General features: G+C 75.1%; 52 protein-coding genes (1 of these 52 running past the window's edge). 27 read left to right on the plus strand and 25 right to left on the minus strand.

The window, feature by feature from the left end; translation table 11 throughout:
- Positions 1-1,901: SdrD B-like domain-containing protein (locus tag ACWEMJ_RS09415; RefSeq protein WP_452136384.1), on the minus strand; the 1,901-nt coding region annotated here is incomplete at its 3' end.
- Positions 1,902-2,458: 557 nt separating this feature from the next.
- On the opposite strand from ACWEMJ_RS09415, the gene ACWEMJ_RS09420 reads away from it, so the two are divergent.
- A complete protein-coding gene (locus ACWEMJ_RS09420) occupies positions 2,459-5,704 on the plus strand; it encodes a BTAD domain-containing putative transcriptional regulator (RefSeq protein ID WP_452136385.1) in 3,246 nt (1,081 codons plus the stop codon).
- 71 nt (positions 5,705-5,775) lie between these two features.
- Here ACWEMJ_RS09420 and ACWEMJ_RS09425 read toward each other — a convergent pair whose 3' ends face one another.
- Together ACWEMJ_RS09425 and ACWEMJ_RS09430 are read right to left on the minus strand one after the other, a co-directional pair.
- Positions 5,776-6,891 (minus strand): hypothetical protein, encoded by a 1,116-nt coding sequence (locus tag ACWEMJ_RS09425; protein WP_452136386.1) that lies wholly within the window; start codon positions 6,889-6,891, stop codon positions 5,776-5,778.
- Positions 6,892-7,005: 114 nt separating this feature from the next.
- Positions 7,006-8,580 (minus strand): alpha/beta hydrolase, encoded by a 1,575-nt coding sequence (locus ACWEMJ_RS09430; RefSeq protein WP_452136387.1) that lies wholly within the window; start codon positions 8,578-8,580, stop codon positions 7,006-7,008.
- A gap of 189 nt (positions 8,581-8,769) precedes the next feature.
- Between ACWEMJ_RS09430 and ACWEMJ_RS09435 the strand changes: the two genes are divergently transcribed.
- Both ACWEMJ_RS09435 and ACWEMJ_RS09440 read left to right on the plus strand, forming a co-directional pair.
- Complete coding sequence (locus tag ACWEMJ_RS09435) at positions 8,770-9,630, plus strand: LysR family transcriptional regulator (protein ID WP_452136388.1); 861 nt, start codon at positions 8,770-8,772, stop codon at positions 9,628-9,630.
- Positions 9,631-9,674: 44 nt separating this feature from the next.
- Positions 9,675-10,472, plus strand: coding sequence for a hypothetical protein (locus ACWEMJ_RS09440; protein WP_452136389.1), 798 nt, complete (start codon positions 9,675-9,677; stop codon positions 10,470-10,472).
- A gap of 221 nt (positions 10,473-10,693) precedes the next feature.
- Here the strand turns inward: ACWEMJ_RS09440 and ACWEMJ_RS09445 are convergent, their stop codons facing one another.
- The 3 genes from ACWEMJ_RS09445 to ACWEMJ_RS09455 all read right to left on the minus strand — a co-directional run bounded on the left by ACWEMJ_RS09445 (position 10,694) and on the right by ACWEMJ_RS09455 (position 13,689).
- On the minus strand, positions 10,694-11,908 hold the full coding sequence (locus tag ACWEMJ_RS09445; RefSeq protein WP_452136390.1) for an MFS transporter: 1,215 nt from the start codon (positions 11,906-11,908) through the stop codon (positions 10,694-10,696).
- A gap of 150 nt (positions 11,909-12,058) precedes the next feature.
- Positions 12,059-12,775, minus strand: a complete 717-nt coding sequence (locus tag ACWEMJ_RS09450; RefSeq protein WP_452136391.1) for a universal stress protein — start codon at positions 12,773-12,775, stop codon at positions 12,059-12,061.
- A complete protein-coding gene (locus ACWEMJ_RS09455) occupies positions 12,772-13,689 on the minus strand; it encodes an alpha/beta hydrolase (RefSeq protein WP_452136392.1) in 918 nt (305 codons plus the stop codon). Before ACWEMJ_RS09455 ends, ACWEMJ_RS09450 begins: the two co-directional genes overlap by 4 nt.
- Before the next feature lie 230 nt (positions 13,690-13,919).
- Between ACWEMJ_RS09455 and ACWEMJ_RS09460 the strand changes: the two genes are divergently transcribed.
- Positions 13,920-14,399, plus strand: coding sequence for an SsgA family sporulation/cell division regulator (locus ACWEMJ_RS09460; RefSeq protein WP_452136393.1), 480 nt, complete (start codon positions 13,920-13,922; stop codon positions 14,397-14,399).
- Here ACWEMJ_RS09460 and ACWEMJ_RS09465 read toward each other — a convergent pair.
- Entirely contained in the window at positions 14,396-14,758 is a 363-nt protein-coding gene (locus tag ACWEMJ_RS09465) for a hypothetical protein (RefSeq protein WP_452136394.1), read from the minus strand. The genes ACWEMJ_RS09460 and ACWEMJ_RS09465 overlap by 4 nt on opposite strands.
- Before the next feature lie 383 nt (positions 14,759-15,141).
- On the opposite strand from ACWEMJ_RS09465, the gene ACWEMJ_RS09470 reads away from it, so the two are divergent.
- Positions 15,142-15,990 carry a helix-turn-helix domain-containing protein gene (locus ACWEMJ_RS09470; RefSeq protein ID WP_452136395.1) on the plus strand — a complete coding sequence of 283 codons (849 nt, stop codon included), beginning with the start codon at positions 15,142-15,144 and terminating at the stop codon, positions 15,988-15,990.
- Positions 15,968-16,174, plus strand: a complete 207-nt coding sequence (locus tag ACWEMJ_RS09475) for a DUF397 domain-containing protein (protein WP_452136396.1) — start codon at positions 15,968-15,970, stop codon at positions 16,172-16,174. Before ACWEMJ_RS09470 ends, ACWEMJ_RS09475 begins: the two co-directional genes overlap by 23 nt.
- A 68-nt stretch (positions 16,175-16,242) precedes the next feature.
- Here ACWEMJ_RS09475 and ACWEMJ_RS09480 read toward each other — a convergent pair whose 3' ends face one another.
- The gene (locus ACWEMJ_RS09480; RefSeq protein WP_452136397.1) at positions 16,243-16,908 is read right to left on the minus strand and encodes an alpha/beta fold hydrolase; all 666 of its coding nucleotides are present in this window, start codon (positions 16,906-16,908) and stop codon (positions 16,243-16,245) included.
- A 261-nt stretch (positions 16,909-17,169) separates the two neighbouring features.
- Here ACWEMJ_RS09480 and ACWEMJ_RS09485 point away from each other — a divergent pair, with 261 nt between their 5' ends.
- Positions 17,170-18,285 carry a hypothetical protein gene (locus ACWEMJ_RS09485; protein WP_452136398.1) on the plus strand — a complete coding sequence of 372 codons (1,116 nt, stop codon included), beginning with the start codon at positions 17,170-17,172 and terminating at the stop codon, positions 18,283-18,285.
- A gap of 88 nt (positions 18,286-18,373) precedes the next feature.
- Positions 18,374-19,363, plus strand: a complete 990-nt coding sequence (locus ACWEMJ_RS09490) for a helix-turn-helix transcriptional regulator (protein ID WP_452136399.1) — start codon at positions 18,374-18,376, stop codon at positions 19,361-19,363.
- On the opposite strand, the gene ACWEMJ_RS09495 is transcribed toward ACWEMJ_RS09490, so the two are convergent.
- The 5 genes from ACWEMJ_RS09495 to ACWEMJ_RS09515 form a co-directional block, all read right to left on the minus strand.
- A complete protein-coding gene (locus ACWEMJ_RS09495) occupies positions 19,341-19,976 on the minus strand; it encodes a LysE family translocator (RefSeq protein ID WP_452136400.1) in 636 nt (211 codons plus the stop codon). The genes ACWEMJ_RS09490 and ACWEMJ_RS09495 overlap by 23 nt on opposite strands.
- A 102-nt stretch (positions 19,977-20,078) precedes the next feature.
- The gene (locus tag ACWEMJ_RS09500) at positions 20,079-21,812 is read right to left on the minus strand and encodes an SDR family oxidoreductase (protein WP_452136401.1); all 1,734 of its coding nucleotides are present in this window, start codon (positions 21,810-21,812) and stop codon (positions 20,079-20,081) included.
- Positions 21,809-22,657 carry a M24 family metallopeptidase gene (locus ACWEMJ_RS09505; protein WP_452136402.1) on the minus strand — a complete coding sequence of 283 codons (849 nt, stop codon included), beginning with the start codon at positions 22,655-22,657 and terminating at the stop codon, positions 21,809-21,811. The genes ACWEMJ_RS09500 and ACWEMJ_RS09505 overlap by 4 nt, the downstream gene beginning before the upstream one ends.
- Positions 22,658-22,660: 3 nt before the next feature.
- On the minus strand, positions 22,661-23,746 hold the full coding sequence (locus tag ACWEMJ_RS09510; protein WP_452136403.1) for a PDR/VanB family oxidoreductase: 1,086 nt from the start codon (positions 23,744-23,746) through the stop codon (positions 22,661-22,663).
- Between the two features lie 251 nt (positions 23,747-23,997).
- A complete protein-coding gene (locus ACWEMJ_RS09515; protein WP_452136404.1) occupies positions 23,998-24,915 on the minus strand; it encodes a metal-dependent hydrolase in 918 nt (305 codons plus the stop codon).
- Positions 24,916-25,109: 194 nt separating this feature from the next.
- Here ACWEMJ_RS09515 and ACWEMJ_RS09520 point away from each other — a divergent pair, with 194 nt between their 5' ends.
- Positions 25,110-25,661 carry a pyridoxamine 5'-phosphate oxidase family protein gene (locus tag ACWEMJ_RS09520; protein ID WP_452136405.1) on the plus strand — a complete coding sequence of 184 codons (552 nt, stop codon included), beginning with the start codon at positions 25,110-25,112 and terminating at the stop codon, positions 25,659-25,661.
- Positions 25,662-25,686: 25 nt separating this feature from the next.
- Here the strand turns inward: ACWEMJ_RS09520 and ACWEMJ_RS09525 are convergent, their stop codons facing one another.
- Positions 25,687-26,625: an alpha/beta hydrolase gene (locus ACWEMJ_RS09525; protein WP_452136406.1), complete on the minus strand. Its 939-nt coding sequence runs from the start codon at positions 26,623-26,625 to the stop codon at positions 25,687-25,689.
- 93 nt (positions 26,626-26,718) lie between these two features.
- On the opposite strand from ACWEMJ_RS09525, the gene ACWEMJ_RS09530 reads away from it, so the two are divergent.
- Positions 26,719-27,888: a UDP-N-acetylglucosamine--N-acetylmuramyl-(pentapeptide) pyrophosphoryl-undecaprenol N-acetylglucosamine transferase gene (locus tag ACWEMJ_RS09530; RefSeq protein ID WP_452136407.1), complete on the plus strand. Its 1,170-nt coding sequence runs from the start codon at positions 26,719-26,721 to the stop codon at positions 27,886-27,888.
- Positions 27,889-27,902: 14 nt separating this feature from the next.
- On the opposite strand, the gene ACWEMJ_RS09535 is transcribed toward ACWEMJ_RS09530, so the two are convergent.
- On the minus strand, positions 27,903-28,850 hold the full coding sequence (locus ACWEMJ_RS09535) for a helix-turn-helix domain-containing protein (protein WP_452136408.1): 948 nt from the start codon (positions 28,848-28,850) through the stop codon (positions 27,903-27,905).
- A gap of 105 nt (positions 28,851-28,955) precedes the next feature.
- Here ACWEMJ_RS09535 and ACWEMJ_RS09540 point away from each other — a divergent pair, with 105 nt between their 5' ends.
- Positions 28,956-29,984, plus strand: coding sequence for a saccharopine dehydrogenase NADP-binding domain-containing protein (locus ACWEMJ_RS09540; protein ID WP_452136409.1), 1,029 nt, complete (start codon positions 28,956-28,958; stop codon positions 29,982-29,984).
- Positions 29,985-29,991: 7 nt separating this feature from the next.
- Here ACWEMJ_RS09540 and ACWEMJ_RS09545 read toward each other — a convergent pair whose 3' ends face one another.
- Entirely contained in the window at positions 29,992-30,852 is an 861-nt protein-coding gene (locus ACWEMJ_RS09545; RefSeq protein ID WP_452136410.1) for a hypothetical protein, read from the minus strand.
- Positions 30,853-30,877: 25 nt separating this feature from the next.
- A complete protein-coding gene (locus ACWEMJ_RS09550; RefSeq protein ID WP_452136411.1) occupies positions 30,878-31,300 on the minus strand; it encodes an arsenate reductase/protein-tyrosine-phosphatase family protein in 423 nt (140 codons plus the stop codon).
- A 147-nt stretch (positions 31,301-31,447) separates the two neighbouring features.
- Between ACWEMJ_RS09550 and ACWEMJ_RS09555 the strand changes: the two genes are divergently transcribed.
- The 3 genes from ACWEMJ_RS09555 to ACWEMJ_RS09565 all read left to right on the plus strand — a co-directional run bounded on the left by ACWEMJ_RS09555 (position 31,448) and on the right by ACWEMJ_RS09565 (position 34,033).
- Entirely contained in the window at positions 31,448-32,251 is an 804-nt protein-coding gene (locus tag ACWEMJ_RS09555) for an alpha/beta fold hydrolase (RefSeq protein WP_452136412.1), read from the plus strand.
- Between the two features lie 221 nt (positions 32,252-32,472).
- Positions 32,473-33,342 carry a helix-turn-helix domain-containing protein gene (locus tag ACWEMJ_RS09560; protein ID WP_452136413.1) on the plus strand — a complete coding sequence of 290 codons (870 nt, stop codon included), beginning with the start codon at positions 32,473-32,475 and terminating at the stop codon, positions 33,340-33,342.
- A gap of 64 nt (positions 33,343-33,406) precedes the next feature.
- On the plus strand, positions 33,407-34,033 hold the full coding sequence (locus tag ACWEMJ_RS09565) for a dihydrofolate reductase family protein (RefSeq protein WP_452136414.1): 627 nt from the start codon (positions 33,407-33,409) through the stop codon (positions 34,031-34,033).
- On the opposite strand, the gene helR is transcribed toward ACWEMJ_RS09565, so the two are convergent.
- Together helR and ACWEMJ_RS09575 are read right to left on the minus strand one after the other, a co-directional pair.
- Positions 34,030-36,195: an RNA polymerase recycling motor ATPase HelR gene (gene helR, locus ACWEMJ_RS09570; RefSeq protein WP_452136415.1), complete on the minus strand. Its 2,166-nt coding sequence runs from the start codon at positions 36,193-36,195 to the stop codon at positions 34,030-34,032. The two genes, ACWEMJ_RS09565 and helR, sit on opposite strands and share 4 nt — an antisense overlap.
- 223 nt (positions 36,196-36,418) lie before the next feature.
- Positions 36,419-37,474: a DUF2776 family protein gene (locus ACWEMJ_RS09575; protein WP_452136416.1), complete on the minus strand. Its 1,056-nt coding sequence runs from the start codon at positions 37,472-37,474 to the stop codon at positions 36,419-36,421.
- Between the two features lie 198 nt (positions 37,475-37,672).
- Between ACWEMJ_RS09575 and ACWEMJ_RS09580 the strand changes: the two genes are divergently transcribed.
- On the plus strand, positions 37,673-38,674 hold the full coding sequence (locus tag ACWEMJ_RS09580; protein WP_452136417.1) for a helix-turn-helix domain-containing protein: 1,002 nt from the start codon (positions 37,673-37,675) through the stop codon (positions 38,672-38,674).
- 251 nt (positions 38,675-38,925) lie between these two features.
- Here ACWEMJ_RS09580 and ACWEMJ_RS09585 read toward each other — a convergent pair whose 3' ends face one another.
- Positions 38,926-39,711: an IclR family transcriptional regulator gene (locus ACWEMJ_RS09585; RefSeq protein WP_452136418.1), complete on the minus strand. Its 786-nt coding sequence runs from the start codon at positions 39,709-39,711 to the stop codon at positions 38,926-38,928.
- A 164-nt stretch (positions 39,712-39,875) separates the two neighbouring features.
- Between ACWEMJ_RS09585 and aac(6') the strand changes: the two genes are divergently transcribed.
- A complete protein-coding gene (gene aac(6') / locus ACWEMJ_RS09590; protein ID WP_452136419.1) occupies positions 39,876-40,346 on the plus strand; it encodes an aminoglycoside 6'-N-acetyltransferase in 471 nt (156 codons plus the stop codon).
- A 2-nt stretch (positions 40,347-40,348) separates the two neighbouring features.
- Here the strand turns inward: aac(6') and alc are convergent, their stop codons facing one another.
- Together alc and allB are read right to left on the minus strand one after the other, a co-directional pair.
- Positions 40,349-41,449: an allantoicase gene (gene alc, locus ACWEMJ_RS09595; protein ID WP_452136420.1), complete on the minus strand. Its 1,101-nt coding sequence runs from the start codon at positions 41,447-41,449 to the stop codon at positions 40,349-40,351.
- A gap of 10 nt (positions 41,450-41,459) precedes the next feature.
- Entirely contained in the window at positions 41,460-42,827 is a 1,368-nt protein-coding gene (gene allB, locus ACWEMJ_RS09600) for an allantoinase AllB (RefSeq protein ID WP_452136421.1), read from the minus strand.
- Between the two features lie 130 nt (positions 42,828-42,957).
- Here allB and ACWEMJ_RS09605 point away from each other — a divergent pair, with 130 nt between their 5' ends.
- From ACWEMJ_RS09605 to ACWEMJ_RS09645, 9 genes are all read left to right on the plus strand, one after another.
- Entirely contained in the window at positions 42,958-43,485 is a 528-nt protein-coding gene (locus ACWEMJ_RS09605) for a GNAT family N-acetyltransferase (protein WP_452136422.1), read from the plus strand.
- Between the two features lie 121 nt (positions 43,486-43,606).
- Entirely contained in the window at positions 43,607-43,885 is a 279-nt protein-coding gene (locus tag ACWEMJ_RS09610) for a thiamine-binding protein (RefSeq protein WP_452136473.1), read from the plus strand.
- A complete protein-coding gene (locus ACWEMJ_RS09615; RefSeq protein ID WP_452136423.1) occupies positions 43,882-44,253 on the plus strand; it encodes a helix-turn-helix domain-containing protein in 372 nt (123 codons plus the stop codon). Before ACWEMJ_RS09610 ends, ACWEMJ_RS09615 begins: the two co-directional genes overlap by 4 nt.
- A gap of 150 nt (positions 44,254-44,403) precedes the next feature.
- Positions 44,404-44,889 (plus strand): 2-oxo-4-hydroxy-4-carboxy-5-ureidoimidazoline decarboxylase, encoded by a 486-nt coding sequence (gene uraD / locus ACWEMJ_RS09620; protein WP_452136424.1) that lies wholly within the window; start codon positions 44,404-44,406, stop codon positions 44,887-44,889.
- Positions 44,890-44,893: 4 nt separating this feature from the next.
- Positions 44,894-45,226, plus strand: coding sequence for a hydroxyisourate hydrolase (uraH, locus tag ACWEMJ_RS09625; RefSeq protein WP_452136425.1), 333 nt, complete (start codon positions 44,894-44,896; stop codon positions 45,224-45,226).
- A 32-nt stretch (positions 45,227-45,258) separates the two neighbouring features.
- On the plus strand, positions 45,259-46,155 hold the full coding sequence (pucL, locus tag ACWEMJ_RS09630; protein WP_452136426.1) for a factor-independent urate hydroxylase: 897 nt from the start codon (positions 45,259-45,261) through the stop codon (positions 46,153-46,155).
- Positions 46,156-46,217: 62 nt separating this feature from the next.
- On the plus strand, positions 46,218-47,654 hold the full coding sequence (locus ACWEMJ_RS09635) for an 8-oxoguanine deaminase (RefSeq protein ID WP_452136427.1): 1,437 nt from the start codon (positions 46,218-46,220) through the stop codon (positions 47,652-47,654).
- A 77-nt stretch (positions 47,655-47,731) separates the two neighbouring features.
- Positions 47,732-48,166: a hypothetical protein gene (locus ACWEMJ_RS09640; protein ID WP_452136428.1), complete on the plus strand. Its 435-nt coding sequence runs from the start codon at positions 47,732-47,734 to the stop codon at positions 48,164-48,166.
- A gap of 67 nt (positions 48,167-48,233) precedes the next feature.
- Entirely contained in the window at positions 48,234-48,671 is a 438-nt protein-coding gene (locus ACWEMJ_RS09645; RefSeq protein ID WP_452136429.1) for a hypothetical protein, read from the plus strand.
- Here the strand turns inward: ACWEMJ_RS09645 and ACWEMJ_RS09650 are convergent.
- Entirely contained in the window at positions 48,617-49,909 is a 1,293-nt protein-coding gene (locus ACWEMJ_RS09650; protein WP_452136430.1) for an MFS transporter, read from the minus strand. The genes ACWEMJ_RS09645 and ACWEMJ_RS09650 overlap by 55 nt on opposite strands.
- A 56-nt stretch (positions 49,910-49,965) precedes the next feature.
- On the opposite strand from ACWEMJ_RS09650, the gene ACWEMJ_RS09655 reads away from it, so the two are divergent.
- Positions 49,966-50,967, plus strand: a complete 1,002-nt coding sequence (locus tag ACWEMJ_RS09655) for a helix-turn-helix domain-containing protein (RefSeq protein ID WP_452136431.1) — start codon at positions 49,966-49,968, stop codon at positions 50,965-50,967.
- Positions 50,968-52,064: 1,097 nt separating this feature from the next.
- Here the strand turns inward: ACWEMJ_RS09655 and ACWEMJ_RS09660 are convergent.
- The gene (locus tag ACWEMJ_RS09660) at positions 52,065-53,009 is read right to left on the minus strand and encodes a hypothetical protein (protein ID WP_452136432.1); all 945 of its coding nucleotides are present in this window, start codon (positions 53,007-53,009) and stop codon (positions 52,065-52,067) included.
- On the minus strand, positions 53,009-53,404 hold the full coding sequence (locus ACWEMJ_RS09665; RefSeq protein WP_452136433.1) for a hypothetical protein: 396 nt from the start codon (positions 53,402-53,404) through the stop codon (positions 53,009-53,011). Before ACWEMJ_RS09665 ends, ACWEMJ_RS09660 begins: the two co-directional genes overlap by 1 nt.
- Before the next feature lie 275 nt (positions 53,405-53,679).
- Between ACWEMJ_RS09665 and ACWEMJ_RS09670 the strand changes: the two genes are divergently transcribed.
- Positions 53,680-55,643, plus strand: the 5' portion of a protein-coding gene (locus ACWEMJ_RS09670) for a CHAT domain-containing protein (RefSeq protein WP_452136434.1). 2,416 nt of this gene lie beyond the right edge of the window; 1,964 of the gene's 4,380 nt are visible here — the first part of the coding sequence; its start codon is at positions 53,680-53,682; its stop codon lies beyond the right edge, outside the window.

Genomic DNA, 55,643 nt, shown 5'->3' on the forward strand with positions numbered 1-55,643 from the left:
GTCGTCTTCGCGGTGCCGACCTTCTTGCCGTCCGCGTCGTACAGGTTGACCGTCGCGCCCACCACCGGCTTCTGCTGCGGCAGTTGGAGACCGGAACGCTCCGGGTCGTACCAGACCCGGTTGCCGATCTGCAGCGGCGCCTTGTCGCAGAGCACTTCGAGGTCGGCCATGGCCGCGCCCTTGCCGAAGCGGGATGTGCCGTTGGACAGTTCGTTGCCGAAGCCCGGGTCGATACCGCCGTTGCGCAGGGTGAACATGGTGCCGGCGGTGACGATGTTGTTGGAGACGTCGTAGCCGGAGGTGGCGATGGAGTTCTCCACCTTGGAGAGCGCCATGCCCGCGAACGACGCGTACGGGTGGCCGGCCGGGGCGGGGCGGTTCAGGTCGAAGAAGCCCTTGCCCTTGGTGGTGATGCCGCAGCCGAGGTTGACGTCCATCACGAAGCTGTCGCCGGACTTGCAGGCCTTGTTGAGGTCGGCCGAGGCGAGCACGTAGACGAAGCCGTTCGGCAGCGGGCCCTCGGGCGGGGCGGCGGCGGCCTGGTCGGCGTAGCGGTCGCGGAAGGACAGCAGCATGGAGCCGTCGGTCTCGAAGCCGATCTCGCCGAGCTCGGGCTCCGGGTTGAGGCCGCAGACCGCCCCGTTCTGCATCGGCACGGTGTCCTGCCACGGGTACCAGTAGTAGCCGCCGCACGCGTTCCCGGGCGGGGTGCCGTGGTAGTCGAGCGGCTGGTTGAGCACCGCCGCGTCGAACTTCCCGGTGGCCGGGTCGAACGGCAGCACGATCGCCCGCAGGTCGCCGATCTTCTGGGTGGACTCGCCGGAGCAGACGCCGCCGACGTAGCCGACGCCGTCCTGCATGCCGAGGCCGAACGGCCGCCAGTCGTCCGCCGACGGGCAGTTCGGGGTCGGGATGGCGTAGACCGCCTTGGGCTTCTCCGCCGACTTCACGGTGGCGTCGTAGCGGTACAGCTTGCGGTTGTGCAGGTTGACCACGTACAGGTCGCGGCCGTCCTCGCTGAGCTTCAGCCCGCCGAGGCTCTCCTTGCCGACCGGGGCGACGAAGGCGTCGTCCTGGGCGTTGCCCGCGTGCGCGGTGCTGCCCGCGTCGGGGACGACGGTGAACAGCTCGGTGGTCTTCGTCGCCGGGTCGGTGACGTAGATCGCGCCCGCCCCGCCGGGGCCGTACACGGTGGCCCGCTTGGCCTGTGCGGAGCTGAACAGGCGCTGGTCGTCGCGGTTCCAGGCGATGCCGAAGACGTTGCCGGTGGCGGCGGTGGTGGAGACGTTGGTGACGTCCTTGTTCACGCCGCGCGACCGGTACGGGAAGGTCAGCAGGGTGCGCCCGCTCGCCGGGTCGAGCGAGGCCGGCTGGCAGGCGGTGGCCAGCGGGGCGTTCTGCTGGCAGTAGTCGGACGGGTTCCACAGGCCGGTGGTGACCTTGGCCTGCTTGCCCGCCGAGAGGTCGACGAACTCCTCGTTGCTGCTCAGCGCGTTCGGGTCGTCCAGACCCTTGCGGGAGGCGAACGCCGGGAACAGCACGCCCGGCTTCGGATTGACCACCTCGACGCGGTACTTGCCGCTCGCGGTCGGCTTGGCCGGCGTCAGCGTCACCGTGCCGTCGGCGGCCGTGACCGCCGTGCGCACCGCGCCGTCCTCGCCGGTCAGGGTGACCGTCACGCCGGCCAGGCCCGGGTTCAGCACCGGGTTGTACGTCCCGCTCTCGTCGACCGCGCGGACCACCCGCACCGTCACCGAGCCGTCGGCGGCGACCGGCGAGGCGGACGGGGCGGCAACAGCGGTGGCGGCGGTGAAGGCCGCCACCATGGCGGCGGCCCGTGCGGCCGTCCGCCGGCCCGCGCGTGGCGCGGGCGCTCGGGTTTCCTGTTCTGTGTGGGTCATGCCCTGCTCTCGTCGTCAGGAAGGCACGCCGAACCCCCGCAGTACGTTCACCGATTCGGTCCCGCGCGCCCCTCGTTTGGCCGAATAGTAAGCGGAATGCGCACATCATGCTTACGGACCAGGCAAATTGACTGCTCGTCAGGAAGCACGATCGATCAGTTCCGTGCGCTCCCCGCGCCCCACGAACCGTGCCGCGCGCCCCACCGGAGCGCACCTTCCGGCCACCACCCCCGGCCCGCCCGCCGACTCCCCCACCCTCCCGACCAGGGGGCACGCGCCTCCCACCGCACCCCGCCTCTCCTGGCGCGCGCGGAGCGCGCGGCCGAAAATGCACGCCGGGGCGGCCAGTTGAAAGTGCGTGAATACGACTGCGGATCATCGCGGTCGGGTCGGCCGGCTGTCAAAGGCTGCCATTACCTCCAAGTCGACTTTGAGACATTTCCGGTCGGGTGCCCGGGCGTTCCGCGAGGCATGGCCCCGTCCTCCGCACGGGTGGTTTCGGTCGGGTCGGATAATGATCTTGGCGGGTCGGGTGGTGGCGAGTGAGGAGCGGGCGGGTGCGGATCGAGGTGCTGGGGCCGCTGCGGGTGGTCGGGGGTGCGGGCGGGCGGGTGCTGGAGGTCGGCGGGGCGCGGCTTCGGCTGTTGCTGGTCCGGTTGGCGCTCGATCCCGGGCGGGTGGTCACGCGGGAGCGGCTGGTGGACGATCTCTGGGGCGACACCCCGCCGGCGGAGCCGGCCGGCGCCCTGCAGTCGCTGGTCTCCCGGCTCCGGCGGGCCCTGGGCGACGAGCGTCGCGTCCTCGGGTCGCACCCCGCCGGGTACCTGCTGGACCTGCCCCGAACGGGCGTGGACGCCTGGGAGTTCGAGCACCGGGCGGCGGCGGGTCGGGCGGCGCTGGCGGCGGGCGGGTTCGCCGAGGCGGTCGAGTTGCTGGGCGGGGCGCTGGGGCTGTGGCGCGGGGCGCCGTTCGCCGACGCGGAGGGCGCCGGGTTCGCGGACGCGCCGGCGGCCCGGCTGGCGGAGTTGCGGCTGGCGGCCGTCGAGGACCGGGCCGACGCGCTGCTCGCCCTCGGCGAAGCCGGTGCGCTGCCGCAGCTGGTCGCCGAGCTCACCGGGCTGTGCGTCGCCCACCCGCTGCGCGAGCGGGCCGCCGTCCGGCTGATGCGCGCGCTGCACGCGGACGGGCAGCAGGCCGCGGCGCTGGAGGTGTTCGACCGGACCCGGCGGGCGCTGGCCGAGCACCTGGGCGCCGACCCGTCCGCCGAACTGCGAGACGTCCACCTGCGGGTGCTCTCCGGCACGCGGTCGCCGCATCCGGTGCCGGCCCCGGTACCGGCCGGGCGGGCGGCGCTGCCCGGCTGGCTCACCGCGCTGATCGGCCGCGAGGAGGACCTGGCGGCGGTCCGGGAACTGGTCGGCCGCTCCCGCCTGGTGACGCTGCTCGGGCCGGGCGGCGTCGGCAAGTCCCGGCTGGCGGTCGCCGCCGCGTCGGCCGCGCCGCCCACGACCGACGTCCGGCTCGCCGAGCTCGCGGGCGCCGACGGCCCGGACGCGGTGGCCCGGGCCGTGCTGGCGGCCGCCTGCCGCCCGGTGGAGGTCGGCCTGCCCGCCGCCGACCGGCCCGGCGACCCGGTCGACCTGATCGTCCGGGCCCTGGAGGGGCGGGACGTCCTGCTCGTCCTGGACAACTGCGAGCACCTGATCGAGGACGCGGCCCGGCTGGCGCACCGCCTGCTGGCCGCCGCGCCCCGGCTCACCGTGCTGGCCACCAGCCGCGAGCCGCTCGGCGTCACCGGCGAGGCGCTCTGGCCGGTGGCGCCGCTCGCCGTGCCCGCGCCCGGCGCCACCGCGCAGGAGGCGCTCGCGCACCCGGCGGTCGCCCTGTTCGCGGAGCGGGCCGCCGCGGCCCGGCCCGGGTTCGCGCTGGACCACGACACCGTCGAACCGGTGGTCCGGATCTGCCGGGAGCTGGACGGCCTGCCGCTGGCCCTCGAACTGGCGGCGGCCCGGCTGCGCGTCCTGAGCCCCGGACAGGTCGCGGCCCGGCTGCACGACCGGCTCCGGCTCCTCGACCGCGGCGCCCGGACGGCCCCCGACCGGCACCGCACGCTGCGCGCCGTGGTCGGCTGGAGCTGGGACCTGCTCGACGAGGACGAGCGCGTGCTGCTCCGACGCCTCTCCGTGTTCGCCGGCGGGACGACGCTCGCCGACGCGCACGCGGTCTGCGCCGGGCACTGGCCGGGCGGGCCCGCGCCGGACCCGACCGTCGTCGAGGACCTGCTGACCTCGCTGGCCGACAAGTCCCTGATCGACACGCCGCTGCTCGGGTCCGCCGGCGCGGATTCCGGGGCGGTGCGGTACCGGCTGCTGGAGACGGTCCGCGCGTACGCCGCCGAACGGCTCGTCGAGGCCGGCGAGGACGACCTGACCGGCACCGCCCACCTGCGCCGCTTCGTCGAACTCGCCGAGCACGCCGAGCCCCGGCTGCGGACGGGCCGCCAGATCGGCCTGCTGGCCCGGCTCGACGCGGAACGGGGCAACCTGGACGCGGCGCTGCGCCGGGCGGTCCTGGCCGGCCCGCCGGAACACGCCCTGCGGCTCACGGCCGCCCGGGCCTGGCCCTGGCTGATCCGCGGTCAGGGCCGCGAGGCCGCCGAGTGGACGTCCGCCGTCCTCGCCGCGCACGGCGGCCCGCCGCCACCCGGACTGGAGCAGGCGCACGCCCGGTGCGTGATCCTGGCGCAGCTCACCTCCCCGTTCCGGGATCCGGACGCGCCCGCCGTCGCGCCGGAGGTGGTGGGCGCGGCGCTGGTCACCGCACGGTCCGCCGCGCACCCCGTCGCGCTGGCCGCCGCGCTACTGCTCGCCGCGGCGGGGCCGCCGGAGGGCGTGGGCGCCGTGGCGGAGCAGTACGGCCGACACCCCGACCGGTGGATCCGGGCCGCCGCCCAACTGGTGCTGGGACGGGTCGAGTTGGGCGCGGGCCGGATCGGGCGCGCGGAGCAGTGCCTGCGCACCGCCGTGGACGACTTCCGCGCCCTGGGCGACCGGTGGGGGCTGTCCATGGCGCTGGTCACGCTGGCCGCGCTGCTGTCGGTCACCGGCGCCGCCGAAGAAGCGCTCGCGGCGCTGGCCGAGGCCGGGGAGCGGGACGCCGAGCTGGGCGGGGCCGGCGAGGCGCCGCTGTCGCTGCTGCTGTCGGGCCGACTGCGGGCCCGCTGCGGCGAATGGGCCGCGGCCCGGGCCGACCTGGAACGCGCCCTGGCCGCCGCCGAACGGGCCGCAGACCCGCACCTGCAGGCCGCCGCGCACTACGCGCTCGGTGAACTCGCCCGCCGCGAAGGGGACTTGGCGACGGCCCTGGACGTCCACCGGGAGACCCTGCGACGGCTTGAGCAGCTGCCCGCCATCGGCCCCGGCGCCCCGGCCCGCCTGCACCTGCTGGCCCTCCTCCACACCGCCCTGGCCCGCACCCACCAGCGCTGCGGATCGCCCGAGGCGGCCGCCCCACTGCACCGCCGCGCCCTGGAACTCGCCGCGACCAGCGACGACCGACCAGTACGCGCAGACGCCCTGGAGGGCTACGCCGAACACTGCCTCGCCCTCGGCCGCCCCGCCCACAGCGCATCCGCCCTGGGCGCGGCCTACGCCCTCTGCGGAGCCCACGACGCGGGCGACCCGGAACTGCGCGCCGTCCTCGACGGCTGCACGAAGGCCCTCGGCGAGACCGGCTTCCGCGCGGCCTGGGAACGCGGCCAGGCCCTGGCGCAGCCGGAGTCGCTGGCCGGGGAGGCGGACTGACCGGCGGGGCGGCCCAGCCGGGTCGGGTGCGCGGACCGTACCGGAGGGCGGTGCTGTCCGCGGACATGGTGTCAGCCGCGGTACTCCAAGTCCTTGACGCAGAAGCTGGCCGCGCTGACCGAGGCGTCTCCGGCCCGCTCCGCCCGTACCCACACCTCGGAATCGCCCGGGCCGAGATCCGAGTCGTTACCGATGCGCAGCATCAGGTCGCGCTCCTGGACGTGGCGGACGATGTCCGCGTCGACTTCGGTGGGCTTGCGGCCGATCAGTTCGATGCCGTAGAGGGACACCAGGGGGCCGGTCCGGCCGTGGACGTTCACTTGGGCCAGCGCGGAACCTCGGCCCGTTGCCGACGCGTAGAGGTAGTGCGCGCTCACGCCGGCCCGGGCGTAGTACTCCTTGCTCACGTGCCACTCGTCGGGAGTGCCCAGGTCCTCCCACGGGCTGCCCACGGGGAAAGGGTGGTGGCCCCAGCTCTGGGTCGGCACCTCGCCGTCCAGTGCGGCCGACACCTGCTCCGGACTCATTCCGAACCGCAACGGGCCGACGCCCTCCAGGGGCGTGCACTGCCAGCGCGGCCGGTCTCCGGCGGGGGTCACCGGCCACGGTCCCGGGTCGGCCCGCTCGTCGTGGAACCTGAACCATTCGGCCACCGGCTCCGCGTTCCAGAAGTCCTCGGCCCATGCGGGGCCGGTCGCCAGCAGGCCGGTGATCACCGTGTCCAGGCGTTGCCCGCACCCGTCGGCGTCCAGGCCCATCTCCTGTGAGACGCCCAGGGAGATTCCCCAGGCCGGCACCTCCGCCTCGCCGTACCGGTTCGCCCGCGCCTCGGCCCGCTCCTGCAGGGCGAGGCGGCGAAGGTCCGCGCTCGCCACGGAGGGCACTTCGGCGACGAGCTCGACGTCCCCCAGGCGCACCAGCGGGCCACTCGTCGCGCTGATCGCCACTGCGGCCAGGCGGGGGCCCGGTCCGTAGAAGGCGGTCAGCCCGGGCTCGTTGTAGCGCTCGGCGACCAGCTGCCCGCCTTCAGGCATCCAGTCGCCCGTGCGCCGGGCGTGGCTGCCTCTCTCCCCCAGCGCGTCCTGGACCTGCTGCGGGTCCATCCCGAACCGCAGCGGCCCCACACCCACCAGCGGGTCCAGCACCCACCGCAGCCGCTCCTCCGGCTTCCTGTTCCACCAGGCCACAGCACCCTCCGGACGCTCACCGATGATCTTTCCGGTCACCCTAGGAGCGCCCGCCGACAGCACCGACGCCCGGCTCGGCAGCCGTACGAACCGGCCGGCCGGGGCGAGGCGCGGTCAGCCGGTGAACGGCTGGTGGTCCGGGGTGCAGGTCGTGGCTGGGGGCGGGAGGGTGCCGGTGATCAGGTAGCGGGTTTCGTGGTGGGTGGCGCAGGTGCTGGGGTTGGAGAGGACGGTGTGGCCGTAGCCGTCGACGGTGAGGAGGCGGGCGCGGGCGAGGGAGCGGGTCATGGCGCGGGAGGCTTCGTAGGGCATGGCGGGGTCGCCGGTGTTGGCGACGACCAGGATCGGGTGGGCGGTGGGGCGGTTCCAGGGGCCGTCGTAGCGGTCGCGGCTGCGGGCGGGCCAGTCGGCGCAGCGCTCGTCGAGCCAGGTGTAGTACGGCCCGGCCTCGCCGGAGCGGGCGCGGGCTGTGGCGGCCAGCGCCGCGTAGTCGGCCTGGGCGGGCGGGTTGGCGCTGTCCGAGCAGACCAGCGCGAGCGCCTGGTCGGGCGACTGGTGGAAGGCGGGCGGCAGCGGGGTGCCCGGGGTGGGCGGGGTCTCGGTGGCGGCCCAGAGCAGCTGGAGGGTGGCGCCGGCCCGGGTCCAGCCGACGGGCAGGTTCGCGACGGGGTTGGCGGCGTACAGCGAGGTGATCGTCGCCTCCACGGCCGCGCCCGCGGTGAACGTCGTGCCGCCGACCGCGACCGGCCGGGCGCGCAGCCGTTGGAGCAGTTCGTCGTACCTGGCCCGGGTCGCGGCGGCCGTGCCGGCGGAGAACGCGCAGGTCTGCGGGCCGGCTTGGCCGCACTGGTCGAGGAAGGCGTTCAGGACGCGGGCGGTGGCCACGTCGGTGCCGTTGCGCAGCAGGGTGCCGGTGGTGGCGGCCTGGTCGCCGCGGCCGGTCGACCAGGCGACGGGGTCGGGGGCGCTGTCGAGGACCATGGCGCGCACCCGGTCGGGGAACAGATTGGCGTAGGTGGCGCCGAGGTAGCTGCCGTAGGAGGTGCCCAGGTAGCTGAGCTGCCGGTCGCCGACGGCCCGGCGGAGCAGGTCCAGGTCGCGGGCGACGTCGGCGGTGGAGAGGTGCGCCAGCAGGTCGGGGTTGCGGGCCGCGCACTGCTCGGCGAGGCGCCGGTAGGCGTCCGTCCAGGCGTTCTGCTGGTCCGTGCCCTCGGGGTAGCCGGCGGCGGTGCCGGCCAGCAGGGCCTGCTCGTCGGCGGGGTCGTCGAAGCACCGGACGGGTGCGCTGCCGCCGGTGCCGCGCGGGTCGAAGCTGACGATGTCGAAGCGCTTGCGCACCTCCTCGGGGAACTGGCCGAGCATCAGGGGCAGCGCCGCGGTGCCGGGCACGGCCGGGCCGCCGGGGTTGTAGAACAGCGAGCCGATCCGGTGGGCCCGGTCGGTCGCGGGGTGCCGGATGACGGCGAGGTCGATTCCGGCCCCGTTCGGGTCGTGGTGGTCGAGCGGCACCCGGGCGGTGGTGCACTCGAACCCGTCCACGCAGGCCGCCCAGGCGAGGCGCGGCACGGGGGCCGGTGCCGCCGCGGCGCTCGTCGTCGGGCAGACCGCCACCAGCAGTGCGGCTGCGGCGACGCCCGCGCCCAGTTTCCAGGAGGCCGCGGTGCGGGGACCGGCGGGGATCGGAGTCACGTGAGTGCCCTTTCGTCAGTGGGCCGGCGGTCGTTCGCGGAGCACCTGCACCGCCCGGCAGGTCCGACAGTTCCGCACCGCGCTGGCAGATCGCTGGCATCCCGCTGGCAGCGGTACGGCCGGCCCGCCCGGGCTCGCGTAGGCTGCGGGCGGGAACGGGCAGTTGACCTGCGGGAACGAGGAGGGGACGTGGAGCTGCGACAGTTGGAGGTGGTCGTCGCGGTGGCCGAGGAGGGCGGGTTCACGGCGGCGGCGCGGCGGCTGCACGTGGTGCAGTCGGCGGTGTCCGGCACCGTCCGCGCCCTGGAGAAGGAACTCGGCGTCCAGCTCTTCGAACGCACCACCCACCGCGTCTCGTTGACCTCCGCCGGCGCGGCCTTCGTCCCCGCCGCGCGGGCCACCCTGCGGGCGGCGGAACTCGCCCGGGCGGCGGCGGACGAGGCGCGCGGGGTGCTGCGGGGCGTGCTCACCATCGGCACCATGCAGGGCGTCTGGCTCGGCCTCGACCGGGTGCTCGGCGAACTGCGCGCCCAGCACCCGGCGTTGACGATCCGGCTGCGCCAGGCGGCGGCCGTGGACATCCGCGCCGGGCTGCGGGACGGCACCGTGGACGTCGCGATAGTCGCCTTCGACCGGCAGCAGCGGCGCGGCCTGACGGTGCGTTCGCTGGCCTGCGAGGCGATGGTGCTGGCCGCCGCGCCCGGCCGCGCCTTCGAGCTGCCCGACCGGGTCCGCTTCGAGGAGCTCGCCGACCTCCCGTTCGTCGACTTCGCCCCGGGCTGGGCCGTCCGTTCCGCCGTGGACCGGGCCTTCCGCACCGCGGGCGTCGACCGCACCCCGGTCTTCGAGGTCAACGACATCACGGCCGCCGCCGAACTCGTCCGCCACGACCTGGGCGTCTGCGTCCTGCCCGAGTCCCTCGCCGCCCACTTCCCCGACCTCGCGCTGCGCCGCTTCGTCCGCGGGCAGCCGCGCTGGGACATCGCCGTGGTCCACCCCGCCGGCGAGCCCTCGCCCGCGGTGGCGGCCCTGCTGCGGCACCTGAACTGACGGGCGGCGGGGCGGTGTCGGGCCTGCGTGCGAGACTGCCGGGCATGTCTCTCGCCGACCTCACCTTCGACCGGTGGCGCTCGTTCGACCTGCCGGCCGCGCGCCGCGTCGCGGAACAGGCCGCCGCTCTGGCCGGTGGGCGGGTGGCCGCCGTCGAGACCGTCGAGCATCTCGGCGCGCCGCTGCACCGGGTCCTGGTCGAACGGGACGCGCGGCTGTTCGCGCTGGTGCCGGGTGGCCGGGTGGCGGTCGGCTTCGATCTCGACGCCTGGCAGCCGACGCCCGAACAGGCTGCCGACTACCGGGAGAGCGAGGCGCAGGGCTTCGGCCACGGCCCCGACCTGCGGGCGCACCTCGCCCAACTGCTCAGCCCGCGACGGGAGATCACGTTGCCGACAGTGCTGATGGCGGTGGAGAACGAGACGCTGACCGGGCCGCCCGCCGAGGCCCCGGCCGAGCTCGCGGCGCGCGGGCTGCGGATGCCGAGCGCCGACGAATGGGAACACGCCTGCGGGGCGGGCGCGAGCACGCTGTTCCGCTGGGGCGACGACTGCCCGCTCGACCGGATCCCCTACCACGACCTCGCCGGCCCGCACCACCGACCGAACGCCCTCGGCCTGCGCATCGCCGACGACACCTACCGGGCCGAGCTGAGCACCGACCCGGCCGCCGTCCACGGCGGCGACGGCGGCGAATCCGCCTGCGGCGGCTACGGCCACCTCCTCGGCTGGCTGCCCCTGGCCACCGCCAACCGCAACCCGGCCTTCGCCGAGTTCGTGCACGGGCCGGACGGCGAGGACCTCTACGAGGACATCGCCGTCCGGCCGGTGTGCGATCTCTGACCGAACCCCCACCGCCCGCGTGGGGGCGACGCCACGTACGGCCCGTGCCACGCACCCCGGCACGCCCTGCGGCGAGCTCGGCAGCCGCCCGCCGGCAGCCCTCGCGACTGCCCGACTCCGCTCCGGCCGAAGGCACCTCACCCGGCCTTCCCTCCCCCGACTCACCGCGCCGCGCAGCGACAACGGCGCGCCGAGCCCGCTCCCCCGGCCCGCGGCAGGCGTCAGCCGGCCGTCGCCTTCCGGTCCGTCGCCCAGTGCACGAGGGGCAGCAGGGGGAGCAGGGCGGCCAGGGCGGCGACGGCCCACCAGCCGGCTATGTGGTGGGCGAGGGTGCCGAGTTCGGAGCCGATTGCGCCGCCGAGGAAGAAGGTGGCGATGAAGATGCTGTTGAGGCGGGCGCGGGCGGCCGGGTCGAGCTGGTAGACGACGTGCTGGCCGAGGATCAGGGTGGTCTGGACGGCGACGTCGAGCAGGATCGCGGCGAGGGCCAGCAGGACGATGTTGTGCGCGCCGAGGCCGGCCAGGAGCGCGCTGCCGGCGGCGACCAGCAGTGCGGCGCCGGTCAGCGGCCGACCGAGGCCGCGGTCGGCCCAGCGTCCGGCCAGCGGCGCGACCAGCGCGCCGGCCGCACCGACCAGCGCGAAGATGCCGACGCCCGTCTCGGAGTACCCGAACGCGGGGCCGGTGAGCTGGAAGGAGACGGTCGTCCAGAAGGCGCTGAACGCGCCGAACACCGCCGCCTGGTAGAGCCCGCGCTTGAGCAGCGCGGGGTGGGTGCGGACCAGTCGCACGGTGGAGCGCAGCACCTGGAGGTAGGGCAGGTCGGTGGTGGGGGCGTGTCGCGGCAGGGCCCGGTACAGGGCGACGGCGAGCAGCGCGGTCACCGCGGCCGAGCCGAGGTAGACGACCCGCCAGCCGGCGGCGCCGGCCACCAGGCTGCTGAGGGTGCGGGAGAGCAGGATGCCGGTGAGCAGTCCGGCCATCACCCGGCCGACCACCCGGCCGCGGGCGTGGTCGGGGGCGAGGCCGGCCGCGAACGGGACCAGGATCTGCGCCACCACCGAGGTCGCGCCGCTGACCAGCGAGGCGATCAGCAGCACGGCGAAGCTGCTCGCCGTGCCGGCCACCGCCATGGCGAGGGTGGTGACGGTCAGCAGCAGGGCCACCAGTCGGCGCTTCTCGATCCGGTCGCCGAGCGGCACCAGGAACAGCATGCCGATGACGTAGCCGATCTGGGTGGCCGTCACCAGCGCGCCCGCCGCGGTGGTGCCGACGTGGAACACCTCGGCCAGCCCGGCGAGCAGCGGCTGCGCGTAGTACAGGTTGGCGACCGTCAGGCCGGTGGAGACGGCGAGCAGGGCGACCAGCCCGCCCGGCACGCCGTCCTGGGCGCGGTCGGACGTCGGGGGTGCGGCGGTGGTGGATGTGGTGGCCATCGGTGGTGCCTTCCGGAGGTGGTCGCGTCTCGGCGGCTGCGGCGGTCGCAGCGCGCATGGGTGTGAGCGTCGGGGGCCGGGCCCGCGCTTCCCGTCCGGTCGCGATGATCGACGACAACTGTCATCTCTACTCGCGATGGCACCGGACGGTCAGTCGGTGTCGGGGACGAGCAGCACGGGGACCCGGGAGGCGTGCCCGACGGCGGCCGAGACGCTGGGGCTGAACCAGGACGCCACCGCGCCCCGGTGGTGCGGGGCGAGCACGATCAGTTCGGCGTCCAGGCGTTCGGCCGCCGCCGCGATCACCGCCGGGACCTGGCCGCGCAGCCCGTCCAGCAGTTCGCCGTCGGCGGGCACCCCGGCCTCGCGCAGCGCCCGCACCGACTCGTCGAGCACCCGTCGGGCGTCCGCCTCGTCCTCCAGGGCGACCACACTGGTGCCCACCACGGCGGTCGGCGCGAGGTGCAGCACGTGGACGGTCGAGCCGAGGTGGCGCGCGAGTTCGGCGGCCGTGGTGACGGCGCGCTGCCGGGCGTCGCTGTCGTCGACGGCCAGGACGATGCGCGAGAACATCTGAACTCCTCTGATCAGTACGTGGGTCGGGGCGGATCGGGCGGACTGTCGGTCGGCTTCGGTGAGGCCGCCCCAGACCCCGAAGTCCTGTCCGGTGCGCATCGCGAAGGACGCGCAGGCCGGGCGGACGGGGCACTCGCGGCAGACCGCCCTGGCCCGCCGTTCGCGGGTGCGGCGGGCCAGGCCCTGTTCGCCGCAGGGCGAGAAGAACACGGCGGTGTCCATGCCCCGGCAGGCGGCGCGGGCCTGCCAGCCCCACTGGCTCAGCAGCGGCTCGGTGCCGGGCGGTTTCATCCCGCCCGCCGCTCGTGCAGGGCCTCGCGCAGGGCCCGCCCGGCGAGTGCGACGGCGTCCCGGGCGGCCGGCGCGGAGGGCGTCGCGAGGTCGTGGATGCTGCCCGGCAGCCGCACCGCCGTCACCGGCACCCCGGCGGCGCGCAGTTTCGCGGCGTACGCCTCGCCCTCGGCGCGCAGCACGTCGGCCTGGGCGGTGACGATCAACGCCGGTGGCAGGCCGGTGAGTTGGTCGATGCTGGCGCGCAGCGGGGAGGCGGTGGCGCCGGCCCGGCGGGCCAGGTCGGAGGTGTACTGGTCCCAGAACCACCGGGCGGCGTCGCGGCGCAGGAAGTAGCCGGTGGCGAAGCCCCGGTAGGACGGGGTGTCGTGGGCGGGGTCGGTGACCGGGCAGAGCAGTACCTGCCGCCGCAGTCGGACGCCGCCGCGCTTCTTGGCCATCAGCGCCAGCGCGGCGGCGAGGTTTCCGCCGGTGCTGTCGCCCGCCACGGCGATGCGGCCGGGATCCAGCGCCATGGCGCGCCCCTCCGTCACCGCCCAGCGGGCGACCGTCCAGCCCTGTTCGGCGGCGACCGCGACCGGTTGGCGGGCCTCCGGCGAGCGGTCGAACTCCGGGAACAGCACGGCGGCGCGGGCCCCGACGGCGAGCTCGCGCAGCAGGCGGCAGCGGGTGTGCGCGTCACCGAACACCCGTCCGCCGCCGTGCAGGTAGAGCACCACGGGCAGCGGTCCGCGCACCCCGGCGGGCCGGACGACGCGCACCTTCACCGCGCCGGTCGGGCCGCCCGGGACGACCAGCCACCGCTCGTCCACCACGGCCGCCGCGCGGCGGCCCTCGGCCGCCCCCCGCCGGAACAGGTCCGACGGACTCGCCGCCGGGGCCGGCCGCCGGCCGACCGCGATCGCGTCAGTCACGGTGCGCTCCCTCGAAGTCGGGCTTGGATTCACCACCACCCTAGGAACGCGTTCCGCCGCGACTTGCCCGACGACGCACCCCCCGCACACGGAGCGTGCACAGCTTGCGACTCCGGCCGCCGATGGTGCGCGGACCGTCGCACCGCTGTGCACGGGGAGGACGCCCGGGGTGCCCGCGCTTCCTACTCTGAGCGGCGAACGCCCCCTCTTCCCACGCCCGAGGATGTCCCATGCCCGTCCCCCACCCGAGGCCCGGCCCGCACGCCACCGGCACCGAGATCCGGCTCGACGCCCGGATCGTCCTCACCGAGGAGCAGTCCCTCGACATCCCCGTCCGCTTCGGCTACTCCACCGCCGACCCGTTCGCCGTCGCCCTCGAATTCCTCGGCCCGGCCGCGCACGCCGGCACCTGGCGCTTCGCCCGCGACCTCCTGTGGACGGGCCTGCACAAGCCCGCCGGCCTCGGCGACGTCCGCGTCTGGCCGCCGTGCCCCTGCCACGACCGTCCCCACCTGCGCATCAAACTCCAGGCCCCGGACGGCTCGATCCTCCTCGACCTCCCGCCCCGCCCCCTGCGCCGCTGGCTCCGCCAGGCGACCTTCCCCCTCGTCCCCCGCGGCACCGAGGGCGCCGCCCTCGACTGGGACACCGCCCTGCGCGACCTGACCGCCGGGCAGCCACCCGGCGGCCAGGCCCCCGGCAGCCCCTAGAAGAAGTTGAACCGCACGGCATTGGGGAGCACGGACCCCCACGACATCCCGGTCTTCGGCGGCAGCGTGTCCAGGGGCGCGCCGCTGCAGTCGGTGTTCTCGTAGACGGTCGCCGAGGAGTCCGTCTCGTTGTCCGCGCCCGTCACCGGCAGCCCGAAACTGATGCACTCACCACTCGGCGGATCCACCAACGTGTGGTCCACGCCGTCGATGTCGGTATACGTGAAGTCACCGGTCGCGGCGTACGCCACCGTTGAGCTCCCGGTCGCCAGCACCAGCGCCGCACCGGCGACCGAAGCAACTCGAACTGCATTCCTGAGGCGGGGCATGACGCACCGCACCGTGTCGAAGAGGGTCATGGCCGCCATGCTCGGCCCTCCCGGGCACATTTCCCCGCAGGCCGTGCCGCCGTCACCCGATGGGCCGCCCGCCAACCCGGCCTCGCTCGGGCGGCGCGGCGCAGCGGGGGCAGGTGCAGGCGGGCCAAGTCAGGGCGGAGCGTGGGGGTTTGGCGGGTTCGTCGGAGGAGGTGGCGGAGTGGGGGGTTCGGGTGCCGTCGGGGTGGAGGCGGTAGACGGTGATGGTGAGTCGGGGAGTCGGGCTCGGGTACGTCATCGGGACCTCGCGGATGTGCGGCGCCCGGCGGCGGGAATCGTGCCGGGTTCGGGTAACAGCATCGACACGGAGCGCTACCCTCGCCAGGGTGATCGGTCCAACAACGCAGGTGTGAGACGGGGAGCCCATGCCGAACCCACGCGATCTCGATCCGTCGGCCTCCATGGCGGCGCTGTTCGGATCGGAGCTGCGCCGGCTCCGCGCCGAGGCCAACCTGAGTCAGGACAGCCTGGGTGAAGTCCTCGGGTACACGGGCTCGTTGGTGGGGCAGATCGAGACGGCGAAACGCTCGCCGACGCAGGAGTTCGCCGAGCGGCTCGACGGCGCGCTGGCGACCGGCGGGCTGTTCGGGCGGCTGTGGCCGCACGTGGCGAGGGGCCCGTTCCCGGACTACTTCAGGACGTACGCGAGCCTGGAGCCGAAAGCCTCGGAGATCCTCGAGTACGGGGGCTTCCTGGTTCCCGGGCTGGGGCAGGTGGAGCCGTACATGCGGGCCGTGTTCCGGTCGGCGGTGCCGCTGGCCTCGGAGGCGGAGATCGACTCCAGGGTGCGGACGCGACTCTCCCGGCAGGAGCTGATCAATGGCCCAACACGGCCGGTGTTGTGGTGGCTGCTGGACGAGGCCGCGATCCGCAGGCCCGTCGGCGGGCACGGCACGATGGCCGCCCAACTGCGCCACATCGCGGCGCTGATCCGCTCAAGAGTAGCGGTTGTCCAGGTACTTGAGCAGGAGTGCGGGGCACATGCCGCTCTTGAGGGTGCCATGACCTTGTTGTCGTTTGGCGACGCCAGTCCCGACGTGGCATACATCGAAGGACCGCACACGGGTGTGCTGGTCGAGAGCAGGGAGACCGTCAGGAAGATCCGTCTCACCTACGATCTGGCCCGGGTCGACGCCCTGTCACCCGAGGCGTCGCTGGCTCTCATCGACACGACAGCAGAGGAGCACGCAAGTGAACAGCAGCAAGGCGCTTGAGTGGCGCAAGTCGAGCTACAGCGGTGGTAACGGCGGCAACTGTGTCGAGGTCGCTTTCGCGGACGTCGCCACCACTGCGGTGCGTGACTCGAAGGACCCGGCGGGCCCCCGGCTGCGCTTCTCGAACGACGCCTGGTCCGCCTTCGCCGCTGCCGCCGCGGCCGGTTCGTTCGGCGAGCTCTGACTCCGGCTGTCGCAGCCGGACGGCCCCTGCCGCCTTTTCGCGGCGGGGGCCGTCTCGGTGACGGACGGTCAGGCGAGGGTGGCGATCAGGCGGGCGAGTTCGGTCGGCTTGGTGTACATGGGCCAGTGGCCGGAGTCGAAGTCGTGGTACTCGACGTGCTTGGCAGCGGCGAGTTCGGGGGTCTGGCCGGCGGCGACCCAGGCGCGGACCTGGTCGACGGGGTAGTCCGGGGAGATCATGACGATCGGGACGTCGTGGCGGCGGGGGTCGGTGTAACGGACCAGGCCGCGGGCGACGGGTTCGGGGACGGGGATGGCGTCGGCGGCGATCCGCTGCCGCAGGCTCTCGTCGAGGTCGGCGGTCTCGGCGGCCCCGAAGGCGTCCCAGCCGGGGAACGGCATGACGCCGTCGCGGATCTCGAAGAGCTCGGCGTAGCGGCTGCCGTCCTGCTGCGGGTAGCCGCCGATCAGGACGAGCGGGGCGACGCGGTCGGGGCGGGCGTCGGCGGCCAGCGAACCGAGGGTGCAGTGGGCGGAGTGGGCGACCAGCACGACCGGGCCGGGGGCGGCGTCGATCGCGGCGACGACGGTGGCGAGCTGCTCGTCCAGGGTGGTCGACGGGGTGGCGGGCAGGGTCAACGGCTGCGGCTGGTGGCCGAGTTCGCGCAGGGCGGGGGCCACCGCGTCCCAGGCGGTGCCGTCCAGCCAGAGGCCGCCGATGAGCAGGATGTGCATGGTGAGCTCCCGAAGCAGAGGAAGAGGTGCGGGTGTGATCACCAGGCTAGGAGCGGTTCAGGACGATCGGCTTCCTGATTGCGATGCGTGCGTGCGAAGCTCTCCGCCGCCCAGCCGGATTCCTGCCGCCCGAAGCCTCAACTCGATCAAAAGCAAAGCGAGTTGATGCCGATCCCGCCCCGTTGCGCCACTCGTGCGATGAGGCAACAACACATCAATATTGTCACATAATGTAGCCCACCGTGCGCATAGCGTGAGCGCATGAGACTCCCACACCCTCTCCTGCAGGCAGCGTGCGCCGCTGCTCTGAGTTCCGGTCTGGCCCTGGCCGCTCCCGCCGGCGCGGCCCTGACCCTCCCGTCCGCCGTCGTGGGCCCCGACGGGACGGTGGACTTCGCGTTCACCGGCAGCCCCGAGTCCGTCACCGTGCCCGACGACGTGTGCCAGGTCGAGGTGACCGCGTACGGCGGCGCCGGCGGCGAGGCGGTCTACGGGTCGCCCGGCGGCCTGGGCGGCGAGGTGCTCGCGACGTTGGACGTCCACAGCGGCCAGCTGCTGACCGTGAACGTGGCCGGCGCCGGCAGTGGCGGCAGCCTGGCCGACGGCAGCCTGCCGCACGGCGGCTACGGCGGCGGCGGTGAGGGCGGCGCCTACAACAGCATGCCGTCACCGGGCAACGGGGCCATCGCGGCGGGCGGCGGCGGGGCGACCACCGTCGCCCTCGACAGCGCCACGGTCGTCGTCGCGGGCGGCGGGGGCGGCGGCGCGGGCAGCTTCTCCGACGACGGCAGCGGCGCGGGTGGCGCGGGCGGCCAGAGCGGTGAGAACGGCCTGACGTCCGCCGCCCCGGGTTCCGGCCAGGGCGGCGCGTCCGGCGGCGCGGGCGGGGCCGGCGGGGCGGGCGGGACTCCGGCCTACGCCGGTGACACGCCCGGCGTGGCCGGTGGCTCCGCGAGCGGCATGAACGGCGGCGACGGCGCGCTCAACGTCGGCGACCCCCACATGGGCACCGGCGGCGGCGGGGGCGGCGGCGCCCACGGCGGCGGCGCGGGCGGCTCGTCCACCGGCGGCACGAGCCAGGGCGGAGGTGGCGGAGGCGGTTCCAGCCTCGGCCCCGCCGGCGCGGTGTTCGCCACCGGCGTCCGGGTCGGCGACGGCGCGGTCCGGCTCCAGTGGCTGCCGTGCGGCCCCACTCCCAGCCCGTCACCGACCCCGACCCCGACCCCGACCCACACCCACCCCGAGCCGACCCACACCGGCCCCGCCCTCCCCGAGACCGGATCGCCCTCCGTCGGCCCGCTGGCCACCGCCGCCGCACTGGCGGCCGCCGCCGGTGCCGCCCTGCTCCACCGAAGCCGGAGCCGCCGCCGCCACTGACCGGCGTCAGCGCTGCCCCAAGGAACGACGAGAGCCCGCCCCGCCGACCGGGGACGGGCTCTCGCCGCGGAACACTAGGCTGCCGGACGTGGAGAACGAGACGGCGACCAGCCCCACCGCCCGCGCGCTGCGCACGCTGGAGATCCTGCGGGCCCGGCCGGGGACCACCTCGGAGGAGCTGGCGGAGCGGCTCGGGGTGACCGACCGGGCGGCGCGGCGGTACGTGGCGATCCTGCGGGAGGCCGGCATTCCGGTGGAGTCGGAGCGCGGCCCGTACGGCGGGTACCGGCTGCGGCGCGGGACGCGGCTCGCGCCGGTGGCGTTCACGCAGGCGGAGGCGCTGGGGCTGGTGATGGCGGTGCTGGACGGGCGTCCGGCGGCCGCGGAGCCGGGCGACCCGGTGGGGTCGGCGCTGGACAAGGTGGTGCGGGTGCTGCCGGAGGAGGTCGGGCGGCAGGCGGCGGCGCTGCGCGAGCACGCGGCGGCCGCGCCGGACCGGTGGGCGGTGTACGCCGACCCGGCGTTGACGAACACGCTGGTGGAGGCGGTGGCGGCGCGGCGGCGCGCGGTGATCACGTACCGGGGCGAGGGCGGCGTCGAGCGGCGGGCGGAGGTGGATCCGTGGGCGGTGGTGGTGCGCCGGGCCCGCTGGTACCTGCTGGGCCACTCGCACCGGGTGGACGCGGTGCGCACCTTCCGGATCGACCGGATGGTGGCGGTGGAGGAGACCACGACGGGCTTCCGGATGCCGGACGACCTGGACCCGGTCGCCCTGCTGGAGGCCCGTCTCGGCGCGGGCTGGGCCTACCCGACGCAGGTGCTGTTCGACGCCCCGCTGGCCGAGGTCGCCCCGTGGATCGGCGCCACGATGGGCCGGCTGGAGGCGTCGGGCGACCGCTGCGTGCTGCACGGCAGCACGCGCAACCCGGCGATGTACGCGCAGGAGTGGCTGGCCGCCGTGCCGTACGACTTCCGGGTGCTGGGCGGCCCGGAGCTGCGGTCGGCGGTGGCTGCGGCAGCGGCCCGGCTGGCCGCCGCCGTGGCGCCGCCCGGGGTCAGTCGGTCAGCGCCAGCTTGACGCCGAAGCCGAGCACGGCGGTGCCGGTGATCCGGTCGAGCAGGCGGCGTGCGGCGGGGTGGCGCAGCCAGCCGCGCAGGGTGTGCGCGAAGCCGATCAGCACGGCGGACCACAGGGTGCCCTCAACAACGTGCACGGAGGTGAGCAGCACCCCGGCGGGCAGGTGCGGGGCGCCGGCGGGGATGAACGGGGGCAGCACGGCGACGTAGAACACGCCGACCTTCGGGTTGAGCAGGTTGGTGACCGTGCCGCGCCGCCAACCGGCCCACAGGCCACCGCCGCCGGGCGTCTCGTCCGGCCCGTCCGGGGTGGCCTGCGACCGCTTGCGGAGCAGTTGGACGCCCATCCACAGCAGGTAGCAGACGCCGGCCCAGCGCAGTGTCTCGTAGGCGACGCGGGAGGCGGTGAGCAGCACGCTGAGGCCGGCGGCGGAGGCGGTGCCCCAGATCATCGTGCCGGTCTGGATGCCGAGGACGACGCCCCAGGCGCGGCGGCGCTGTCCGAGGGCGGCGGTGCGCAGGATGAGGGCGGTGTCGACGCCGGGGGTGAGGGTGAGCAGGCCCACCACGAGCGCGAAGGAGGCGAGGGGGGCGGCCATGACGGTCAGGTCCATGGGCTGTCAGTCTACGGCGCGGGCCCGCCCGTGCCCCCAACGGGTCGGTGCGGCGCGGCCGTTGTTCCGTCGGCCGCGCCGCACCGGGTGTCCGCCGAGCCGTCAGCCCGCGTCGATCCGGGCGCTCAGGCGGAGCAGGCCGGGGCTGATCCGGCCGAGCAGGCGGGCGGCCTTGGCCTCGACGGTGACGGGGACGACGGCCTTGCCGGTGCGCACGGCGCGGACGATCTCGGCGGCGACCTTCTCGGGCGGGAAGCCGCGGCGGGCGTACATCTTGGAGACCCGGGCCTGCTTGGCGGCCTGTTCGTCGGCGCCGAGGCCGGAGAAGGTGGTGGTGCGGGTGATGTTGGTGTTGACGATGCCGGGGCAGATGGTGGAGACGCCGATCCGGTGCGGGGCGAGTTCGGCCCGCAGGCAGTCCGACAGCATGAACACCGCGGACTTCGAAGTGGCGTACGCGGCAAGGACTTTGGACGGCAGGTAGGCGGCGGCGGAGGCCAGGTTGACGATGTGCCCGCCCTGGCCGTGGTCGACCATCAGCTGCCCGAAGGCACGGCTGCCGTGGATGACACCCCACAGGTTGACGTCCAGGACGCGCCGCCACTCCTCCTCGGTGGTCTCCAGGAACGTCCCGGAGTGGCCGATGCCGGCGTTGTTGACGACCACGTCGGGCACGCCGAAGTCGGCGGTGACCTGCTTGGCGAAGGCGTCCACGGCCGCGCCGTCGCTGACGTCCACCTGGTACGCGCCGGACTTGACGCCGGACAGCGCGCACAGTTCGGCGGTGCGCTGCGCGGCGGGCAGGTCGCGGTCGCAGACCACCACCCGGGCGCCCTGGTCGGCGAAGGCCAGCGCGGTGGCCCGGCCGATGCCGCTGCCGCCGCCGGTGACGACCACCAACTCGCCGCTGCCGACCGGCTCCTGGCGCAGTGCGCCGTGGTCGCGGGCGACGAACTCGCGGATCATGCCGGCCACCGTCGGGCCCTTCTCCAGCAGCGCGGACCAGTGGGTGGCGTTCAGGGTGCGGCGGGTCAGCCGGGGCACCCAGCGCTCCAGGCCCTCGGAGAGGAACTCCGAGACGTAGCGGTCGCGTTGCAGGCTGATCAGCTGGACGGGCACCTCGGTGTGGCGTTCGCGCGGACTGGCCATCGAGGGGCGCATGTTGGCGCGGTACAGCTCGATGCCGTGCACGGCGTCCTTGGCGAGGGTGCGCTGCGGGTGGCCGGGCCGGGGGCGGACGGCCTCCAGGTCGCTGAGCACCTTGGGCCACAGCCGGGCCAGGCCGAGCTTCCAGGCGGCGGGCGCGAGCACCGGCAGGTGGAACAGGCCGATGTACCAGGAGTGCAGGCCCTGGCGCAGCAGTTGGGACACGTGCCGGGGCGTCGGGCGGCGCAGCCGGTGCCGGATCCAGTGGCCCATGTGGTCCAGGCACGGCCCGGACATGGTGGTGTAGCTGGCGATCCGCCGGTACGAGCCGGGGGCGGTGACGGCCTCCCAGGACTGCACGCTGCCCCAGTCGTGCGCCACCACGTGCACCTGCCGGTCGGGGCTGACGGCGTCGGCGACGGCGAACAGGTCCTGGCCGAGCAGTTCCAGCCGGTAGTCCTCCCGCCGGGCGGGCACGCCGGAGGCGCCGGAGCCCCGGGTGTCGTAGCGCACCACGTGGTGGTCGGCGGCCAGGTCGGCGGCGACGTCGTCCCAGACGCTGTGGTCGTCCGGGTAGCCGTGCACCAGCAGCACGGTGGGACGGGTCGGGTCGCCCTGCTCGTAGACGGCGAGTTCCAGCCCGCCGGAGTCGACGGTGCGGCGACGGATCTCGGTGCTGCGGCCGGTCATACGGTGCCCTCCTGGAGTGCCCAGCGCCGCACGTGCGGCAGGTCGTCGTCGAGCCAGTACACATCCTCCTCGGTGACCACGAGGAGTTCCTCGAACTTGATGCCCACCTCGCGGAATCCGATGTGCGGCTCCACCGCCCACAGTCCGGGCGTCGGCGCGTGGCGGGAGGCGCGGCCGCCGGCCCACAGCGGGGAGCGTCCTTCCAGGCGTTCCTTGACCAGCTCGCGCCCGAGGGTCTGCAGGGTGCGCACGCCGAAGCCGAACAGGTTCACCCCGGCCGGTCCGCGCGCGGTCGTCCTGGTCACCTGGTGGCCGATCACCCGACCGGGGTACACCTGGTGCCGGTTGTCGTAGCCGTGCTCGGCGATCTGCGCGTCCACGGCCGCGTACACCTCGGCGAGCGTCCTGCGGGCCTTCACCTCGCGCAGGATCAACTCCCGGTACGCCTTGAGGTCCTGGGCGAGGCGGTCCCACACCGGGTTCTCGCCGACCTTGCCGCCGTACCCGATGTCGGCGGTGTAGCCGTCCACCACCGGCGCGCAGTCCAGCACGTACGGCATGCCCTCCTTCAGCACCCGCGAGCCCGCGAAGAACTGCAGCGGGGTGTGGAAGTGCCGGAACGCGGTGCGGTCGCCGAACCAGGCGAACGGCACGTGGAAGAAGTCCTGCACGCCCGCCCGCACCAGGGCGCGCCGCAGCTGCGCCGTGGCCTGGCGCTCCGTCACGCCCGGCTCGATCCACGCCGCGACCTGCTCCGCGCAGTGGTAGGCCAGCTGCTGGACCTCCCGGAACTTCGCCAAGTCCTGTTCGCTGTACGGGAATCGGGGCATCTTCTCGGCGGCCATCGACTACACCTCCAGGACGAGGGTCTCGCCCTCGGCGGCTCGGGACACGCACGGCAGCACCAGGCCCTCGGCCCGCTGCTCCTCGGTCAGCCTGCGGTCGCGGTGCTCGGGCGTGCCCGACACCACCTTCAGCACGCACGTGCCGCAGAAACCCTGCTTGCAGGAGTAGGCCAGGTCCGGCTTCAACTCCCTTGCCACGTCCAGCGCGGAGCGGTCCGCCGGGACGGTCACCGGCTCGCCGTCCCCGCCCAGCCGGATCGCGAACGGCCGGCCGTCGACGATCGGCGCGGCGCCGAACCGCTCGAAGTGCAGCGCCGCCGCGGGCGAGGCGTCGAACGCCCGCTGCACCGCGCCCAGCATCGGCGCCGGCCCGCACACGTACACGGCGGCGCCCCGCGCGGCGTGCGACAGCAGCTCGGCGGCGTCCGGGACGCCGTGCACGTCGTCGGTGCGCAGCTCCACCCGGGACGGGTCGAGGGCCTTCAGCTCGGCGGAGAACGGGAGCGCGTCGGCCGTGCGGCCGGTGTGGATCAACTTCCAGTCGATGCCCGCGAGTTGGGCGGCGCGTGCCATCGGCAGCAGCGGCGTGACGCCGATCCCGCCGGCCAGGAAGAGCACCTGCGGCTCCCCGCAGAACGCGAAGCCGTTGCGCGGCCGGCGCACCCGCAGCCGCACGCCCACGTGCAGCTCGTCGTGGACCTCCACCGACCCGCCGCCGCCGTCCGCGATCCGCCGCACCGCGACCCGGTACACGTACCGGTCGGCCGGATCGCCGCACAACGAATAGTGGCGCTCACGCCCCGAGGGCAGCGTCACCAGCACCCGCGCACCCGGCTGCCACGACGGCAGCAGACCACCCGACGGATCGGCGAGCCGCAACTCGACCACGTCCTCGGCGACCACCTGGTGCGACGTCACCACCAGGTACAGCGGGGGCACCGGCCGCGACTCCGCCTGCCGCGGGCTCCGCCGCAACCCCGGCCGCCCCAACACCCCCGAGTACCAGTCACCGAACGCGGTCAACCGCGCGAACATCCGATCGACCCGAGGACGGCCGTACAGGTCCGGCGGCAGGGTTTCGAGATCCATGGGGGTGCGACTCCGGGGACGTTGGGACCGGGGACTTGTGGGTGCGAAGAGCAGGAGGGTGCGAAGACAGGGAGAGCGGTTGGCTGCGAAACCAGGGGCGCGGGGAACTGCGCGACAAGCGCAGACCACGTCCGCAAGGTCGCGATCAAGTGCAAGTCATTGCCCTGCGTCGCGATCTTGCCGTCGGATACGTTCCCCTTCGCGCAGTTCCCCGCGCCCCTGGTTGTGCGCTCCCTGGTTCTCGCGCCCTGTCAGTGAGCCGCAGCAGCCCTCGCCGCAGGCGACTTGGCCAGGTACGCGAGCGCCTGCGAGGAGCTGCCCTCGTTGGTGGGGTGGTAGCTCGGGGCGAAGTAGCGCAGCGCCGAGCGGACGAACCGGGCGGGTTCGGGGAGCAGTCCCCGCTTCGCGGCCTTGTGGTACTCGCGCCAGGTCGGCACCAGCCGGCCGCCCAGGCCGGGATCGGCGGCGAGCAGGAACCGGGCCCCGCGGATCCACAGGTGGATCAGCAGCGGGCCGGAGACCGCCATGCCGCGGATGCGGCGCAGGTATCCGGGGTCGAGGTGGCGCATCAAGTCGTAGGCGACGCTGCGGTGTTCGACCTCTTCCGCGCCGTGCCAGCGCAGCAGGTCGACCATGGTGGGGTCGGCCTTGGCGCGGTCGAGGCCGGGCGAGTTGAGCGCCCAGTCGCCGAGGAACGCGGTGAAGTGCTCGATCGCGGCGATGAAGGCGACCCGTTCGATGATGTTCTCGCGGCGCTTGCGGGCGCTCAGCCCGGGCTTGTCGCCGAGGACGCGGCGGAACAGCCAGCTGATCTGCCGGACGTACGGCCTGGGGTCGAGGCCCTGGCCGAGCAGGTGGTCGAGGACTTCCTGGTGGGCCTCGGCGTGGATCGCCTCCTGGCCGATGAACCCGAGCACCTCTTCGCGCAGTTGGTCGTCCCGGATCAGCGGCAGCGCCTCCTTGAACACCTTGACGAACCAGCGTTCGCCTTCGGGGAGCAGCAGGTGCAGGACGTTGATGGTGTGGGTGGCCATCGGCTCGTCGGGGATCCAGTGCATGGGCAGCCGCGACCAGTCGAAGTGGACGTCGCGGGGTTCGAGGACGAGGTTGTCGTGCACGGACGCGGGCTGCCCGGGCCGGAGGCTGCGGGAGGGGGTGGTGCGCGGCATGGGGGTGCCTCCTGTACCTGCGACGGGGGGTTGACGGGCGGCGGGCCGGCCTTCGGGGGGTCTCGGTGGACCCGTGGGCACAGGGGCAAACTACTCGCGGGTATCGAGCTCGACAAGGGTTTCGACGAGTCTTATCAACATTGAGTCTAATAAGCCGCTCGATAGGGTGACCCGGAGCCACCCGTGGAGGGACCGTGACCGACCGCACCGCACCCGGCCCGCTGGTGCGGGCCCTGATCGCCCACCCCGTCCTCGCCGCCGCCGACTACCCCGCCCCGGATCCGGACGCCTCCGCCGACCCGGCCGCGCTCTTCACCGCCTGGCTGCTGGACGCCCTCGCCGCCGGCGTCCCCGACGCCCAGGTGATGACGCTGTCCACCGTCGACGCCGAGGGCCGCCCGGACGCCCGGGTGCTCGTCCTGCGGAACGTCGACGCGGCCGCCGGCGCCTGGCACTTCTGGACCGAGCCCGACTCCCCGAAGGCCCGTCAGTTCACCGCCCGCCCGGACGCCGCGCTCACCGTCTACTGGCCCGGCCCCGGCCGCCAGGTCCGCCTCCGCGGCCCCGTCCGCCCCGCCCCCGCCTGCCCCACCCCCTCCCCCGCCCTCCGTTGCTACGCCCTCCACGCCACCACCGCCGACTTCTGGCAGGCCGCCCCCGACCGCGACCACCAGCACCTCCACCTCACCCGCACCCCCACCACCTGGACCACCACCGGCTGGACCCCCACCACCACCCCGGGCTGACCGCCGCCCGCAGTCCGCGGCGCGGTCACCCCGCAAGTAGTCGCCGCAGCCAGTCCCGGCGGGCCGCCGCTGCTGTGCGGGTGATGGCGGCGTGTGGGGCGAGGGTGTCGAAGCCGTGGAACGCGCCGGGCCAGACGTGGAGTTCGGCGTTGGCGCCGCACTGCCAGAGGGTGTTGGCGTAGGCCACCACCTCGTCGCGGAAGGTCTCGGCGGAGCCGACCTCCAGGTAGGCGGGTGGGAGGCCCGCGAGTGCGGTGGCGCGGGCAGGGGCGGCGTACGGCGGGAGGTCGGGCGCACCGCGGCGGGGGCCGAGGGCGGCGGTCCAGGCGGTGGCGTTGGAGGTGGCGTCCCAGGTGTCGCGGCCGGCGAGCTGGCGGCTGGAGGCGGTGTCGCCGCGGTCGTCGAGCATGGGGCTGAGCAGGAGTTGGCCGATCGCCCGCGGGCCGCCCTCGTCGCGCAGCAGCAGGGCGAGGGCCGCGGCGAGGCCGCCGCCGGCGCTCTTGCCGGCCAGGATCACCCGTTCGGGGTCGATTCCGAGCCGGTCGGCGTCGGCCAGGGTCCGGTGCAGGGCGTCCCGGCAGGCGTGCAGCGGCCGCGGGTACCGGGCGGCGGGCGCGAGCGGGTACTCGGCGGAGACCACGGCGAGGCCGAGGGGCTGCGCCAACTCCCGTAGCACGCGCGGTAGTACGGCGTACGCGTTGCCGCCGATCAGCCCGCCTCCGTGCAGGTAGTACAGGACCGGCAGCCGCCCGCCGGCCCCGGCCGGTCGCGCCCACACCACGCCGTCCCCCGCGCCGGCCTCGAACCGGCCGCCGGCCGTCAACTCCGGTACGCCGGGCCGTGGTCGCGCCGCCGCGTCCGCCCGCTGCCAGTGCGGCAGCCGCTCCGGCGTCAACGGCGCCGGTGTGCCGCCCCGGGCGGCCAGCGCCGCCGCCAACTCCGGGTCCAGGTGGGCCTCGTGCATCTCCCGCGTTCCCCCATCGAAATGTGACGGACTGTCGGACAAGCGTGCACCCTGGAGGCGCAGCAGTGGAGCGAGCAGGAGGAGTGGCGCGAAGTGGGCGGCGAACAGCGGGCGTTGCGGGTCGTGGTGACCGGCGGCGGTACGGGCGGGCACACGTATCCGGCGTTGACGGCGGTGCGGGCGTTGCAGGGGCGGCTGGCGGCCGAGGGCCGGGCGGTGGACGTGCTGTGGGTGGGGACGGCGAAGGGGCTGGAGGCGCGGGTCGCGCCGGCGGAGGGGATCAGGTTCGAGCCGGTGGCGACGGGGAAGGTGCGGCGGTCGGGCAATCCGCTGAAGCTGCTGTCGCCGGCGAACGTGCGGGACATGCTGCGGGTGCCGTGGGGCGCGGTGCAGGCGCGGTCGCTGATCCGGCGGTTCGGGCCGGACGTGGTGCTGGCGACGGGCGGGTACGTGGCGGTGCCGGTGGGCCTGGCCGCCCGCTCGTGCCGGGCCCCGCTGGTGGTGCACGAGCAGACGGTGCGGCTGGGGCTGGCGAACCGGGTGCTGGCGCGGGCGGCGACCCGGGTCGCGGTCTCCTCGGAGTCGACGCTGCCGCTGCTGCCGGCCTCCGCGCGCGGCACGGCGGCGGTGACGGGCAATCCGGTCCGCCCGGCGGTGCTGTCCGGGCAGCCGGACAAGGCGGTGGCGGCGCTCGGGCTGTACGGCTTCGACCGTTCGCTGCCGACGGTGTACGTGACGGGCGGCGCGCAGGGTTCGGCGCAGATCAACGACCTGGTGTCCGGCGTCCTGCCGTGGCTGCTGGAGCGGGCGAACGTCGTCCACCAGTGCGGGCCGGCGAACGAGGCCGACCTGAACGCCCGGGCGTCGAGGATCCCCGCCGACCTGATGGGCCGCTACTACCTGACCGGCTTCATGGGCGCCGAGCTGCCGGACGTGCTGGCGCTGGCGGACGTGGTGGTCAGCCGCAGCGGCGCGGGCACCCTCGCGGAGCTGACGGCGCTCGGCAAGGCGGCCGTTTTCGTGCCGCTGGCCTCCGCGGCGGGCAACGAACAGGCCCACAACGCCGCCCACTTGGAGCAGGCGGGGGCGGCCGTCGCGCTGCTCGGGGCGGTCGCGCCGGACGATCTGCGGGCGGCGCTCGGGCCGCTGCTGGAGGACGGTGCGCGGCGGGCGGCGATGGCCGCGCGGGCCCGCGAGCACGGCCGTCCGGACGCGGCGGAGCGGCTGGTGGACGTCCTGCTGTCGGTGGCCCGGCGCGGCTGACGGCTGAGGACCCCTCAGGCCCGGAAGGTGCGGCGGTAGGTGTCCGGCGGCACGCCGACGGTGCGCCGGAAGTGGCGGCGCAGGGTGGTGGAGGTGCCCAGGCCGGAGGCCGCGGCGACGGTGTCGACGCTGTCGTCGGTGGTCTCCAGGAGTTCCTGGGCGCGCCGGATCCGCTGCGTCAGCAGCCACTGCAGCGGGGTGGTGCCGGTCACCGCGTGGAAGTGGCGGGTCAGCTGGCGGGCGCTCAGGTTCGCCCGGCGGGCCAGGTCCTCGACGGTGAGCGGCTGATCCAGCCGGCGCATCGCCCACGGGAGCAGCTCGGCCAGCGGGTGGTCGTCCCGGGCGGGCACCGGGGTGGTGACGAACTGCGCCTGCCCGCCTGCCCGGTGGGGCGGGACGACCAGGCGGCGGGCGGCCGCGTTGGCGGCCGCCGGGCCGTGGTCGCGGCGGACCAGGTGCAGGCACAGGTCCATCGCCGCGCTCTTGCCGGCGGACGTGAGGACCCGGCCGTTGTCGACGTAGAGCACGTCCGGGTCCACCTCGACGCGGGGGTGGCGGCGGGCCAGTTCGGCGGTGTGCGCCCAGTGCGTGGTCGCGCGCAACCCGTCGAGCAGGCCGGCGGCGGCGAGCGCGAACGCGCCGGTGCACAGCGAAACCACCCGTGCGCCTGACGCGTGGGCGGCGCGCACCGCCTCGACGAGTGCGGCCGGCGGGTCCTGGTCGACGTCCGCGAGGGCGGGGACGATCACGGTGTCGGCGTCCGCCAGCCGGTCGAGCCCGCGGTCCGGCTCCAGCAGGAACCGCCCCACCCGGACGGCGTGCGGGCCGCACACCCCGAGGTCGTACCAGGGGCCCGGCACCGCGTCCGGGCGCGAGCCGAACACCTCCTGGGCGAGGGCGAGTTCGAAGTGCAGCATGCCGTCGGTGGCGGCGATCGCGACGGAGTGCACGGCGGGGACCATGTCGGGAATTGTACGGGTCGTGTCGTTCCGGACACTGGGCCTCGCGGGCCGGACGGGAGAGGCTCTTCCCCGTCGGACCATTTCGAACGGGCGGGAGCAGGCGGCATGGAGTCGGGCAGGGTGGTGGCGGTGTACGGCGCGTACGGGCACACCGGGCGGTTCGTGGTGGCGGAGTTGCACCGGCGCGGGTACCTCCCGCTGCTGGTCGGCCGCGACCGGCACAAGCTGCGGGCGCTGGCCCTGGACTGGCCGCAACTCCCCGTCCGGGCCGCCTCGGTGGACGATCCGGCGGCGCTCGACGGCGCGCTGCGCAACGCCGCCGCCGTGATCAACTGCGCGGGGCCGTTCGCCACCACGGCCGCCCCGCTGATCGACGCGGCGCTGCGGGCCGGCCTCCCCTACGTCGACGTGGCGGCCGAGATCGAGGCCAACCTCGACACCTTCGCCCGCTTCGCGGACCGCGCCCGCGCGGCGGGCACCCCGGTGGTCCCGGCGATGGCCTTCTACGGCGGCCTCGGCGACCTGCTGGTGACGGCCGCCATGGGCGACTGGACGGCGGCGGACGAGGCGCACATCGCCTACGGCCTGAGCAGCTGGCACCCCACGGCCGGCACGCTCGCCGCGGGCGCGGTCTCGGCGCGGCGGCGGGGCGGGCGCCGGGTCCGCTTCACCGGAGGCCGGCTGGAGCACCACGACGACGCCCTGCCCACCCTCGACTGGCACTTCCCCGCCCCGCTGGGCCCGCAGCCCGTGCTCGGCGGCTTCACCATGGCCGACGTGGTCACCGTCCCCAGCCACCTGGACATCCCGGAGGTGCGCACCTACATGACCGCGAACGCCGCCGCCGACCTGTCCGCCCCCGACGCCGCACCGCCGACCGCCGTCGACGAACACGGCCGCTCCGCGCAGACCTTCACCGTCGACGTGCTGGTCCGCTCCGGCGCCGCCGCACGCCGCGCCTGCGTCACCGGCCGCGACATCTACGCCGTCACCGCCCCCCTCGCGGTGGAGGCCGTCGACCGCGTCCTCACCGCCCGCACCCGCACCACCGGCGTCGCCTCCGCCGGCGCGATCTTCGACGCCCCGTCCTTCCTGCACGCCCTGTCCGCGCACCTCTCCCCGCGGTTCGGCTGACCGCGGCTCACCCGGCCTCCTCCTCCCAGGGGAGGTCGGCCGGGCGGCGGTGCCACCACCAGCCGCGCGCCGCGAGGGCGGATCGGGGCAGGCCGAGGGCCGCGGCCAGGGCGGTGCCGCCGTCGTCGACGGTGAGGCGGCGGTAGGCGGCGTCGAGTCGGGCGAGGAGGGCGGGGGCGGCCTCCGGGGCGGCTGTGCGCAGCGCGGCGTCCAGGCGGTCGCGCAGGAGGAGGCTCTCCTCGTAGAGGGAGGCCGGGTACCAGGCGTAGGGTGGCCAGCCCTGTGCCATCCGGGCCGAGAGGCTCTCCCAGCTCCACAGGTCGGCCACGAGGAGTCGGATCTCGTTCGCGTCCCGGTGCGGGAGGGCGGCCTCGAATTCCTCGGTGACGGGGGTCTCGGTGCGGAAGGCGCGGATCGCCTCCGGGAACCGCTTCACGGGAATGCCCGGCAGGCCGGTGACCGGTGCGTCGACGGCGTCGACGACGTGATCGCCGCCGTCCTCGTCGGGTGCGTACAGGCGGGCCCGCGCGGTGTTTCCCTGCGGGTCGGCGACCCAGTACGCGCTCGGGTCGACGCTCGGGTCGGGGTACAGGACGGGCTGCTGGAGCCGCCGGGCGAGGGAGATCGCGAGGTCGGGCTCGGCGGGCCGGCCCGGGACGCCGTCGGCGAGGGAGATGTCGAGCAGCAGCGACGTGTCGCCGCTGGTCGGGCGGAACTCGCAGATCACCTGCGCGTCCCAGTCGCGCGCCGCCGTCTCGTCGGAGTGGACCACGTCGACGGTCGCGGCCGGCACGGCGAACTCCTCGGCCAGCGCCGGCTTCAGCTGTTCCGGGCGCAGCGGCCCGGCCAGCAGGATGTTGTAGCTCATGGACAGAACCCCCTGTACGAACAGGCTAGCGGGGCAGGTGGTTTGCCGCGCCCGCCTCGATCAGCAGGGCGCAGTAGACGAACTCGACGGCGGAGCGGCCCATCGGGTCGGGGACGTCGCGGTCGTGGTCGAGGTAGAGCCGCATCTCGGTGGCGCTGTCGGGGCCGACCAGGGCGTGCAGCCGGTCCAGCACGGCGTGGTCCATGGCGAGCACCAGGTCGGCCCACTCGATCAGCTCCGCCGTGACGCGGGTGGGCCGGTGGCCGGTCAGGTCGTAGCCGAGGACGTTCGCCACGGCGGCCATCTCGGGGTGCGCCTCCTGCCAGGCGCCGACCAGCCCGGCGGAGCGCACCTCGACGGCCGCGCCGCCGAGATCGGCGAGGACGCGTGCGGCGAACGGGCTGCGGCAGTAGTTGCCGAGGCAGACGGTGAGGATGCGCCTGGTCATCGGGGCTCCCGTGGTCGGGCGGGGGTGCGGTCGGTGTGATCCTCCGCCGTCGTGCCCGGCCCGGGCCACCGCGGAACACCGAAGGCGGTACGCCGCCGCGACATTTGTCCAAGACCGGCCGCCGGACCGCCGCGCATCATCGCTGCCATGAACGACTTCTCGCGCGGTGGCGCGCACGGCATGCACGTGGTCTGCGACGGTCCGGAGCAGGCGCCGCCGGTCCTGCTCGTCCACGGGTCGGGGGCGGCCGGCGCGTTCTGGGGCCCGGTGGCGAAGGTGCTCGCCGCGCACCACCGGGTGATCACGGTCGACCTGCCGGGGTGCGGCCGCTCCCCGCAGTGGCCGCCGTACGACGTGCCGGTACAGGCCGGGCGGGTGGCGGCGGTGCTCGACGGGCTGGGGGTGGGGCCGGTGGTCGCGGTCGGGCACTCCAGCGGCGGGTACGTCGGCACGGCGCTCGCCGAGCAGCGGCCGGACCTGGTGCGCTCGCTCGCCATGGTCAGCACCGGCCCGGCCGTGGACGCGCTGCTCCCGGAGCCGTTGCTGCTGCGGCTGCTGCTCGCCCCGCCGCTGGGGCCGCTACTGTGGGCGCTGCGCACCGACGCGGTGCTCCGCAAGGGGCTGGCGTCGGTCGCCGCCCGCCCGGTGGAGATCCCGGACGAGGTGGTGGCCGGGGTGCGGCCGATCACGTACCGGACGTTCCGCGCGGTGCTGCGCGCCAACGAGGCGTACCTCCGCGAGCGCGCGGTGCCGGAGCGGCTGGCGCCGCTCGGCCTGCCCGGCCTGGTGGTCTTCGGCGACGCCGACCCCCGCTGGGACCCGTCCTCGGCGCACCGGTACGACGCGGTGGCGCGGGTGGTGATGCTGCCCGGCGTCGGGCACCTGCCCCCGCTGGAGGCGCCCGGGCCGACCGCCGAGCTGCTGCTGGGCTTCGCCGCCGCCGACCGATAGCCGTACTGCTCTAGGGTCTGTCCGGCCGATCTTGCCGGGCGCGCGACGCCGGATCATCCCGCCTGGAAGCACCGGCCAAACATCCAAGTACACCCAGTACGAGGACGTTCGTCCGGCACTCCCAGCCGGGCGCGGAATGGGGGCACCTCCCGGCCCCCAAGGGCCGGGGGAGCCGCGCGCTGATCCGACAAGATCGACCGGACAGACCCTAGGATTTCGAAGTGACGTCACTCCCGGCTCCGCCCGTCTGGTCCGCCGTGGACATCGCGGTGCCGCCCCCGTCGTCCGGGCGGCTGCCGGGCGTCAGCATGGCCGGGTTCCGGCAGCGCGCCCCGCAGGCGGTGGGGATCACGATGGTCGCGCATCCGGCGGTGACGCTGCTCGTCGACCTCAGCGGCGGGCGGGCGCGGGACGACCGGGGCATCGTCTACGACGCGCAGGGCCGGCGTGCGCGGGGCAGTGTCGTCGTCGGGCTGCTCCCGGGGGAGGTCCGGGCGGCGGGCCGGGGGGTGGACTGCCTGCAGATCCGCCTGGACCCGGTCGCGGCGGCCTCGCTGCTCGGCGCGGGGCCCGGCGGGCCGGTCGCGGCGCTGGAGTCCCTCTGGGGCCGGGACGCGGGGCGGCTGGAGGACCGGCTGCGGGCGGCGGGTTGCTGGGAGGAACGGTTCGCCGTGGCGGCGGACTGGCTCGAACGGCGCCGCGTCGAACGCCCGCGCGTCGACGCGGAGGTGGCCCACGTCTGGCGGCGCACCCTCGTCAGCCGGGGGCGGGCCCGGGTGGAGTCGCTGGCGGACGAGGTCGGCTGGAGCCGGCAGCTGCTGTGGGCCAGGTTCCGCGCCCAGCTGGGCGTCACGCCCAAGCGGGCGGCCCGGCTGGTGCGCTTCGACCACGCCGCCCACCTGCTCGCGCTGGGCCGCGAGGCGGCCGGCGTCGCGGCCGAGAGCGGCTACGCGGACCAGTCCCACCTGCACCGCGAGGTGCGCACGTTCACCGGCCTGACGCCGACGGCGGTGGCGGCCGCGCCCTGGCTCGCCGTGGACCCCACCGCCTGGCCGGGCTCCGTGCCCGCCCCCGCTCGTGGCTCCCGCTGAACGCCCCCCGCACTGCCTAGCATCGCCCGGGGGACCAACGCCGTCGAAACCACCGGGAGCCCTCGTGGGAATCGTCACCGCCAACCTGGCCGTCTCGCTGGACGGTTTCACCGCCGGACCGGACCAGAGCCTGGAGCACCCGTTCGGCCCGGGGGTGCGGGAGCCGCTGACCTCCTGGATGTGGGAGACCGACCGGCCCGACCGCGAGCAGGACGCGCACCTGCTCGGCGCGCTGCACGCCAACACCGGCGCGCACATCATGGGCCGCAACATGTTCGGGCCGGGCCGGGGCGCCTGGGACGAGACCTGGACGGGCTGGTGGGGGCCCGAACCGCCGTACCACGCACCGGTGTTCGTGCTCACCCACCACCCCCGCAAGCCGCTGCCGATGGGCGGCGGCACCACCTTCGAGTTCGTCACGGACGGCATCGAGGCGGCCCTCGACCGGGCCCGGGCCGCCGCCGGCGAGCAGGACGTGGAGATCGCCGGCGGCGCGTCCACCGTCCGCCAGTACCTGCGGGCCGGGCTGCTGGACGAGCTCGTGCTGCACCTGGTGCCGGTGGTCCTCGGCCTCCGGGCGGGCGAACGCCTCCTCGACGGCGTCCGCGCCACCCTGGAGCCGGTCGAGGTGATCCCGTCCCAGACCGTCACGCACCTGCGCTACCGGGTGCTCGACGCGAAGCCGAACTAGCTACGCAGGATGGCGAGTTGGCCGGTGGCCCGGGTCATCGCCACGTACCGGTCGACGGCGCCCTCGATGCCCTCGCCGAAGGCCTCCGGGTCGATCAGCACGACCAGGTCGAACTCCAGGCCCTTGACGAGTTCGGGGGTCAGCGAGCGCACCCGGGGCAGGCCGGGCCAGGCCGGGTCGCCGATGACGCAGGCGGTGCCCTCGGAGTGGTCGGCCAGCCAGGCCGCGAGCAGCCCGTCGCGGTCGGCGGGGACGCCGTGCAGGACGGGCAGGCCGCTGCGGCGGATCGAGGTCGGGACGTTGGCGTCGGGCAGCGCGGCCCGGATGACGGGCTCGGCCTCGGCCATCACCTCTTCGGGCGTGCGGTAGTTGACGCCCAGCGAGGTGAGGGTGACGCGGTCCAGCCCGGCCCGCTCCAGGCGTTCGGTCCAGGACTCGGTGAAGCCGTGCCGGGCCTGCGCGCGGTCGCCGACGATGGTGAACGACCGGGACGGGCAGCGGGCGATCAGCATCTGCCATTCGGCGTCGGTGAGTTCCTGCGCCTCGTCGACGACGATGTGCGCGAACGGCCCGGCCAGCAGGTCGGGGTCGAGCGGCTCGGGGTCGGCGTGGTCGATCAGCGCGTCGCGCAGGTCGGCGCCGCCCAGCATCATGGTCGCGCCCTCGCCGTCGTCGTCGGCGTTCAGCAGGTGGTCCACGACGCCGTCCATGAGTTCGCGCTCGGCGGCGAGCCGGGCCCGGTGGGCGCGCTGGCGGCGGTCGGCGTCGGTGTCGCCGAGGCGGCGGCGGGCGGCGTCCAGCAGCGGCAGGTCGGCGGCCGTCCAGGCGGCGGGGTCGGTGCGCTGCAGGGTGCGGATCTCCTCGCGGCTCAGCCAGGGCGCGCACAGCCGCAGGTAGGCGGGGACGGTCCACAGGTCGCCGACCAGGTCGGTGGGTTCCAGGATCGGCCAGGCGCGGCGCAGCGCGGTGAGCAGTTCGCGGTCGCGGCGCAGTTCGCGGGCGAGCATCTCGGGCGAGATGCCGTGCTCCTCGTCCTGGAGGGCGTCGGCGTTCCGGTCGATCAGGATGGTGACGAGTTCGTCGAGGATCGTCTCGCGGGCCTCGTTGTGCGGGGTGCCGGGGCCGACGGCGGCGAAGGCCTCGGCCCAGTCCTCGGGCTGGACGGACAGCTCGTACCACTCGATGGCGAGTTTGCAGGCCTCGGTGGGCGGTTCCTCGTAGACCCGCACGGCCCGTTCGATCGCGCCGACCATGCCGGCGGCGGCCTTCAGCCGGGCCACCTCGGGGTCCGGCTCCGCCGGGGCGCCCGCGCCCTCGGGGAGCAGGTCGCGCAGCGTGCAGGTCTGGACGCCCTCCTCGCCGAGGCTGGGCAGCACGTCGGAGACGTAGGCCAGGTAGGGCTGGTGGGGGCCGACGAAGAGCACCCGGCCCTTGCGGTGGCCCAGGCGCGGGTCGGAGTACAGCAGGTGGGCGGTGCGGTGCAGGGCGACGACGGTCTTGCCGGTGCCGGGGCCGCCGTCGACGACCAGGGCGCCGCGCGAGCCGGCCCGGATGATGGCGTCCTGGTCGGCCTGGATGGTGGCGAGGACGTCGCGCATCCGCTCGGAGCGGGCGGAGCCGAGGCCGGCGATGAACGCGGACTGGTCGTCGAGGGCGGCGTGGCCGTCGAGCGCCTCGGCGGTGAACACCTCGTCCCAGTAGTCGCCGATCCGGCCGCGCTGCCAGCGGTAGCGGCGGCGGCTGGTGAGGCCCATCGGGTTGGCGTGGGTGGCGGCGAAGAACGGTTCGGCGGCGGGCGAGCGCCAGTCGATCAGCAGCCGACGGCCGTCGGCGTCGGCGAGGCCCAGGCGGCCGATGTACACGGGTTCGTCCTGGTCGGCGCGGACGATCCGGCCGAGGCACAGGTCGCTGCCGAAGCGGCGCAACGTCCGCAGCCGGGAGGTGAGTCGGTGGATCTCGTTGTCGCGGTCCAGGGCGGCGCGGCCCGCTCCGCCGGGGCTGCGGCGGACCTGGTCGAGGCGGGCGGTCAGGTCGGCGATGTCCTGCTCCAGGGTCGCGGCGACGGCGGCGAAGTGCCGTTCGTCGTCGGCGATCAGGGCCGGGTCCGCCTTGGCGGCGAGCCGCTCGGGCAGGGCGAAGGCACTGGTCGTCTGCTGGGTCATGTCCTGCTGTCTCCGATCCCCTGCCGGGCAATTGCGCGCGGTTCGCCCGGTTCTGTGCGGTTTGCGCGGGTTTCCCGATTCAGTCAGCGATTGTGCGCCAGGGAGGGGGCCTTGCCGCAAGGCCCCCTGTCCGGTATAAGTTTGATAGCGGCAGGAGAGCTTGGGCTCCCTGCCTTCGCTGTTTCCGGGCGGCGTGCGCGGGCGGCGTGCGCGGTGCTCCCGGTCAGTCGCGGTCGGTGGCTTCCAGGGCGGAGACCACGGCGAACAGCGCGAAGCAGACGGCGCCGAGGCCGACCAGGACCCGGGCCGCGACGATCACGTCCGGGTCGGCGGACTCGAACAGGAACGCCGACATGAACAGGCACAGCAGGGTGGTGCCGAGCGGGATCAGCGGGACGCGGCCGGCCGGCGGGGCGGCGCGGCGCCAGCGGAGGGCGAGCAGCAGCACCGCGCTCAGCACCGTCCAGCACAGCAGCCCGAGCCCGATCTGCACGTAGCCGGTGGCCAGTTGACCGGGCCGGGGGTCCAGGGCGACGACCACCAGGCCCCCGGTGATGTCCATGGCGCCGAGCACGGCGGCCGGGACGAGCCACCAGAACCGCTCCCGCGGGGTGTAGGTGTTGCGGATCTGCCGCAGCAGGGTGACCACCAGCCCGATCAGGGCGGTGCAGACGATCGCCTGGTCGACCACCACGTGCCCGGCCGTGAAGCGGGCGTCCGAGTCCCCGCCGCCGCCGTTGGCCAGCATGACGATCGCCCACGCCCAGGCGGCGGCCGCCGCGACGGCCGGGACCGCCACCAGCACCCGGGCCCCGGTCCGGCCGAACGGCGCGGGCGAGCGCGGCGGGGAGCCCTCCGGGCGGGCGGCGTTCTCCCCGATCAGCGTGAAGCGGGTGGCGACCGCGGCCACCGACGAGACGCACACGCAGACCAGGCCGAGGCCGAGGACCACGCTCCCGGCCACGAAGTCGGCCACCGGCCGGCGGCTCTCCGCCAGCAGGCACAGCCCGTAGCCGATCGCCGCCCCGGCCACCGCGAAGCCGAACGCCGGCCGGCCGATCCGCTCCAACGCGCCGGAACGGCCGAGCAGTTGCCGCACGACGGTGGACGCCACGGCGAACAGGCAGAGGCAGACGGCGGCCAGGAAGACCAGCGTCAGGCCCGCGACCCGGGCGCTCGGCCCGCCGGAGTGCGCGAGGACGTAGCCGCCGAGCGCGGCCGACACCGCGCCCATGAGCAGCGGAACCGCCCGGAGCAGCACGCTCGTTCCGTGGTCCACCAGGCCTCCTCGCTCCCGCTCGCCCGCCGGTTCCGGACGGCCGTCGGTGTTCAGCCTGCCGGGATCCCGGCGTCGGGTGCCCACCGCTCGCGTCCGATCGGCGCACGGCGGCACCCGCCGTGCGGGAGCCCGGCGGCGGCCTGCGATGCTGTCGGCGGACACGGCGAGTTGCCAGGGGCTGACGGAAGGTGGACCAGCATGACCACGGCGACGGAGGGCGTCGACCCGCTCGCGGCACTCCGGCCGCACGAGCGGTTCGAACTCTGGCGCGACCTGCTCGGGCTGACCAGGGACTGCGACGCCACCGCCACCGACCCGGACCGGTTCCACGCCGAGCTGCGCCGCTCCGAACTCGGGCCGGTGACCTTCCTCGGCACGTCCTTCCCGTCCGCGCGCTTCCGGCGCACCGACGCCCGGGTGCGGCGCTCCGACCCCGGCGTGTTCCACCTGACCTTCGTCCGGGGCGGCGCGCTGGCCCTGACCCGCGACGGCGAGCCGACCCAGGTGTTCCGCCCCGGCGAGCTCACCATGCTGGACAGCTCCCGGCCCTACGACCTGCGGGCGCTCGGCGAACGCGCCGCGACGGGCGGCGAACCGCGCGTCGAGGGCGTCGGCATCGACTTCCCGACCGCGCTGCTGCCGATCCCCCCGCACCGGCTGCGCCGCCTGCTCGGACGGGGCTTCCGGGCGACCGAGGGCCCGGCCGCGGTGCTCGCCGACTTCCTGCTCAGCATCGACCGCCAGGCCCCCACGCTCGGCCCCGCGGTCGCCGACCGGCTCGGACCGATCGCCGTGGACCTGGTGGCCGCCTGGCTGGCGGAGGAGCTCGCGGACGAGTCCGGGCTGTCCGAGACCGCCCGGCAGCGCGCCACCGTCGAACAGGTCCGCGCGTTCGTCCGCCGCCACCTGCACGACCCCGACCTGTCGCCCGCGACCGTCGCCGCCGCCCACCACATCTCGGTGGGCCACCTGCACCGCCTGTTCGCCCAGTACACCGACGGCGACACCGTCGCGGCCTGGATCCGCCGGCTGCGCCTGGAGAAGGCCCACCGCGACCTCGCCGACCCCGCCCTGCGCACCGTCCCCATCGGCACCATCGCCGCCCGCTGCGGCATCCCCCGCCCCGACGACTTCAGCCGCGCCTTCCGCACCGCGTACGGCCTCGCCCCGCGCGACCACCGCCGCCGCGCCTGCCCCTGACCCCCGGCGACTCCTCGCCAACCCGCCGGTCACGCACCGCCAACTCCGGCCCGCCCGCCCCGCCTACGGTGGATCTCACCGGGGGAAGCCCGTTCCCGGGGGGACGGGCTCGAACCTTCGACGTCGCACCGCACCGGCAGCCCGCCTGCCGATCCGGTGACGAGGGGACACGTCGAACCAAATGGGGGCTGTCGCTCCGGATCGCCGGATCCACGCGACGGCCCCCGTTCTGTTTCCCGCCCGGCGGCGGCTCAGACCGCCATTGCGAGCATCAGCGGGGTGGCGCGGGCCGTCAGGAGTTCGGCGGCCTCGCGGAGGCGGTGGGCCTGTTCGACGGGGAGGGAGGTGGCGAGGCAGCCGACCGTGTTGCCGGCCACTATCGGGACGGCGGCGCAGACGGTGTCCATCGAGTACTCCTGGAGGTCGAGTACCGGGACGGTGGCGGGCTGCCGGTCGAGGCGGTGCAGGAGGCGGTCGGTCTCGGTGATGGTTCTGGCGGTGAGGCGGGCCACGGGGTGGCGGGCGAAGTGGTCCAGGCGCGCGGCGTGGTCGAGTTGGGCGAGCAGGCACTTGCCGATCGCGGAGGCGTGCGCGGTGGCGCGGAAGTCGACCCATTCGTTCACGGCGGGCGCGTGCTCGCCCTCGCACACCGCCTCGACCAGCAGTTCGCCGTCCTGGTAGCGGCTGAAGTACACGGCGGCGCCGAGCTCGTCGCGCAGTTCCTCCAGGCGGTGGTGCAGGCGGGCCCGTACCAGGGGTTCGCGGTGCTGCGCGCCGAGCAGGGTGAAGGCCCCGCCGAGCGTCCACAGGCCGTCGAGGTGCAGCAGGTAGCCCTCGGTCTCGAGTTCCTCTGCGAGTTGCCGCACGGCGGTCTCCGGCATGGTCAGTGCCCGCGAGAGGTCGGCCGTCGTGCACCCGTCGGCGTACCGGTCGACGGCCTCCAGCAGGCGCAGGGCGCGTCGCAGCACCGCGAACGGGCCCGCGCCGCCGCCACCAGGACCCAGCAGATCGCTCCGCCCCCGGCTCACCGTAGTCATCCCCCGGACCTTTCCCTCAACCCCGCCGTCGGCCCAGCGTAACCAGGCACCCCGCTCCCGATCACGGGCTCGGCGGATTTTCCCCCGCCGGAGCGCCAACCCCTTGACAGGCATATGCCGCTGTGCCCCGGAGCGCGCTTCGCCGACCCGGGATACTGGGGGCCATGGAACTGCGTGGAGAAAGGGTCGTCCTGCGGCCGCTCGCCGCCGGCGAGGAGGCGGTGCTCGCCCGGATCGTGCGGGAGCCGGAGGTCGCGGCGTGGTGGGGGCCCGAGGAGGAGTTCGAGGGCATGCTCGCCGTCGCGCTGGACGGCGAGCCGATCGGGGCGATCCAGTTCGCGGAGGAGTCCGACCCGGAGTACCGGCACGCCGGCATCGACGTCTTCCTGACGGCCCGCCGGCACGGCCAGGGCCTGGGCACCGACGCGGTGCGCACGCTGGCCCGCTGGCTGGTGCGCGAGCGGGGCCACCACCGGCTGACCATCGACCCGGCGGCCGCCAACACCGCGGCGATCCGCACCTACCGCAAGGTCGGGTTCAAGCCGGTGGGGATCATGCGCGCGTACTGGCGCGACCCCCGGGGCGTCTGGCAGGACGGCCTGCTGATGGACCTGCTCGCCGACGAACTGACCTGATCTCACCTCCGGTACAGCCCCCGGATCGCCGCCGCGTCCCGCAGCGGCCGCACCGCCTCGGGCGCCAGCCGGTGCGCCTCGCCGGCCGGCAGCGCGTTGAACCAGCGCAGCGCCAGCGCGTCCTGCCCGGCCGGGGTGAGGCGGCCGACCAGGCGCAGCCGGGCCAGCCCGCCGTCGGGGTAGACGTTGATCCGCACCCGGCTGACGGGCGTGCCCGGCGGGAGGCGGTGGCGGTGCCGGGTGTCGGGTTGCAGGCGGGTCCGGGGCAGCAGCAACTCGCCTGCCCCGCCGACCAGTTCGAACCAGCCGGGCGCGTTGGCGACGAAGCAGGAGGTGTCCACCTCCACCGCCAGCACCTCCCCCTCGCCGGCCAGCGCGAGGCAGACCCAGTCGTGGGACTTGTCCCGCCGCCGCCGGGTCTCCCACCCGTCGCCCATCACGGCGGGGCGACCGGGCGCGTTCAGGTGGTGCGGGGAGGAGTAGTACCGGTCGGAGGCGTCCTCGGCGACGCCGCCGTGCTCCTGCGCGGCCAGGTCGAACGTCAGATCGGCCAACTCCCGTGGGTCGGGCAGCACTTCGCCGTGCACCCGGAGCCGGGCGACGCCGCCGTCCGGCCAGATGTTCAGCCGCACGTGGGTGTACCGCACCGGGTCGGCGACGGCGAACGCGTGCGCGGTGTCGCCGCGCAGGGGCGTGCGCGGGACGAGCTCGGTCCACTCGGCGGCGGCGACCTCCGCGGGCGAGGGGTGGCCGGGGACGGACGCGGCCTCGACGGAGGCCGTCTCGGGGTGGTTGCCGGTGAAGTGCGCGGTGTCCACGACGACGCCGCGCACCAGCCCGGCCGCGCCGAGCCGGACGATCGCCCAGTCGTGGTCCTCGTCGGCGGGGTGCGGCTGTTCGGCGCTGGGGCCTCGCCGGCGGCGGGACTCCCAGCCGTCCATGATCTGGCCCTTGTGCCCGAAGGTGTGCGGGCGGAACTCGGCGGGCGCGGCGACCAGCAGGTTCTCGGCGTCGGCGAAGGTGTCCTCGTTGGTGGCGATCACGCCCGCGCCGAGCGCGCGGGAGGCCAGATCGACCAGTTCGGCGAATGCGTGGGCGCTCAACCGGCTCTCCTCACAACGGGTTTCGGCGACGGACCAGCAGCCGCCCGTGCGGTTCGCCGCCGGGTTCGACGGCCCGCCCGCGCAGCCAGGTGCGGCGGACCAGCCCGGTCAGGGTGCGGCCCGCGTACGGGGTGACGGGGTTGCGGTGGTGCAGCCGCGCGGGGTGGACGGTGAACCCGGCGTCGGGGTCGAAGGCCACCAGGTCGGCGTCGTGCCCGGGCGCGATGGCGCCCTTCACGCCGTCCAGCCCGACCAGCGCGGCCGGTCCGGCGGCCATCCACCGCACCACGTCCGCCAGCCGGTGCCCGCGCCGCCGGGCCTCCGTCCAGACGGCCGGCAGGCCCAGTTGCAGGGACGCGATGCCGCCCCAGGCCGCCGCGAAGTCGCCGCTGCCGCCGTGCTGTCGGAGCAGCTTCAGCCCGGTGGTGGACGGCGAGTGGTCGGAGACCACGGCGGCGAACTCGCCGTCCGCGAGTGCCTGCCAGAGCAGTTCCCGGTTGGCGGCGCCGCGGATCGGCGGGCAGCACTTGAAGGCGGTGTCGCCGTCGGGGACGCGCTCGGCGGTGAGCGTCAGGTAGTGCGGGCAGGTCTCGGCGGTGACCCGCACGCCGTCCGCGCGGGCCCGGCGCAGCAGGGGCAGCACGGTGGCGGAGGAGACGTGCAGCAGGTGCACCCGGGCGCCGGTGCGGCGGGCGCACTCCAGCAGTCCGGCGACCGCGACGGTCTCGGCCTCGGCGGGGCGGGAGGCCAGGAAGTCGCGGTAGCGCACGCCGGGGACGCGCGGGGCGGCGTCCAGCACGGCCGGGTCCTCGGCGTGGACGATCGCCAGCGCGCCGAGCCTCGCCTGTTCGGTGAGCGCGGCCGTCAGCTCGGCGGGGCCGGCCAGGTGCCCGAACTCGGGCACGCCGGACGGGGAGAGGAACGACTTGAAGCCGAACACCCCTTCCTGGTGGAGGAGTTGGAGCTGCGCGGTGTTGTCGGGCACCGCCCCGCCCCAGAAGCCCACGTCCACGCCGATCCGCCCCTCGGCGGCCTTCCGCTTGGCCGCCAGAGCGGCCGAACTCGTGGTCGGCGGCACGGAGTTCAGCGGCATGTCGACGATCGTGGTGACGCCGCCGGCCGCCGCCGCTGCCGTCGCGGTGTCGAATCCCTCCCACTCGGTGCGGCCGGGTTCGTTGACGTGCACGTGGGTGTCGACCAGCCCGGGCAGCAGCGCGAGGCCGCCGAGATCCGTCAACTCGGCACCGTCCAGCGGCAGTTCGCTGTATCCGGCGACCCGCTCGATCCGCCCGCCCCGGACCAGCACGTCGGCGGGCCGCGCACCCTCCGGCAGCACCGCCTGCCGGGAGCGGAACACCACAGCATCGCCGAGCGGCATCAGGGGCCTTTCGAACGCCGGGAGAGTCCTGGGAGCGTAGGCCGCGGCCCCTCCAACGTCAATGCGGCCGGGGCGAGTTCGGGCCGCACCGGCATACTGGCCGCCGCACGACGACCGGGAGGAGCGCCGCATGACCGTCGAGTTCCGCCACCACACCGCCCTGGCCGGGCAGACCCGCCGGGAGCTGCTGGAGGTCTACGCGGACGTCCGGGCTCCGCTGCTGCACCTGCCCAACTACCGCGTCGCGGCGTTCACCGAGCGCCTCGACCGGCACCGCGCCGATCCCGGGTTCGAGCTCGTCCTCGCCCTCGACGGCGGCCGCGCGGTCGGCTACGCCTACGGCACCACCGTCGACGCCGGCGACCGCTACTGGCGGCGGATGGCCGAGCCGCTGCCCGACGGCTTCACCGACACCCCGGTGCTGGCGCTGCGGGAGATCGGCGTCCGCCCGCCGTGGCGCGGCACCGGCACCGCCCGCCGGCTGCACGACGAGCTGCTCGCCCGGCGCACGGAGGAGCGCGTGGCGCTGATGGTCAACCCGCTGGCCGGGGACGGCAAGGTGCAGGCGGTGTACGAGAGTTGGGGCTATCGGGCGGTCAACAGCCAGGCGGCCACGCCCGACTCGCCGCGCCTCGCCGTGCTGCTTCGCCAGCGCTGAGCCCCGGGCCGCGCCATGGAATGTCCACGATCCGACCGCCGGACGCCATCGATCCTTCATCAAGTAGCCTCTTCCGACCATCATTCGAGCATTCCGTGGCTATGGTGAACACGTGCGACTGATGGTGGAGTTCACGACCGAGCCGTTCGACCTGAACGGCTTCCCCGAGCACGCCGACACCGCCCGCCGGGCCGCCGAGGAGGCGGGGCTGGCCGTCTCGGTCGGGCCGTTCGGCACCAGCGCCGAGGGCGACGCCGAGCGGGCGCTGGCCGCCGTGGCCCGGCTGCTGCGCGAGACCCTGGCGGTCGGCGCCAGCCGGATCTCCTTGCAGGTCAGCGTGGTTCCCGACGGCCCCGCGCCACCCGCCGACCCGGAACCCGAACGGAGCGGGACACCATGACGGGCACCCCCGACCACCCGCTCGCCGCTGCCCTGGGGCCGCTGTTGGAGGCCATCGGCGCCACCGCCCTCGACCCGGCCGGGGCGCGGCCCGAGGACGTCGTCCTGAAGTGGGACGGCGCGCCCGCCGTCGCCGTGCGGCTGCCGCCGCTGAGCAGCGCGCTGGAACGGCTACTGGCCGACACCGCCCGCCAGTTCGACGGCCGGCCGCTGGCCGAGCTGGGCCGCACCGAGAAGCAGCGGGTGGTCGCCCTGCTGGAGGAACGCGGCGCGTTCACCGTCCGCCATGGGGTGGAGACCGTCGCGTCGGCGCTCGGTGTCAGCCGGTTCACCGTGTACAACTACCTGAACCGGCAGGAGAAGTCCTGAGGCGTCGAGCCCCGGCGGCGCCCGCCCCGGCGAGCCTCGGCGGCGCGCCCTTCCGGGCGGCCGCCGCCGGCCGAAGGTTCAACAGTGTGTTGACGGCCCGTCGGGGCCGCTCTAGCTTGGCGGGGGGCATCGAACCCAGGAGGTCCGTCCGTGGCCGAGCCACCGCCCGCACCCGTCCCGCTGCGCACGCGCCTGCTGGAGGTCTGCGCCAGCCCCGCCTGGGCCGCCGCCGTCGAGGCGTCCGGCCCCTGGTCCGGCCGGGCCGAACTGCTGGCCGCCAACGCCCGGGCCACGGCCGGGCTCTCGGTGGCCGAGCTGCACGAGGCCCTGGCGGGCCATGCCCGGATCGGCGCGCCGACGGCCGGCGACGCCGCGTCCGAGCGCGAGCAGTCCGGCCTGCGGGGCGCCGAGCCGTCCGTACTGGCGGAGTTGGCCGCCGCTAACGCCGCCTACGAGGCGAAGTTCGGCCACGTCTTCCTGATCTGCGCCACCGGCCGCTCCGCCGCCGAGCTGCTCGCCGCACTGCGCGAGCGGCTGGGGCACGACGCCGCCACCGAGACCGGGATCGTCCGCGCGGAGCTGCGCCGGATCAACGAGCTGCGCCTTGCCCGATTCGCCCTGCCGGACGGGAGTTGAGCCGATGACCGGGATCTCCACCCACGTCCTCGACACCAGTCTCGGCCGGCCCGCGGCGGGCGTCCCGGTCGAGCTGGCGGTGCGCGCCGAGGACGGCTGGCAACTGCTCGGCGCCTCCGTCACGGACGCCGACGGCCGGGTCGCCGACCTGCCGGACGCGGCGGGCGGATCAGTCCTCCGGCTGCGCTTCGACACCGCGAAGTACGCCGCGGCGCAGGGGAGTTCACCGTTCTTCCCGGAGGTCTCGGTGGTCTTCGCCGTCGCACCCGACCAGCGGCACTACCACGTCCCGCTGCTGCTGAACCCGTTCGGCTACTCGGTCTACCGGGGCAGTTGACGCCCCGCCGCCCACCGCTGAGGAGACACGTCATGGCCCACGTGCTCGGGCAGAACCAGTACGGCAAGGCGGAGAACCGCATCGTCCGGGTCCGCCGCGACTCGGCGCGCCACGAGATCAAGGACCTGAACGTCTCGGTGGCGCTGCGCGGCGAGTTCGACGACGTCCACCTGAACGGCTCGAACGCCAACTGCCTGCCCACCGACACCACCAAGAACACCGTGTACGCCTTCGCCAAGCTCCACGGCATCGACTCCGCCGAGGAGTTCGGCACCGTCCTGGCCCGGCACTTCGTGGAGGAGACCGAGCGCGGCGTGGTGCACAGCGCCCGGATCCGGATCGAGGAGTACGGCTGGGAGCGGATCCGCGGCGGCGCGGCCGACACCGGGCACTCGTTCGTGCGCAGCGGGCAGGAGGTGCGCACCGCGCAGGTGGAGTACGACGGGGAGCGGTTCCGAGTGGTGTCGGGGCTGCGGGACCTGGTGGTGATGAACACCACCGACTCGGAGTTCTGGGGGTACCTCAAGGACCGGTACACCACCCTCCAGGAGGCCCACGACCGCATCCTGGCGACGCAGGTGACCGCCCGCTGGGCGTTCGGCTTCCACGGGCGCGACGGCCAGGAGCAGCCGGCCTGGAACGACTCCTACCGGGAGGTGCGGCGGCACCTGCTGGAGGCGTTCGCGGACACCTACTCGTACTCCCTGCAGCAGACCCTGCACGCGATGGGCAGCCGGGTGCTCGACCACTGCTCCGAAATCGACGAAGTCCGACTGGAACTGCCCAACAAGCACCACTTCCTGGTCGATCTGGAGCCGTTCGGGCTGCGGAACGAGAACGAGGTGTACTTCGCGGCCGACCGGATGTACGGCCTGATCGAGGGCACCGTGCATCGCGAGGGCGTCGCTCCCGTCATTCCCGTCTCCTGATCCTGACCCTGACCCTGCCCCTCGGCCCCGCCCCGGCCCGGCCCCGGACCCCTGGAGTTGCCATGACTGTCCGTCCCCCGGCCGCCGACCGGCGGATCGAGAACGCGGCGCGGATCACGGACGCGACGCGGATCGCGGACGCGGCGCGGATCGTGATCGAGAACGCGGCGATCGCCACCGTCGACGCGGCCGGCACCGAGTACGCGCGCGGGCACGTGGTCGTCCTCGGCAACACCGTGGAGTCGGTGGGCGACGGCCCCGCGCCGGCCGGGCTGGCGAACGTGGTGCGGCGGATCGACGGCGAGGGGCAGCTGCTCACGCCGGGGCTGGTCAACACCCACCACCACTTCTACCAGTGGCTGACCCGGGGGCTGGCCCAGAACGACATCCTGTTCGACTGGCTGGTGGCGCTGTACCCGACCTGGGCGCGGATCGACGCCGAACTGGTGCACGCGGCCTCGCTGGGTTCGGCGGCGGCACTGCTCACCTCGGGCTGCAGCACGGCCTCCGACCACCACTACGTGTTCCCGCGCGGCGCGGGCGACCTGCTCGGCGCGTCGATCGACGCCGTCCGGCAACTGGGCCTGCGGTTCACGGCGCTGCGCGGCTCGATGGACCGCGGCCGCAAGGACGGCGGGCTGCCGCCGGACGAGGCGGTGGAGGACCTCGACGAGATCCTCGCGGCGTCCGAGGCGGCGGTGGACCGGTGGCACGACGGCTCCTTCGGCTCGATGCTCCAGGTCGCGCTGGCGCCCTGCTCGCCGTTCTCCGTCTCCACCGAACTCATGCGCTCCTCGGCCGAGTTGGCCCGCCGCAAGGGGGTGCGGCTGCACACCCACGGCTCGGAGACCGTCGAGGAGGCCGAGTTCTGCCGGCGGCTGTTCGGCATGGGCCCCACCGACTACTTCGAGTCCACGGGCTGGCTCGGCCCGGACGTGTGGATGGCGCACTGCGTCCACCTGGACGACGCCGACCTCGCCAGGTTCGCCGAGACCGGCACCGGCGTCGCGCACTGCCCGTCCTCCAACGCCCGGGTGGCCGCCGGGATCGCCCGCGTCCCCGAGATGCTCGCCGCCGGCGTCCCGGTCGGGCTCGGCGTCGACGGCACCGCGTCCAACGAGTCCGGCCAGCTGGGCACCGAACTGCGCAACGCGCTGCTGATCAACCGCCTGCGCGGCGGGCCCGACGCCCTGACCGTCCGCCAGGCGCTGCGCCTGGCCACCATGGGCGGCGCGCGGGTGCTCGGCCGCCAGCACGAGATCGGCTCGATCGAACCCGGCAAGCTCGCCGACCTCGCCCTGTGGAAGATCGACGGCCTGCTGCACTCCACCATCGCCGACCCGGTCGCCGCCCTCGTCCTCGGCGCCCTCCCCCCGCTCACCCTCCTCCTCGTCGACGGCCGCCCCGTCGTCGAACACTCCCACCTCACCACCGTCGACGAGCCCACCCTCGCCCGCACCTGCGCGGCCGCCGCCCGCGAACTCGCCTCCCGCGGCTGACGGTCGTTCGTCGGCGTCGGCGTCGGCGGCTCGCGGTAGCGTCCGGGCCGCGACGACGAAAGACGAGGAGCAATCGAGTGGGCGCGAGCGAATGGCAGTACGTCACGCCGTATCTGGGTACGCCCCAGCGCAGCCTGGACGCGCTGCACCGGGAGGTGTTCGCCGGCCACTGGGCGCGGGAGGAGTACGGCACGCCGGCGGAGCTGTGGGCCGACGAGGAGTTCCTCGACGAGCAGGGGACGCACTCGGTCCTCGACGTCCCGCTCGCGGTCGAGGACTCCTCGGAGCCCGAGGGGTTCGAGGACGTCGGCAGCATCCGTCCGCTGCCGCCGCAGAGCCTGCTGGACTACTTCGGCACCGGGCGTCCGACGGTCGAGCGGTTCACCCGCGTCCTCGCCGAGTCGCCGTACCTGCGGACCGAGGTCGATCTGCGGCGGACCGGCAAGTACGTGCTGCTGTTCACCGGCGACGAGCCCACCCACCTGGGGATCTTCGGCAAGTCGGGGGACTGACGGTGTCGGTCGGGTGCGGTAGCGTCCCGGCGGTCGGATCGGTGGGACGGGAAATGGAGGGACGCAGATGGGCGCCAGTGGGTGGGACTACCTGACCACGTACCGGGGGACGCCGCAGCGGACGCTGAACGCGTTGCACGAGGAGGAGTTCAACGGGGCGGGGTGGATCGGCGCGAGCGGGTACGAGTCGATCGAGGAGCTGTGGGCGGACGAGGAGTTCATGGGGACGGAGGGGACGCACTCGATCCTCGACATCCCGAAGGCGGTGCTGACCTCCGAAGCGCCGTCCGGCTACGACGGCCTGGGCACGATCCGGCCGCTGCCGCACGAGCGGCTGATGCACCACTTCGGGACGGACCGGCCGAGTGTCGAGCAGTACCGGCGGGCGATGGAGGGCCGCGAGCTGCGGGAGGAGGCGGACCGGCGGTGGACGGGCCGGTTCGTGGTGCTCTACACCGACGGTGAGGCCTCCCACTTCGGCGTGTTCGGCTTCTCCGGCGACTGACGGCGGGCGGCCAACGGCATCGCCAGGCCGGCCGCCGCGAGCAGCCCGCCGAGCACCGCCCACCCGGCCACGCCGTGCGCGAGCACGGTCGCGGTGACGACCAGCGGCCCGATCACGTGCGAGCCCGCCTGCCCGCTCATGAACACGCCCTGGTACTCACCGTGCGCGGCCGGGTCGGCGAGGTCGAGGCTGAGCGTCCACCCGCCCGCGGAGGTGAGCAGTTCGGCGAACGAGTGCAGCAGGACGCCCGTCACGATCAGCGCCACGGCGAGCACGGTGCCGTGCCCGGCGGAGGCCGCGTACACCAGGCAGGCCGCGCCGAGCAGGACGCCGCCCCGGGCGCAGGCGCGGGCCGCCGAGCGGACGTCGACCACGCCCCGGCCGGCCCGGACCTGGAACAGCACCACGGCGAGGCTGTTGACGACGGCGACCACCGCGACCAGGGCGCGGGGCGCGGCGGTGTGGACGGCGATCCACAGCGGGATGCCGATCTCCAGCATGGCGAACTGGAGCTCCAGCACGGCGTGCAGGAACGCCACCGACAGGTAGCGCCGGTCGCCGAGCGCGGTGCGCGGCCGCGGCCCGCGTTCGCGCCGCACGGCGGGCACGCCCGCCCCGGGCACGCTCGCCCCGGGCACGCCCGCCTCGGGGAGGCCGCGCAGCAGCAGCGAGGTCGCGGCGAAGCTGGCGGCGTCCAGGGCGAGCACGGTGGCGTAGCCCCAGTAGGTGTCGGCCTGCAGGGCGAGCATCGCGCCCGCGCCGCCGACCATCAGCCCGGCGTTCATCACCGAGCGCAGCAGGGCCCGGGAGCGGACCTGGTCGGCGGCGGGCAGCAGGTGGGCGATCAGTGCGCTGCGGACCACGACCGCGCCGCGTTCCAGCACGGTCGCGACGACGATCGCGGCCACGAACGGCGCGAAGCCGTGCACGAACGCGTAGCCGAGCACGGCCGCGCCCTGCAACGGCCCGAGGACGTACAGCAGTCGGCGGTGCCCGACCCGGTCGGCGAGCCGGCCGAACGGCACCCCGGCCAGCATCCCGGCGACGCCGGCGGCGCCCATGCCGAGCGCCAACTCGGCGGCGCTCAGGCCGACTTGGCGGGTGAAGTAGAGCGCGCTGACGGAGTAGTACAGGCCGTTGCCGACGGTGTTGACGCAGGTCAGCACGGCGAGCCGGCGCAGCACCGGGTCGGTGGGCAGCAGCGGACGGCGCCCGGCGGGCGCGGTGGTGGCGGTCATGGCGGCCAGCACACCAGGGTTCCCAACTGCCCGGAATCCTTTTACCGTTGGGGTCAATGTTCGAGTTCGCCCTCGGCGTGGACGACCTCGCCACCACCTGGTTCACCTACTCGCCGTTGCAGGAGGCGCTGTTCAGCCTGCGGGCGCGCCGCCACGCGGCGAAGTACCCGTACCTGCGGCGCTGGACGGCGTCCTGGGAGCCGGCGTACCGCACCCTGGACACCGCGCTGCTGGGCGCGCTGGTGACGCCCCGGGCCTGGACGCCGGACTTCCTGACCCCTCGGCCGGCCTGCCAACGTCCGTCCTTCGAGGCCGAGTTGGCGACGGTGGCGCGGACGCCGGCGGAGACGGTGGTGAAGGACTTCACGGCGGCGTACCGGGGCGACGGCGCACCGCTGCCGGAGCCGGTGGCGTCGCTGCTGGCGGCGGACCCGGCCCTGCTGCTGGCGCGCTGCGTGGCCGAGCTGCGCCGGTACTGGGAGCGCTGCCTGCTGCCGCAGTGGTGGCCGCGGGCGCGCACCGTCCTGGAGGCCGATCTCGCCCACCGGGGGAGGATGTTCGCGGAGCGCGGCGCGGAGGGGCTGTTCGCCGAGCTGGATCACCGGCTGTCCTGGCAGGCCGGGGTGCTGCGGCTGGACGACCCGGACCCCCGGGTGCGGGCGCTGGGCGGCCGGTACACGCCGGTCGCGGGCCGCGGACTGGTGCTGGTCCCGACCCTGACCGCGCTGGGCGCGCACACCGTCATCGACGCGGACGAGCCGCCGCTGATCAGCTATCCGGCCCGCGGCCGGGCCCTGCTGGGCGAACAGCCGCCGCCCCGAGTCCCGGACGCGCTCGCCGAGCTGATCGGACCGCCCCGGGCCCGCCTGCTGCTCCTGCTCGACCGCCCGGCCTCCACCACCGCCCTCGCCCACCGCCTCGCCGTCACCCCCGGCGCCGTCAGCCGCCACCTGACCGCCCTCACCACCGCCGGCCTCCTCACCCGCACCCGCACCGGCCGCTCCGTCCTCTACAGCCGCACCCCACTCGGCGACGCCCTCCTCACCGGCAGCACCTAGCCTGCCGAAACCGCACGCCACCACCGACTGCCGGGGGCGAAGCCGAACACCCCGGCAACCGCCGACCGACCTGCCAGAGGCAAGGCCGGGCCAAATCCGATGGCCGTGACCGGCCTGCCGGGCGCGAGGCGGAGCGACCACGGCGACCACCGCCGACCCGCCGCAGGCGAGGCCGAGCCGCCCCTGGCAACCACAGCCCGGCCAACCCACTCGCCGCAGGCGAGGCCGGGCCAGCCCGGTGACCACCGACCGGCCTGCCGAGGGGCGAAGCCGAGCAACCCCGGCAACCGCTGACCGGCCCACGGAACCCCACAGCGCTGCCGACTGCCAGGGGGCAAAGCCGAGCACCCCGGCAACCGCCGACCGACCCGCCGGAGGCAAGGCCGGGCCAAACCCGATGGCCGTGACCGGCCTGCCGGGCGCGAGGCGGAGCGACCACGGCGACCACTGCCGACCCGCCACAGGCGAGGCCGGGCCAGCCCGGTGACCACCGACCGGCCAGCCGGGGGGCGACACCGAGCAACCCCGGCAACCGCTGACCGGCCCACGGAACCCCACAGCGCTGCCGACTGCCAGGGGGCAAAGCCGAGCACCCCGGCAACCGCCGACCGACCCGCCGGAGGCAAGGCCGGGCCAAACCCGATGGCCATGACCGGCCTGCCGGAGGCGAGGCGGAGCGACCACGGCGACCACTGCCGACCCGCCACAGGCGAGGCCGGGCCAGCCCGGTGACCACCGACCGGCCAGCCCCCGCGCCGGAGGCGAGGCCGAACCGCCCCTGGCAACCACCGCCCGGCCAGCCCACTCGCCGGAGGCGAGGCCGGGCCAGCCCGGTGACCAACGACCGGCCTGCCGGAGGGCGACGCCGAGCAGCCCCGGCAACCGCTGACCGGCCCACGGAACCCCACAGCGCCACCAACCCCGCCGGAGGGCTTCCGGCCGACGCCTTCCGCGAGGGCCTCCGGCCGACGTATCCGCCCCCGTCCCTCGCCCCCGCCTCGACCGCGCCCCTGGGCCGGCCCGAGCCGCCCGGCGGCCGTCCCCTCCGCCCCCGTGTCTCCCTCACGTCACCGTCTGTCCGCCGCTGCCTCTCCCCCTCATGCCCCCGTCGGTCCGCCCGGGGCCGGGATGGCCGGGGGTTGCGGGCGGGTCAGGCGCTGGGTGACGGCGTGTCCGATCTCCGCGGGTGAGCGGGCCTCGGTGGGGACGCCGAGCCGGGCGGCGAGGTCGGCGAGGTGCAGGTCGGTGGCGGTGTCGATGAGATCGGCCAGCACCTCCGCCGCCGTGCGGGCGCGCACCGCGGCGACCGCGACCAGGGCCGCGCCGGCCGGCGCGGCGGGCCACCACAGGGCGGCAAGGGCGGCGTACATCAGGCCCCAGCCGGCCAGGCGTCCCGCCGAGGCGTAGGCCTCGCGCGCGGCGGTGACGTCGGCGCGCAGGGTGTCCGGCAGGACGCTCCACAGCCGGGGCCAGGCCTGGTTCAGGTCCAGTCCGTACAGCGTGCGCGCCCGTTCGGCGCCGGCGTGGAAGCGCTCCGCGACGCGGGTCGGCCGGCCCGGCGGTTGCGCCGGTGCGGCGAGGCGGCGGCGCTGGGCGCGGCCGGCCGCCGCCCGGGCTCGGGCGAGTGCGAGGCCGGTCAGGTTCGAGTCGTGGCTCCTGGCGATCCTGCGGCGGGCCGATTCGTGCGCGGCGATCCACCGTCGGCGGCGGGCGGCCACGACCCAGGCCATCGGCGGGCGGTCGCCCGGGGCGCCCCAGAGTCCCTCCAGCAGGGTGCCGAGGCCGCGCGCCGCCAGGCCCGCTCCGGCGGCGGCCAGTGCGGCGACGGCGGCGGCCACGGCCAGCCAGGTGGTCCGGTGCTCCGCCGACTGCGCGGCGAGGCGGCCGACCCAGTCGATCAGCGGCCGGGCGTCGAACGGGTGGGCCTGTCCCACCCGGTGGGCGGCGGCCGCGGCGGCGACCCACAGCACGCCGGGCAGCACCAGCAGCGCCAGCCACCGTTCCGCCAGGCTGCTGCCCAGCTTCGCGAGCAGATCGGTCATCACAGGACCCGGATCGCGTCCATCGGCCGCCCGGCGGCGGCGCAGGACGGGGGTTCGGTGGCCTCGTCCTCGAACACGGCCCGGTTGCAGCGGCGCAGCGGGCAGATCCAGGTGAGCGGTTCGTCCGGCGCGGGCTCGGCGAATCCGGTGGGCAGCGGGGTGTACTGCTTCGAGGCGGTGGTGATTCCGACCAGTCCTTGCCGTCCGCAGGCCTTCTCGATCGCGTTCAGCAGGTCGAGCAGGTGGCGCCGGTCGGGCGGCTGTTCGGCGGTGACGGCGTCGAGGAGTTGGGCGAGTTGCGGCCCGGCGCCGGCCTCGTCGATGAACTGGCGCATGTCGTGGTGTCTGGTGATCTGGTCGCACAGCGCGGCCAGGCGTTCTCGAACCGCGTTCACCTGTCGTTCCTCCCGCATTCCCGGTCCGGACCGGCCGGACGTTCGAACTCGCCTTCGTGGCAGGCCCGTTGGGCGAATCCTAGGTGTCCGGCGGGCCGCAGCGGATACGATCCGCAGAGCCAGGCGCGCTGCCGGGGGCGCCGTGACGCGCCGGCCGCGGCAGTGCCGTTGTGCGCGTCCGAGGGGGGCCGTGGACAGTGACTCGTGAGCCGGGACCGGACGGGGCGAGACGCCGCGACGCGGTGGCCGCCGTGCAGCGGCGCATGCTGGGGGTGATGAACGACGGCGACAGCCCCGCCGTCCTGCTCACGGCCCAAGCCCTGCGCGAGGCCGAGGAGTTGGCCGAGGTGGGCGATCCCGACGAGGACGTGCGGGTGGCCCATCTGCTGGGCACGTTCCACTGGTACCGCTACTTGGCGCTGCCCGCCGGCCGGGACCGGGAGGCGCTCGTGGCGGCCGTGCGGTTCCTGTACCCGGTGTACCTCGCGCACCCGGAGGCCGTTCCGGACGAGCTGTGCGCGATGTTCGCCGCCGTCGAGGCATCGGACGAGTTCGGGGCGGCCTCGTCCGTTGCGGCGGCCGTCGAGGCGGCGGGCGAGCTGTACCAGGCGTACCGGCGCAGCGGCGATCCGGCTCAGCTGCGCGAAGCCGTCGCCCTGCTGCGCGAGGCCGTGGCCGAGGCTCCGAGCGACGACCCCGACTATCCGGCCTGCCTGAGCAACCTGGCCCTGCTGCTGCGGACGCTGGCCGAACTCACGGAGGACGACGCCCTGTTGGCGGAGGCGGTCGAGATCGGCCGCCGGGCGGTCGCCGCCACCGCGGGCGACCCTTCCACCCATGCCAAGTGCCTGTCCATGCTCGGTCTGGCGCTCCGTTCGCTCCACGGGCGGACCGAGGACCCGGCGGTGCTGGCGGAGGCGGTCGAGGTGGGACGCCGGGCGGTCGCCGCGTCTCCGGCGGGCAGCCCCGATCACCGGTCCGGCCTGAGCAACCTCGGTCTCAGCCTGCGGTTCCAGGCCGCGTCGTCCGACAGCACCGACCTGTTCGCCGAGGCGGTGGAGGTCAGCCGGCAGGCCGTCACGGGCGGGCCGCGGGACGTGCCGGAGCGCGTCGGGCACCTGGTCAATCTGGCCATCGCCCTCCAGGAGTTGTTCGAACGCAACGGGGACGAGGCCCTGCTCGCCGAGGCCGTGCCCGTGTGCCGCGAGGCCGTCGCGCTGGCCGGGCCCGACCACCCGCACCACGGCGACGTGATGCGCGCGCTGACCGCCGTCCTGCGGTCGCTGTCCTCGCCGTCCGGGCCCGCCGACGCGCTGGTCGACGCCGTGGAGGTCGCCCGCCACGCCGTCGTGGACCTGCCGGACGGCCACCCGTACCGCGCCCGCCTGCTGGCCGACATGGCCGTCGCGGCGTGCGCCCTCGCCGCCCTGATCGAAGAACCCGGCCTGCTCGCCGCCGCCGTTGCCGTCTGCCGCGAGGCTCTCGCCCTGGCCGCACCCGGCCACCCGCACCACAACGACGTCCTCGCCGCCCTCACCGCCGTCCTGCAGGCGCTCTCCGAACAGACCGGGCCCGCCGACGCGCTGGCCGATGCCGTCGACCTCACCCGCCGGGCCCTGGCCGACCTGCCGGAGGACCACCCGCAGCGTGTCCGCCTGCTCGCCGATCTGGCGCTCGCGCTGCACGCCCTCGCCGTCCGGACCGGAGAACCCGGCCTGCTCGCCGAGGCCGTGCCGGTGTGCCGCGAGGCCGTCGCGCTGGCCGGGCCCGACCACCCGCACCACAACGACGTCCTCGCCGCCCTCACCGCCGTCCTGCAGGCGCTCTCCGAACAGGCCGGACCGGCCGGCCCGCCGGCCGAGGCCGTGGAGATCACCCGCCGGGCCGTCGCCCGCGTGCCGCACGGCCACCCGCACCGCGCGGCGCTGCTGAACAACCTGGGTCTCGCGCTGCGCGCCCTGTTCGACCGAACGGGGGAACCCCCGCTGCTCGCGGAGGCCGAGGAGGTCTGCCGCGAGGCGCTGGCCGCCACGCCGGAGGACAGCCCGGACCTCACGGGCCGGTGGAACAACCTCGCCCTCGTGCTGCGGGCCCGTTCGGAACAGGACGGAGACGTCGACCGGCTCGCCGAGGCCGTCGCGGCGAGCCGGCGGACCGTCGAGCTCACGCCTGCCGACAGCCCCGAACTCGCGGGCCGGATGAACAACCTCAGCGTGGCCCTGCGCACGCTCGCCAAACG

It is taken from the genome of Kitasatospora sp. NPDC004531 (assembly GCF_053602195.1).

Coding starts and splice junctions, on each gene's coding strand:
- ACWEMJ_RS09635 (WP_452136427.1), top strand. CDS start 46,218: ATGACTGTCCGTCCCCCGGCCGCCGACCGGCGGATCGAGAACGCGGCG.
- ACWEMJ_RS09610 (WP_452136473.1), top strand. CDS start 43,607: ATGGTGGAGTTCACGACCGAGCCGTTCGACCTGAACGGCTTCCCCGAG.
- ACWEMJ_RS09460 (WP_452136393.1), top strand. CDS start 13,920: ATGCCCGTCCCCCACCCGAGGCCCGGCCCGCACGCCACCGGCACCGAG.
- ACWEMJ_RS09500 (WP_452136401.1), bottom strand. CDS start 21,812: ATGACCGGCCGCAGCACCGAGATCCGTCGCCGCACCGTCGACTCCGGC.
- ACWEMJ_RS09555 (WP_452136412.1), top strand. CDS start 31,448: ATGAACGACTTCTCGCGCGGTGGCGCGCACGGCATGCACGTGGTCTGC.
- ACWEMJ_RS09505 (WP_452136402.1), bottom strand. CDS start 22,657: ATGGCCGCCGAGAAGATGCCCCGATTCCCGTACAGCGAACAGGACTTG.
- ACWEMJ_RS09515 (WP_452136404.1), bottom strand. CDS start 24,915: ATGCCGCGCACCACCCCCTCCCGCAGCCTCCGGCCCGGGCAGCCCGCG.
- ACWEMJ_RS09525 (WP_452136406.1), bottom strand. CDS start 26,625: ATGCACGAGGCCCACCTGGACCCGGAGTTGGCGGCGGCGCTGGCCGCC.
- ACWEMJ_RS09650 (WP_452136430.1), bottom strand. CDS start 49,909: ATGACCGCCACCACCGCGCCCGCCGGGCGCCGTCCGCTGCTGCCCACC.
- ACWEMJ_RS09535 (WP_452136408.1), bottom strand. CDS start 28,850: ATGGTCCCCGCCGTGCACTCCGTCGCGATCGCCGCCACCGACGGCATG.
- ACWEMJ_RS09550 (WP_452136411.1), bottom strand. CDS start 31,300: ATGACCAGGCGCATCCTCACCGTCTGCCTCGGCAACTACTGCCGCAGC.
- ACWEMJ_RS09605 (WP_452136422.1), top strand. CDS start 42,958: ATGACCGTCGAGTTCCGCCACCACACCGCCCTGGCCGGGCAGACCCGC.
- ACWEMJ_RS09445 (WP_452136390.1), bottom strand. CDS start 11,908: ATGGCCACCACATCCACCACCGCCGCACCCCCGACGTCCGACCGCGCC.
- pucL (WP_452136426.1), top strand. CDS start 45,259: ATGGCCCACGTGCTCGGGCAGAACCAGTACGGCAAGGCGGAGAACCGC.
- ACWEMJ_RS09440 (WP_452136389.1), top strand. CDS start 9,675: ATGTCTCTCGCCGACCTCACCTTCGACCGGTGGCGCTCGTTCGACCTG.
- ACWEMJ_RS09465 (WP_452136394.1), bottom strand. CDS start 14,758: ATGACCCTCTTCGACACGGTGCGGTGCGTCATGCCCCGCCTCAGGAAT.
- allB (WP_452136421.1), bottom strand. CDS start 42,827: ATGCCGCTCGGCGATGCTGTGGTGTTCCGCTCCCGGCAGGCGGTGCTG.
- ACWEMJ_RS09585 (WP_452136418.1), bottom strand. CDS start 39,711: ATGACTACGGTGAGCCGGGGGCGGAGCGATCTGCTGGGTCCTGGTGGC.
- ACWEMJ_RS09495 (WP_452136400.1), bottom strand. CDS start 19,976: ATGGACCTGACCGTCATGGCCGCCCCCCTCGCCTCCTTCGCGCTCGTG.
- ACWEMJ_RS09615 (WP_452136423.1), top strand. CDS start 43,882: ATGACGGGCACCCCCGACCACCCGCTCGCCGCTGCCCTGGGGCCGCTG.
- uraH (WP_452136425.1), top strand. CDS start 44,894: ATGACCGGGATCTCCACCCACGTCCTCGACACCAGTCTCGGCCGGCCC.
- ACWEMJ_RS09580 (WP_452136417.1), top strand. CDS start 37,673: ATGACCACGGCGACGGAGGGCGTCGACCCGCTCGCGGCACTCCGGCCG.
- ACWEMJ_RS09545 (WP_452136410.1), bottom strand. CDS start 30,852: ATGAGCTACAACATCCTGCTGGCCGGGCCGCTGCGCCCGGAACAGCTG.
- ACWEMJ_RS09485 (WP_452136398.1), top strand. CDS start 17,170: ATGAGACTCCCACACCCTCTCCTGCAGGCAGCGTGCGCCGCTGCTCTG.
- ACWEMJ_RS09450 (WP_452136391.1), bottom strand. CDS start 12,775: ATGAAACCGCCCGGCACCGAGCCGCTGCTGAGCCAGTGGGGCTGGCAG.
- ACWEMJ_RS09480 (WP_452136397.1), bottom strand. CDS start 16,908: ATGCACATCCTGCTCATCGGCGGCCTCTGGCTGGACGGCACCGCCTGG.
- ACWEMJ_RS09540 (WP_452136409.1), top strand. CDS start 28,956: ATGGAGTCGGGCAGGGTGGTGGCGGTGTACGGCGCGTACGGGCACACC.
- ACWEMJ_RS09510 (WP_452136403.1), bottom strand. CDS start 23,746: ATGGATCTCGAAACCCTGCCGCCGGACCTGTACGGCCGTCCTCGGGTC.
- helR (WP_452136415.1), bottom strand. CDS start 36,195: ATGACCCAGCAGACGACCAGTGCCTTCGCCCTGCCCGAGCGGCTCGCC.
- ACWEMJ_RS09470 (WP_452136395.1), top strand. CDS start 15,142: ATGCCGAACCCACGCGATCTCGATCCGTCGGCCTCCATGGCGGCGCTG.
- ACWEMJ_RS09645 (WP_452136429.1), top strand. CDS start 48,234: ATGGGCGCCAGTGGGTGGGACTACCTGACCACGTACCGGGGGACGCCG.
- ACWEMJ_RS09655 (WP_452136431.1), top strand. CDS start 49,966: ATGTTCGAGTTCGCCCTCGGCGTGGACGACCTCGCCACCACCTGGTTC.
- ACWEMJ_RS09660 (WP_452136432.1), bottom strand. CDS start 53,009: ATGACCGATCTGCTCGCGAAGCTGGGCAGCAGCCTGGCGGAACGGTGG.